62 protein-coding genes, 1 tRNA gene and 1 pseudogene (2 of these 64 running past the window's edge) are annotated in these 55,203 nt (G+C 66.2%); 56 read left to right on the plus strand and 8 right to left on the minus strand.

The genetic code is table 11. From position 1 onward, the window contains the following. The 5 genes from OCL97_RS04140 to OCL97_RS04160 all read right to left on the minus strand — a co-directional run. On the minus strand, positions 1-234 hold the 5' portion of the coding sequence (locus tag OCL97_RS04140) for a hypothetical protein (RefSeq protein ID WP_377367863.1). 9 nt of this gene lie to the left of the window's left edge; only the first 234 of its 243 coding nucleotides appear in the window; its start codon is at positions 232-234; its stop codon lies off the left edge, out of view. A 9-nt stretch (positions 235-243) separates the two neighbouring features. Beyond that, positions 244-1,077 (minus strand): hypothetical protein, encoded by an 834-nt coding sequence (locus OCL97_RS04145; RefSeq protein WP_377367865.1) that lies wholly within the window; start codon positions 1,075-1,077, stop codon positions 244-246. Then, the gene (locus OCL97_RS04150) at positions 1,077-1,310 is read right to left on the minus strand and encodes a hypothetical protein (protein ID WP_377367867.1); all 234 of its coding nucleotides are present in this window, start codon (positions 1,308-1,310) and stop codon (positions 1,077-1,079) included. Before OCL97_RS04150 ends, OCL97_RS04145 begins: the two co-directional genes overlap by 1 nt. Next, positions 1,307-1,657, minus strand: a complete 351-nt coding sequence (locus tag OCL97_RS04155; RefSeq protein ID WP_377367869.1) for a P-loop NTPase family protein — start codon at positions 1,655-1,657, stop codon at positions 1,307-1,309. Before OCL97_RS04155 ends, OCL97_RS04150 begins: the two co-directional genes overlap by 4 nt. A gap of 97 nt (positions 1,658-1,754) precedes the next feature. After that, positions 1,755-1,991 carry a hypothetical protein gene (locus tag OCL97_RS04160; RefSeq protein WP_377367871.1) on the minus strand — a complete coding sequence of 79 codons (237 nt, stop codon included), beginning with the start codon at positions 1,989-1,991 and terminating at the stop codon, positions 1,755-1,757. A 961-nt stretch (positions 1,992-2,952) separates the two neighbouring features. On the opposite strand from OCL97_RS04160, the gene OCL97_RS04165 reads away from it, so the two are divergent. The 27 genes and pseudogenes from OCL97_RS04165 (at position 2,953) to OCL97_RS04295 (ending at position 20,829) form a co-directional block, all read left to right on the plus strand. Then, a complete protein-coding gene (locus tag OCL97_RS04165) occupies positions 2,953-3,600 on the plus strand; it encodes a hypothetical protein (RefSeq protein WP_377367873.1) in 648 nt (215 codons plus the stop codon). Then, complete coding sequence (locus tag OCL97_RS04170; RefSeq protein WP_377367875.1) at positions 3,600-3,746, plus strand: hypothetical protein; 147 nt, start codon at positions 3,600-3,602, stop codon at positions 3,744-3,746. Before OCL97_RS04165 ends, OCL97_RS04170 begins: the two co-directional genes overlap by 1 nt. Beyond that, a complete protein-coding gene (locus OCL97_RS04175; RefSeq protein WP_377367877.1) occupies positions 3,743-4,003 on the plus strand; it encodes a hypothetical protein in 261 nt (86 codons plus the stop codon). The genes OCL97_RS04170 and OCL97_RS04175 overlap by 4 nt, the downstream gene beginning before the upstream one ends. Then, a complete protein-coding gene (locus tag OCL97_RS04180) occupies positions 4,003-4,407 on the plus strand; it encodes a hypothetical protein (protein ID WP_377367879.1) in 405 nt (134 codons plus the stop codon). Before OCL97_RS04175 ends, OCL97_RS04180 begins: the two co-directional genes overlap by 1 nt. After that, positions 4,404-4,922 carry a DNA N-6-adenine-methyltransferase gene (locus tag OCL97_RS04185; RefSeq protein WP_377367881.1) on the plus strand — a complete coding sequence of 173 codons (519 nt, stop codon included), beginning with the start codon at positions 4,404-4,406 and terminating at the stop codon, positions 4,920-4,922. The genes OCL97_RS04180 and OCL97_RS04185 overlap by 4 nt, the downstream gene beginning before the upstream one ends. Further along, positions 4,922-5,566, plus strand: coding sequence for a putative metallopeptidase (locus OCL97_RS04190; protein ID WP_377367883.1), 645 nt, complete (start codon positions 4,922-4,924; stop codon positions 5,564-5,566). The genes OCL97_RS04185 and OCL97_RS04190 overlap by 1 nt, the downstream gene beginning before the upstream one ends. Beyond that, positions 5,563-5,994 carry a hypothetical protein gene (locus tag OCL97_RS04195; protein WP_377367885.1) on the plus strand — a complete coding sequence of 144 codons (432 nt, stop codon included), beginning with the start codon at positions 5,563-5,565 and terminating at the stop codon, positions 5,992-5,994. The genes OCL97_RS04190 and OCL97_RS04195 overlap by 4 nt, the downstream gene beginning before the upstream one ends. Next, positions 5,991-6,191: a GcrA family cell cycle regulator gene (locus tag OCL97_RS04200; RefSeq protein ID WP_377367886.1), complete on the plus strand. Its 201-nt coding sequence runs from the start codon at positions 5,991-5,993 to the stop codon at positions 6,189-6,191. Before OCL97_RS04195 ends, OCL97_RS04200 begins: the two co-directional genes overlap by 4 nt. Beyond that, positions 6,191-6,856: pseudogene (ctrA, locus tag OCL97_RS04205) on the plus strand (response regulator transcription factor CtrA); the annotation flags it as partial. The gene OCL97_RS04200 and the pseudogene ctrA, both read left to right, overlap by 1 nt. A 305-nt stretch (positions 6,857-7,161) precedes the next feature. Further along, positions 7,162-7,584 (plus strand): hypothetical protein, encoded by a 423-nt coding sequence (locus OCL97_RS04210; protein WP_377367888.1) that lies wholly within the window; start codon positions 7,162-7,164, stop codon positions 7,582-7,584. Then, on the plus strand, positions 7,581-7,805 hold the full coding sequence (locus tag OCL97_RS04215) for a hypothetical protein (RefSeq protein WP_377367890.1): 225 nt from the start codon (positions 7,581-7,583) through the stop codon (positions 7,803-7,805). The genes OCL97_RS04210 and OCL97_RS04215 overlap by 4 nt, the downstream gene beginning before the upstream one ends. Beyond that, entirely contained in the window at positions 7,802-8,134 is a 333-nt protein-coding gene (locus tag OCL97_RS04220; RefSeq protein WP_377367892.1) for a hypothetical protein, read from the plus strand. The genes OCL97_RS04215 and OCL97_RS04220 overlap by 4 nt, the downstream gene beginning before the upstream one ends. Further along, positions 8,131-9,255, plus strand: coding sequence for an ATP-dependent DNA helicase (locus tag OCL97_RS04225; RefSeq protein WP_377367894.1), 1,125 nt, complete (start codon positions 8,131-8,133; stop codon positions 9,253-9,255). Before OCL97_RS04220 ends, OCL97_RS04225 begins: the two co-directional genes overlap by 4 nt. A gap of 338 nt (positions 9,256-9,593) precedes the next feature. Continuing rightward, positions 9,594-9,953 (plus strand): hypothetical protein, encoded by a 360-nt coding sequence (locus OCL97_RS04230; protein WP_377367896.1) that lies wholly within the window; start codon positions 9,594-9,596, stop codon positions 9,951-9,953. Next, on the plus strand, positions 9,950-10,489 hold the full coding sequence (locus tag OCL97_RS04235) for a hypothetical protein (protein WP_377367898.1): 540 nt from the start codon (positions 9,950-9,952) through the stop codon (positions 10,487-10,489). The genes OCL97_RS04230 and OCL97_RS04235 overlap by 4 nt, the downstream gene beginning before the upstream one ends. A gap of 181 nt (positions 10,490-10,670) precedes the next feature. Next, complete coding sequence (locus tag OCL97_RS04240) at positions 10,671-10,862, plus strand: hypothetical protein (RefSeq protein ID WP_377367900.1); 192 nt, start codon at positions 10,671-10,673, stop codon at positions 10,860-10,862. Positions 10,863-10,881: 19 nt separating this feature from the next. Next, positions 10,882-11,637 carry a hypothetical protein gene (locus OCL97_RS04245; protein ID WP_377367902.1) on the plus strand — a complete coding sequence of 252 codons (756 nt, stop codon included), beginning with the start codon at positions 10,882-10,884 and terminating at the stop codon, positions 11,635-11,637. A 1-nt stretch (position 11,638) separates the two neighbouring features. Beyond that, positions 11,639-12,103: a single-stranded DNA-binding protein gene (gene ssb / locus OCL97_RS04250; RefSeq protein ID WP_377367904.1), complete on the plus strand. Its 465-nt coding sequence runs from the start codon at positions 11,639-11,641 to the stop codon at positions 12,101-12,103. Positions 12,104-12,106: 3 nt separating this feature from the next. After that, complete coding sequence (locus tag OCL97_RS04255) at positions 12,107-12,796, plus strand: hypothetical protein (RefSeq protein WP_377367906.1); 690 nt, start codon at positions 12,107-12,109, stop codon at positions 12,794-12,796. Then, a complete protein-coding gene (locus OCL97_RS04260; protein WP_377367908.1) occupies positions 12,796-14,892 on the plus strand; it encodes a phage terminase large subunit family protein in 2,097 nt (698 codons plus the stop codon). Before OCL97_RS04255 ends, OCL97_RS04260 begins: the two co-directional genes overlap by 1 nt. A gap of 65 nt (positions 14,893-14,957) precedes the next feature. Then, on the plus strand, positions 14,958-15,281 hold the full coding sequence (locus OCL97_RS04265) for a hypothetical protein (protein WP_377367910.1): 324 nt from the start codon (positions 14,958-14,960) through the stop codon (positions 15,279-15,281). Positions 15,282-15,519: 238 nt separating this feature from the next. Beyond that, on the plus strand, positions 15,520-16,128 hold the full coding sequence (locus OCL97_RS04270) for a hypothetical protein (protein WP_377367912.1): 609 nt from the start codon (positions 15,520-15,522) through the stop codon (positions 16,126-16,128). Between the two features lie 183 nt (positions 16,129-16,311). Next, positions 16,312-16,569 carry a hypothetical protein gene (locus tag OCL97_RS04275; RefSeq protein ID WP_377367914.1) on the plus strand — a complete coding sequence of 86 codons (258 nt, stop codon included), beginning with the start codon at positions 16,312-16,314 and terminating at the stop codon, positions 16,567-16,569. 231 nt (positions 16,570-16,800) lie between these two features. Then, positions 16,801-16,877, plus strand: a tRNA-Met gene (locus OCL97_RS04280). A 1,502-nt stretch (positions 16,878-18,379) separates the two neighbouring features. Next, a complete protein-coding gene (locus OCL97_RS04285) occupies positions 18,380-20,134 on the plus strand; it encodes a phage portal protein (protein ID WP_377367916.1) in 1,755 nt (584 codons plus the stop codon). A 2-nt stretch (positions 20,135-20,136) separates the two neighbouring features. Next, positions 20,137-20,421 (plus strand): hypothetical protein, encoded by a 285-nt coding sequence (locus OCL97_RS04290; protein ID WP_377367918.1) that lies wholly within the window; start codon positions 20,137-20,139, stop codon positions 20,419-20,421. 9 nt (positions 20,422-20,430) lie between these two features. Further along, positions 20,431-20,829 (plus strand): transglutaminase-like cysteine peptidase, encoded by a 399-nt coding sequence (locus OCL97_RS04295; RefSeq protein WP_377367920.1) that lies wholly within the window; start codon positions 20,431-20,433, stop codon positions 20,827-20,829. A gap of 35 nt (positions 20,830-20,864) precedes the next feature. Here the strand turns inward: OCL97_RS04295 and OCL97_RS04300 are convergent, their stop codons facing one another. Next, positions 20,865-21,053 (minus strand): hypothetical protein, encoded by a 189-nt coding sequence (locus OCL97_RS04300; protein WP_377367922.1) that lies wholly within the window; start codon positions 21,051-21,053, stop codon positions 20,865-20,867. Between the two features lie 114 nt (positions 21,054-21,167). On the opposite strand from OCL97_RS04300, the gene OCL97_RS04305 reads away from it, so the two are divergent. After that, the gene (locus tag OCL97_RS04305) at positions 21,168-21,740 is read left to right on the plus strand and encodes a hypothetical protein (RefSeq protein WP_377367924.1); all 573 of its coding nucleotides are present in this window, start codon (positions 21,168-21,170) and stop codon (positions 21,738-21,740) included. Further along, the gene (locus tag OCL97_RS04310; RefSeq protein ID WP_377367926.1) at positions 21,737-21,907 is read left to right on the plus strand and encodes a hypothetical protein; all 171 of its coding nucleotides are present in this window, start codon (positions 21,737-21,739) and stop codon (positions 21,905-21,907) included. Before OCL97_RS04305 ends, OCL97_RS04310 begins: the two co-directional genes overlap by 4 nt. Before the next feature lie 78 nt (positions 21,908-21,985). Here OCL97_RS04310 and OCL97_RS04315 read toward each other — a convergent pair whose 3' ends face one another. Further along, positions 21,986-22,150 (minus strand): ribbon-helix-helix domain-containing protein, encoded by a 165-nt coding sequence (locus OCL97_RS04315; protein ID WP_377367928.1) that lies wholly within the window; start codon positions 22,148-22,150, stop codon positions 21,986-21,988. A 76-nt stretch (positions 22,151-22,226) separates the two neighbouring features. Between OCL97_RS04315 and OCL97_RS04320 the strand changes: the two genes are divergently transcribed. The 19 genes from OCL97_RS04320 (at position 22,227) to OCL97_RS04410 (ending at position 44,919) form a co-directional block, all read left to right on the plus strand. Further along, the gene (locus OCL97_RS04320) at positions 22,227-23,042 is read left to right on the plus strand and encodes a tyrosine-type recombinase/integrase (protein WP_377367930.1); all 816 of its coding nucleotides are present in this window, start codon (positions 22,227-22,229) and stop codon (positions 23,040-23,042) included. 126 nt (positions 23,043-23,168) lie between these two features. Then, positions 23,169-23,678: a hypothetical protein gene (locus OCL97_RS04325; RefSeq protein ID WP_377367932.1), complete on the plus strand. Its 510-nt coding sequence runs from the start codon at positions 23,169-23,171 to the stop codon at positions 23,676-23,678. Positions 23,679-23,860: 182 nt separating this feature from the next. Next, a complete protein-coding gene (locus OCL97_RS04330; RefSeq protein ID WP_377367934.1) occupies positions 23,861-25,381 on the plus strand; it encodes a zeta toxin family protein in 1,521 nt (506 codons plus the stop codon). 44 nt (positions 25,382-25,425) lie between these two features. Then, positions 25,426-25,599 (plus strand): hypothetical protein, encoded by a 174-nt coding sequence (locus tag OCL97_RS04335; RefSeq protein ID WP_377367936.1) that lies wholly within the window; start codon positions 25,426-25,428, stop codon positions 25,597-25,599. A gap of 79 nt (positions 25,600-25,678) precedes the next feature. Then, positions 25,679-26,830 carry a hypothetical protein gene (locus tag OCL97_RS04340; protein ID WP_377367938.1) on the plus strand — a complete coding sequence of 384 codons (1,152 nt, stop codon included), beginning with the start codon at positions 25,679-25,681 and terminating at the stop codon, positions 26,828-26,830. Positions 26,831-27,117: 287 nt separating this feature from the next. Further along, complete coding sequence (locus OCL97_RS04345) at positions 27,118-27,465, plus strand: hypothetical protein (protein WP_377367940.1); 348 nt, start codon at positions 27,118-27,120, stop codon at positions 27,463-27,465. Then, on the plus strand, positions 27,462-27,995 hold the full coding sequence (locus OCL97_RS04350) for a hypothetical protein (RefSeq protein WP_377367942.1): 534 nt from the start codon (positions 27,462-27,464) through the stop codon (positions 27,993-27,995). Before OCL97_RS04345 ends, OCL97_RS04350 begins: the two co-directional genes overlap by 4 nt. 162 nt (positions 27,996-28,157) lie before the next feature. After that, positions 28,158-33,896 (plus strand): SNF2-related protein, encoded by a 5,739-nt coding sequence (locus OCL97_RS04355; RefSeq protein ID WP_377367944.1) that lies wholly within the window; start codon positions 28,158-28,160, stop codon positions 33,894-33,896. Further along, positions 33,886-34,224, plus strand: a complete 339-nt coding sequence (locus OCL97_RS04360; protein WP_377367946.1) for a hypothetical protein — start codon at positions 33,886-33,888, stop codon at positions 34,222-34,224. The genes OCL97_RS04355 and OCL97_RS04360 overlap by 11 nt, the downstream gene beginning before the upstream one ends. A 32-nt stretch (positions 34,225-34,256) precedes the next feature. After that, entirely contained in the window at positions 34,257-38,789 is a 4,533-nt protein-coding gene (locus OCL97_RS04365; RefSeq protein ID WP_377367948.1) for a helicase-related protein, read from the plus strand. A gap of 60 nt (positions 38,790-38,849) precedes the next feature. Then, the gene (locus tag OCL97_RS04370; protein ID WP_377367950.1) at positions 38,850-39,098 is read left to right on the plus strand and encodes a hypothetical protein; all 249 of its coding nucleotides are present in this window, start codon (positions 38,850-38,852) and stop codon (positions 39,096-39,098) included. A gap of 307 nt (positions 39,099-39,405) precedes the next feature. Then, a complete protein-coding gene (locus tag OCL97_RS04375) occupies positions 39,406-40,293 on the plus strand; it encodes a hypothetical protein (RefSeq protein WP_377367952.1) in 888 nt (295 codons plus the stop codon). Continuing rightward, the gene (locus OCL97_RS04380) at positions 40,293-40,913 is read left to right on the plus strand and encodes a hypothetical protein (protein ID WP_377367954.1); all 621 of its coding nucleotides are present in this window, start codon (positions 40,293-40,295) and stop codon (positions 40,911-40,913) included. Before OCL97_RS04375 ends, OCL97_RS04380 begins: the two co-directional genes overlap by 1 nt. Positions 40,914-40,976: 63 nt before the next feature. Beyond that, the gene (locus tag OCL97_RS04385; RefSeq protein WP_377367955.1) at positions 40,977-42,443 is read left to right on the plus strand and encodes a hypothetical protein; all 1,467 of its coding nucleotides are present in this window, start codon (positions 40,977-40,979) and stop codon (positions 42,441-42,443) included. A 112-nt stretch (positions 42,444-42,555) separates the two neighbouring features. Next, the gene (locus OCL97_RS04390; RefSeq protein WP_377367957.1) at positions 42,556-42,978 is read left to right on the plus strand and encodes a hypothetical protein; all 423 of its coding nucleotides are present in this window, start codon (positions 42,556-42,558) and stop codon (positions 42,976-42,978) included. 34 nt (positions 42,979-43,012) lie between these two features. Further along, a complete protein-coding gene (locus tag OCL97_RS04395; protein WP_377367959.1) occupies positions 43,013-43,273 on the plus strand; it encodes a hypothetical protein in 261 nt (86 codons plus the stop codon). Positions 43,274-43,321: 48 nt separating this feature from the next. Next, positions 43,322-44,116 (plus strand): hypothetical protein, encoded by a 795-nt coding sequence (locus tag OCL97_RS04400; RefSeq protein ID WP_377367961.1) that lies wholly within the window; start codon positions 43,322-43,324, stop codon positions 44,114-44,116. Next, positions 44,113-44,289, plus strand: a complete 177-nt coding sequence (locus tag OCL97_RS04405; RefSeq protein WP_377367963.1) for a hypothetical protein — start codon at positions 44,113-44,115, stop codon at positions 44,287-44,289. Before OCL97_RS04400 ends, OCL97_RS04405 begins: the two co-directional genes overlap by 4 nt. Then, positions 44,290-44,919 (plus strand): hypothetical protein, encoded by a 630-nt coding sequence (locus tag OCL97_RS04410; RefSeq protein ID WP_377367965.1) that lies wholly within the window; start codon positions 44,290-44,292, stop codon positions 44,917-44,919. 676 nt (positions 44,920-45,595) lie between these two features. Here OCL97_RS04410 and OCL97_RS04420 read toward each other — a convergent pair. After that, positions 45,596-46,411 carry a hypothetical protein gene (locus tag OCL97_RS04420; RefSeq protein WP_377367967.1) on the minus strand — a complete coding sequence of 272 codons (816 nt, stop codon included), beginning with the start codon at positions 46,409-46,411 and terminating at the stop codon, positions 45,596-45,598. A gap of 50 nt (positions 46,412-46,461) precedes the next feature. Between OCL97_RS04420 and OCL97_RS04425 the strand changes: the two genes are divergently transcribed. The 8 genes from OCL97_RS04425 to OCL97_RS04460 all read left to right on the plus strand — a co-directional run. Continuing rightward, on the plus strand, positions 46,462-47,289 hold the full coding sequence (locus OCL97_RS04425) for a hypothetical protein (protein WP_377367969.1): 828 nt from the start codon (positions 46,462-46,464) through the stop codon (positions 47,287-47,289). Between the two features lie 12 nt (positions 47,290-47,301). Beyond that, positions 47,302-47,526 carry a hypothetical protein gene (locus tag OCL97_RS04430; RefSeq protein WP_377367970.1) on the plus strand — a complete coding sequence of 75 codons (225 nt, stop codon included), beginning with the start codon at positions 47,302-47,304 and terminating at the stop codon, positions 47,524-47,526. Between the two features lie 15 nt (positions 47,527-47,541). Further along, positions 47,542-49,260, plus strand: a complete 1,719-nt coding sequence (locus OCL97_RS04435; protein ID WP_377367971.1) for a hypothetical protein — start codon at positions 47,542-47,544, stop codon at positions 49,258-49,260. Between the two features lie 25 nt (positions 49,261-49,285). Beyond that, entirely contained in the window at positions 49,286-49,714 is a 429-nt protein-coding gene (locus OCL97_RS04440; RefSeq protein WP_377367972.1) for a hypothetical protein, read from the plus strand. 78 nt (positions 49,715-49,792) lie between these two features. After that, positions 49,793-50,161, plus strand: a complete 369-nt coding sequence (locus OCL97_RS04445) for a hypothetical protein (protein ID WP_377367974.1) — start codon at positions 49,793-49,795, stop codon at positions 50,159-50,161. A gap of 243 nt (positions 50,162-50,404) precedes the next feature. After that, a complete protein-coding gene (locus tag OCL97_RS04450) occupies positions 50,405-53,080 on the plus strand; it encodes a phage tail tip lysozyme (protein ID WP_377367976.1) in 2,676 nt (891 codons plus the stop codon). Next, positions 53,080-54,630 carry a hypothetical protein gene (locus OCL97_RS04455; RefSeq protein ID WP_377367978.1) on the plus strand — a complete coding sequence of 517 codons (1,551 nt, stop codon included), beginning with the start codon at positions 53,080-53,082 and terminating at the stop codon, positions 54,628-54,630. Before OCL97_RS04450 ends, OCL97_RS04455 begins: the two co-directional genes overlap by 1 nt. A 4-nt stretch (positions 54,631-54,634) precedes the next feature. Continuing rightward, positions 54,635-55,203 carry the 5' portion of a hypothetical protein gene (locus tag OCL97_RS04460; protein WP_377367980.1) on the plus strand. 214 nt of this gene lie beyond the right edge of the window, so the window shows 569 of its 783 coding nt (coding positions 1-569); it begins with the start codon at positions 54,635-54,637; the stop codon falls past the right edge of the window.

Here is a 55,203-nt window from a genome sequence, read left to right on the forward strand (position 1 = left end):
GGCGGTATTGCCGGCGGTGGCGCGCAATTCGGCCGCCTTCTGGCGCATGGCGGCGACCGATTCGCGCACGCCTGGCGGTGGAGGGTTCTGCGTCGCAGCGTCGGCCTCCATCTGGTCGGCTTTCGCCGCATAGGCCCTGGCCAGCGCCAGCGGATCGGCGGCCGCGGCGGCCTGCAGCTCGTCCTCGGTCATGCGGCCGATGCGGTCGCGGATCTGGTCCAGGTCTTCGCCCATGTGTCCGGTCTACGCCTGGCGGGTGGCGATCTCAAGCGGCTCGAGGCCGGCGCGGCGGGCCTGGCGCACCATGTCGGCGGTGCCGGTGTCTCCGGGGAAGGCCACCACCAGGTCGGGGTGCCCATCCCGCAGCATGGTTGCGTTGCGCCATGGGCCGGCCGCGGCGTCATAGGCGGAGCCGTCCTTGCGGTAGCGGACCACGGGGCCGGCGGGCGCGGGAGCCTGGCCGAAGTGCGGCCGGCTGTGGTTGTCGAAAGCCTCGAAGGCCTCGGCCGTCATTGGAGGCGCGTTCTCCTCCGCGGCCCGGTGATAGGCTTGGACGATGCGCTTGACGAACTCGGTGTCGCGCTCGCCCTTCTTCTTCTTGAGCGGCTCACGCTGGGCGACGATGAGGGCGGCCACGCTGTCGTTGAGCGGGTGCGCCGCAGAGAGGGGAGCGGGGTCGATGATGAAGACTTGGCCGGTTCTCCAACCGCGCTCGCATATCTCCCGAAGCTCGTCTTCGTCGAAGTCGCAGGCATTATACATGACGCGCGCGGGCACATCCGACCTTACTCTGTTGAGCTCGGCGACCGTGCGCGCGTGGTCACCCATCAGGGCTTGAACCGCCTCGATCGCCGGCTGGTGGCCGCGAACGGAGAGCTGCGGATCCGTGCCCTCGCCGACGCAGATCAGGTGCATGCCGATCTCCGCCTCCTTCTCGGCGCGGCCCTGCAGGCGCCCCTCGGCGCGGACTGCGTCCAAGAGGCGATTGAGGGTCTCGGGCGAGCTGTAGGTCCGGAGGGCCGCTGTCGCGACATCCAAGTCGATCATCGCGGCGTTGGCGGGGCTCAACTGGCCCATCAGACCCGCGCCATGCCGGCGACCGGGATCGCGGTGAGGATGACGTCGAAGAGGCTGTGAGCCGCCGCGTAGTTGCGGAGCTGGTCCTCCATCGGCAGGTTGACGTCCAAGTCGACGAGCTCCACCAGCTCGGGCGGCATGGCGGTCGCGTAAGGGTTCGTCCTGACTATGAGGTGGCGCCTCATAAGTTTCTGCGAGATCAGCGAGCCGGTGAAGGTCAGGGGGGAGCTCATGGGCGGTTCCTCGAGGGGAGTTCGATGTTGGGGTTGGTGAAGGCGCCGGGTGTTCCGAAGAAGAGCGTCCTGCGTCCGATCGGCACCGCCGGCGTGGAGCCATCGCACTCGTCGACGATCACGAGGTCTCGGCCGCGAAGGTGTGCCTGCGACCGGGCGACCTGATCGGCCGTGGTCAGCGTCGTGTGGCCGCCGCTCCAGTGCTCGGCGACGTTGCGCGCCAGGCGGGACTTGCCCGTGCCTTGCTCGCCGGTGACGGTGAACACGGGGGCGTCGCCCTTCAGCCAGCGCAGGATCTCGATGAGGGCGTCGAATTCGGCGTTCGGCTGGGCCTGGGCGGTGCTCATAGTCATTGTCTCCGAGTCGGACGCTGCGCGCGGGGCTAGGCGGCGTCAGGGGTTGCGGGGCGCTCGACTGGGCCGTCGGCGGTAGTGTTGGCGGTCATCATGAGATCCGCCAGACGCGGAATGCGCCGGTCTCGCCCTTGGCCACTCGGAACTTCGCCCCGGTGATCAGGTAGGCCTTGGTCCGAACGCTCTCGGGGTTCCGGCCGACTAGGGAAATACTGTCACCGACCTGCATGAGGCGCAGTGTCTCGTTGAAGCCCCTAGGCCCAGGCCGGCGGCGCTCCGGGATGGGGATGCCGGCCTCGATCTTCGGATACTCTGGCTTGCTGGGCATTGGTGAACTCCATCCAATACACAACAGGTACAAGCTGTCGTCCGGCTCGTCTCAAGGATAGGCGAGACATCGCGGGACTACTGGTGATTACTCAGGAGCATGCGGGAAATCGCGGGAACATGCGGGACTTAAGCCCCTATTCGGCCTTGCGTTTCCGCCGGATCTGTGAGCACTTGGGAGCTTCGCGAAGGCCTCCACGTCTTGCCCCTCGAAACGCCACTAGGCGCCGGGCAAGCTGGGGGCCTTCGCTGCGTCTGGACTTCAGACCGTAACAAAATCCGCACTGATTTCATTGACGAAATCGGGATTTGTAACGAACAGCTCCCGGACCGTAACGCATTTTGTAACAAGATTTCCTTTGTTTTCATTGGGGAAATCGCAATTTGTAACGATGTAACGGTCAATCCCAGAAACACATACCCCCCATGCGTGATAGGACCCCCTATCACCCCATAGCCATGCCTACAGATCCCTCGCATAGGGGGTCTATATATCTACAATACATCGTTACATCGTTACAAAAGGATAGAAGAGTAATAAAAACAGCAGCTTAGTTTGATACGGTACGCGATACGTAACAGCGCGGCGCGTTACAAGTCCGGAATTCTCGAATGAAAACAGCGGAAAAGACGTAACGGTCCGCTGGAGCGCGAAAATAATGGCCCTGAGCTCATCCCGCCTGCTCATTGGTGATCTCTAGACTTCCCGGAGCGTCCCTGTAGCGCCCTCGATTACCCGGGTGTCCTTGAGTCAAGCGCCCCCAACCCATGCGACCCATGTTGTCGGGGATAGGGCGATCGCCTGAACCGCCGGGCGTTCCGACCGCCTGGCCTTCCCCGCCTCACACGGGGACCACATGGCACGCGCTCACCCTCCAGCACCGACACCAGCACCGGCCCCGGCCGCTGTGCCGCGTCATGCGGATGGCGTCGCCTATAGCGAGATCGCCGCGGCGCCTGGCATGGAGTTCTTCGCATGCGCCGCCCTGCGCGCCACCATGTCCGTCAAGGGCTGCGGCACGCGCTGGACCCAGGCGCAGGGTGGGGACCGGATCCAGGAGGCGGCGCGCACGGCCGTCCGGTCGACCTACGGGCGGGCCAAGTCGAACATCTCTCACCGCGCCGTCGGCGCCATGCGCCGCGACCTGGTCAACGAGAACGAGAGCTTCGCCCAAAGCGAGCGCGTCGCCGGCGCCATGGAAGCCCGCGCCAGCCTGACGAACACCTGCAGGTCTTGCCCGATCGGCGCGGCCCATGCCGGCGCGGACCACGTCCACCACTCCAAGCTGTTCGGCGCCTCGATCTGCCCGGCCTGCCGCACCGGCGCGACGCGCATGATCGGCAACAAAGTCTGCGTCTCCTGCTACAACCGGCGCCGCGAGCTGCGAGCCGGGAAGAACGCCCGCGGCAACGCGCCGATCGAGCTGATGCAGCGGCCGGTCCATCCCATCGAATTCCGCATGGCCGTCGACGGCCGGCCGCGCCGCGTGCGCGCCCAAGGCGCCGACCTGCTCGAGCCCATGGTCCAGGCGCTGCGCGTCACCAAGGGTGAGCTGGCGTTCGCCTTCGTCGGGCCGGAGCGGACCCTCCAACAGGCGAGGCTCTTCTGATGGCGCTCCTGGCGCTCTGGATCCTCGTGGCCGCCGTGTCCGCCTGGCAGGCCTTCGCGGCCGGCGACTATACCCTGGCGTTCGTCTACGCGGCCGCCGCGCTCGTCGTCCCCGGCGCGATGCTCCTTCTGGTCCGCCGGCCATGAGCAAGGCTGACTACATCTGGAAGGTCGAGGGACATATCTGTGCCGCTTGTTTTGGACGCGTCCTGGCCAAGACGGTCGAGGGCGGCAAGCGCGAGTTCCGCTGCTCCAACTGCGACGCCACCTGGGCCGGCGAGGCCAAGGGCGGGTGCTGCTGCGGCATGAAGGTGGGCAACCGCGACGCCGGGATCCGCTGTGTCGCGAACCCGGACCGCCGGCCTGAGCTGCTCTCCGAAATCATCGCGAAAGAGGTGGCGTGATGCGGTTCGAGCCCAAGCCCCTCTGGACGCGCGACCACGAGCGGCTGATCCGCGCGTGGGAACAACTCCACCAGGCGCAAGCCGAGCGTGGCCAGGCCGACGGCTGGGACCTGGGCGGCTGGCTGCTGCGGAAGTTCGGGGTGGCGACGACGCGCCGCCTGACCGCGGCCCAAGCGAGGCAAGCCCGCCGCTGCCTCCACGCCTGGCGCGCGGGGATCATGGGCCTGGCTGAGTGGCGACGTCACCCGCGCCAAGAGCGCCGAAACATGCGCCGGATCGCCGCTCGCCGGGCCGCCACCGCCTACAATACCGCCGGTGTCCGCGGGGCCGACTACGCCGACGCCATACGCGGCACGGCGTTGGAGGGCTTGGGCCGACTCATGCCGTCCGAGTCGGCTCGATGAGTGTCGCTGCGCATCGCTTCGATAATGAGAAACGCCGGCGGCCGGACAGTCATGCCCGCCAGGCCATGCTTACGCCCGGCTATGTCCTGGAGCCAATTCGGGAACATCTCGGCGGGATCGGCCTCGACCCCTGCACCGAACCGGACAACCCCACCCGCGCCGATACCTTCTACTGCCTTCCCCAAGATGGGTGCGCGCTCCCGTGGGATGCGCAGACGGTGTTCTGCAACCCGCCCTATGGCGAGGCCAAAGACCGTTGGGCGGCTCGGTGCATCACTGAGGGCGAGCACAGGAAGGTGCTCCTCCTGATACCAGCCCACACGGAAAACCGGACCCTTCAACGCTGCCTGTCGGCATGCACCTCGGCCATGTTCATCAAGGCACGCCTCCGGTTCGGCGTGCTGAGGGATAACGGGCGCCAAGAAGCTGCTTCCCACGGGTCAGTGCTGCTCGGCTTCGGCGTGAATCTGACCGGCATCGCCGTGCCTGGTGTCGTCATGGTGCGGGCGATCTGATGTTCACCGTCCCCACCGCCGACGGCGCCGACAGCCCGTGGCCGATCTTCGAGCGCCTGCTGCTCACCCACGAAGAGCTGGGCGAGCTGGCGTCGATGATCGACAGCGAGATCCGCGTCGCCTTCCTCATGCGCCTGGGCGACTGGGGCAAGCACGGCCGCATGACGCTCGGCATGTGCTGCATCCCCTCGGTCCAGGGCGAGCTCAAGCCGCTCTTCGTCCAGCTCCTCGAGGACACGCTCGGCTACTTCCCCGACTTCCTGATCCTGCTCAATGCAGACTGGTGGGAAGAGGCCTCGCCGCTGCAGCGGGAGATCCTCGTCTTCCACGAGGCGATGCACGCCGGGCAGGCCAAGGACAAATACGGCGCGCCTCGCTTCCACCGCGAGACCGGCGCTCCGATCCCCACCATCCGCGGCCACGACGTCGAAGAGTTCACGCCCGTCGTCCGGCGCTACGGCGCCTGGAAGTCCGACCTGGCTGAGTTCCTCGCCGCGGCCGCTGAAGCCCCCAACGCACCTGACAACCTGACACCGACAGGTCCGCCCGTCGTGACAGTCGGATGTCAGGAGGAGGCCGACGATTCGTCTGGCCCTGAGGAACCCCAAATGACGGCCGAATCCACGAACCGAGGCGAGCGATGAGCGGGGCACTCCTCAGGGTGTGGGCCGCGTCCGAGCGGGCGAGCCTGGCCAACATCGAAAACCAGTTTGGGCCGAACCTCGCCCACCGGGCCGCGCGGCGGTTCGTCTACGAGATCACAGCCTGGGTCACCGAGACGCAGGGCAAGCCCGACGCGCTCAAGATGCTCTTCGCTGCGCAGGACGCGATCGCACTGGACGTGCTGATCGACGATCGCCTTCCCGAGATTGCTCCCGACGAAGAGCTCGCGCCAACGGTCACAGAGACCCTCGGCGGAATGACCGACGCGCTCGAGCATATGGCTGACGCGGTTCACGCGGTCGCTGCGCCGCGGACCCTCGGCGAGGCCGCCTACGACCTGTTCGAGCGCGTCACCTGGTGGCCGCTCGCGCTCGTGGCCGGCCTGATCATCGGGATGGCGATCCAATGAGCGTGCTCTTCGCCAAGGATCCCGACGCCCGGACCTACACCTGCGCCGACCTGAAGGCCGGTGAGTGCAAGTGGCCGATCGGCTCACCTGTGCTCGGCGACGCCAGCCGGACCCGCTTCTGCTGCGCCCCGAACGAGGCGCCCGGCGCGCCCTACTGCCTCACCCACGCCAACGCCGCCTACGGGAGACCCGAGTGATGCGTATCCTTCAAATCGAAGACGACAGCGCCACGGCGCAATCGGTCGAGCTGATGCTCAAGTCCGAGGGCTTCTCGGTCTACACGACGGACCTGGGGGAGGAGGGCGTCGATCTCGCGAAGATCTACGACTACGACCTCATCCTGCTCGACCTGAACCTGCCCGACATGAACGGCGCTGACGTCCTGCGCACCCTGCGGGCGGCCAAGATCGCGACACCGATCATGATCGTGTCCGGGACCTCTGACCCGACGGCGAAGGTGCGGCTGCTAAACGCCGGCGCCGACGACTTCCTGGCGAAGCCATTCCACAAGGATGAGCTGGTCGCGCGGATCCACGCGATCATCCGGCGGTCGCGCGGGCATGCGCAGTCGGTCATCAAGACGGGGCTGATCACGGTCAACCTCGACGCCAAGTGGGCGAAGGTCGGGACGTCGAAGGTCCACCTGACCGGCAAGGAATACCAGATGCTGGAGCTGCTCTCGCTCCGCAAGGGCACGACCCTGACCAAGGAGATGTTCCTCAACCACCTCTACGGCGGGATGGACGAGCCTGAGCTGAAGATCATCGACGTGTTCATCTGCAAGCTGCGCAAGAAGCTGCGCACCCAAGGAGCGGGAGCTCACATTCAGACCGTCTGGGGTCGCGGCTACGTCCTAATCGATGAGCCGGCCGACGAGACCGAGGACGTGCCCGAAACCGATGTGGGCGGCCGCCCCGCGGGGAATGATCCTCGCGACACCGTGGTTGGGCGACTGGTCGAGGCTTTGAGCGACGGCCCGGCGGGCGCGGTCGACTTGGCGCGCCATCTAAAGAAGCGCCCGCTCGACATTCGGACCGCGGCGTCGACCGCGATGCGCAAGGGCCTGCTGGAAAACGCGGCCGGCCGGAAGGCGGCGGTCTACAAGATCCGGCCGGCTGGCGAGAAGTTCCTCGCCGAGGCGGCCGCGCGGTTCGACGGGGTCTCCGCGTGAGGCCCGCCGCCGACACTACCGCCGGCGCCGCGGTGGAAGAGGGGCGCAAACCCTTTGGCCGCAAGGTCCCGGACGTCGACGGCCGACTCGTGGATGACGAGTCGGCTGCGAAACAGGGCTACCTCTACCAGATCCCGAACACCTTCTTGCGGCGGTGCGCGGTTCTGGGGTTCACGCTCGTGGCCTGCCTGGTGACCGGCATCATCACTGCGGTGTTCGCGCCCTACGCGGCCGCACTCGCCGCCGGCGCCGCGGCCCGCGAATTCGCCGATGAGTTCGGCTTGCACTTCTACGGCACCCGCCGCGCGGTTCGGATCGCGCGCCTGGCGTTCATGCTCGCCTGGGACCGCGAGGCGGTCTCGAACCCGGACGCCGCCGCCGCTCGCATGCAGGCCCGCGCGGATCGGTGGCACAAGTGAGCCGCGCCAAGCCCACCGAGGCCCAAGTCCTGGCCGTCCTGGCGAAGCGCCGCGGCGGCGTGATGACCTACGTGATCCGCAACGGCCTGCAGATGGACGGGGTCGGCAATTTCGAGACGCGCGACGTGCTCACCGTCTGCCGGCGCCTCGAGCGAGCCGGGAAGGTGAAGCTGGTCCACACCAACTACGCCGTCATGCTGTGCTGGGACATGGTCGAATGAAGGCCTGCCCGCATTGCGGCGGCGAGCTCTCGGCGCCGGCCGCGCACCGCGGCGAGCTCGAGCGCCAGCTTGGCGACGCGTCGGCCGCGGCGAACCTGCGCGAGCGCGCCCGATCGGCGGACGGCAACCACGGCAAGGCGGTCCGGCTGGCCGATACCGAGTTTGTGGCCTGGCGCGGCTACGTCTGGGCCAAGGTCCGCGTCCGCAAGGCGGGCACCTGCTGCATCTCCGCGGCGGCCATCCCGCCCGGCGCCTGGGCATGGCGACAACTCTCCGAGGTGCGTGACCGCGACGATCGTGTGCACGCCGACGCGTGGGCCGACCTATGACACCCTCCGATCTCCAGGCTCAGGCCATCGCCGCCATCAAGGCTTGGTGGCTCGACCCGAACCGCAAGCAGGTCTTCTACCTGGCCGGCTACGCGGGCACGGGCAAGTCCACCGTCTACGAGGTGATCCGGCAAGAGCTCGAGGCGCTCGGCGCCGAGAAGATCGTCACCTGCACCTTCACGGGCAAGGCGGCCAACGTCCTTCGCCGCAAGGGCACGCTGGACGCGATGACGCTGCATGCCGCGACCTACTCGTTTGAGGAGGATCCGAAGACCGGACGCTTCACCTTCACCAAGAACCCCATGGGGCCGGCGGCGAGCGCGGACCTGATCGGCCTCGACGAGTGCTCCATGGTCGACGACGACATGGCGGAGGATCTCCTCAGCTTCGGCAAGCCGATCCTGGTCATGGGCGACCCTGGACAGCTACCGCCCATCCGCGGCCCCGGCGCCTTCACCGCCGGCGAGCCCGACTTCTTCCTGCGCGAGATCCATCGTCAGGCGGCCGATAGCCCCATCTTGCGCATCGCGACCGCCGCGCGCCTCGGCGAGCGTGTCGAGATCGGCGACTACGGCTCCGGCGTGAAGGTGCTGCAGCTCACCGGCGAGACGGCCGAAGAGGTCTATCGCGACGGGACGCAGGCGATCTGCGGTATCCACACCGCCCGCCACAAGATCACGGCCGAATACCGCAAGCGCCGCGGCTTCGAGGGCGTCATCCCCATGGTCGGCGAGACGCTGATCTGCATGCGCAATGACCGGTCTCGCGGCCTGTTCAATGGCGGCCTGGGCGTGGCGCTCAAGTCGCGCAAGGTGCTCTCCGGCCTCTACCGCCTCGACGTCCAGATGGAGGATCACGAGCATCCGGACCCGGATCTCGTGGTCTCGCCTCACCACTTCCTCAAGCACACCGACCCCACGGCGGAGCGGCCGCAAGGCGTGCGCGGCCTGCTCGAGTTTGACTACGGATATGTAATCACCTGCCACAAAGCGCAGGGAAGCGAGTGGCCTCACGTAACCATCGTGGACGACTCCGGGTCGTTCAGACAAGACGCGGCGCGATGGAAGTATACTGCGATCACCAGGGCCTCTGAGGGTCTTACCTTGTTGGTGAGGCGGTGAACCTTTCTCAATCAGAGCTTTCGGCCCGGAAATCCGCTGCAAGAGTTGCTGGCGAAAAGACCTACTTGGGGAACGTGTGTCCTAAACACGCAGAGCTTTCCGGTCAGCGCACAATTTGGAACGGCACGTGCGTGACCTGTTGCCGAGAATCCGGCCGCGCCCGGACGTCAGCGTGGACAGCCAGGAACCCGGACCGCGCAAGGGCGATCGGGATCCAATCTAAGGCCAGAAACGCGGCAAATCGCCGAGAAAGGGACCGGCGTCGGTACGCCGCCGAGCCTGAAAGGTTCGCCGCGACCCATGCTCGCTACCGGGCTAAGGCCGGGGTGGCTGAGAGCATGCGCGCGGCCGCAAGCCGGTCGGCAAAGGCCAATCGCCCTAAGCGAGCGGAACATCAACGGTTGCGTAGCCACCAGGTCCGCCATTGCCGGTTAGCGAAACGCTATGCCGTAGAGACGGGACGGCTTTATGCCCAGGCCGCCGCGGTGTCTGAGAGTGCCGGCGTCGTCCATCACGTCGATCACGTTGTGCCGCTTCGCGGAAAGAACGTCTGTGGCCTGCATGTTCCATGGAACCTGCCGGTGATCACCAAGACCGACAACTTAGCCAAGCACAACAAGCTTCCCCCTGAAGACAAACTGCTCGCGCCCGCTGAAGAAGCCGACGCGCGCCTCACCCTGCTCAAGAGGACGCGATGATGGCAACCCTGGTTTGGTACGGCGGCTGGCTACTGGTCGCATCGGTGATCCTCGGTCACTTCGCCTGGAGCTTCGTCCTGGGCGTGGCGCTCGGTCGCCTGATTTTCGCTGCAGTTTACGTTGCGGCCTGGTTGATCAAGCGCCTCCCGCGCGAGTTCAGCATCGGCGGCGGGTTCCGCGTCGTGACCTACGGCGTCGTCGGCCGGACATCGCTGGTCTACCTGCCGGCCTGGATCCTGCGCCTCGGCCCAAACTACCATCGCAGCCGCATGACGAGCTCCGGCGCGATCCGGGTCTTGTGGGAGCTGAGTTTAGATTTCGGCCGCCGGCCGGAGCCGATCGCGGAAGGCTACACATGCTGGGCACGATCGTGGCGTCTGGCGTTCGCCTGGCCGGTGCAGTTGCATTGGCGGAAGAACTACCACCCTTCGCGGGCCTGGACGGGTCGGGACCTTGAATTGAGCGCCGTGAAGTGGTGGACCCCCAAGGGGTGGAGGGTGCGGCACTTCCCGATTCATCGGGGCCTCGGCGGATGAGGGCTCAACTTCTCCGCAAGTTGCTCCTGGCCGGTGCCTCCGTGGCGGCCCTGGCGCGCCAGACCGCCAACGATGCCGCTATCTGTGAGGGGCCGGTCGAGCTGATCGTAACCAGTGCAAGGCGTTGTGGCTTGCCGTCCGATTCAGGCGAAGCGAGTCGGCCGCCCGCTGGCGGTGCGAAATGACCGCCGGTGAGCAACGCCTGGCGGCCTGGGATCGCCACGAATTCATGGCGACGGAGATGCAGAACGAGGCGGGCAAGGTTGTGGCCGGCTCCTACTGCCAGCGCTGCTCCATGTTCGCGCCGCACGGGATGTACCTGAGGATCAAGCCGTGCCGGCCGGTAGCGGAAGGCGCCGATGGCCGGGTCTGAGGCGGAGGAGAGGATCCGGGTGAAGGCTGTGGCCGCGCTCCGGAGGCTCTACCCCGACGCGCGCATCATTCATGAGCTGGTCCTGGAGCAAGGAGGCATTCGGCTGGATGTCGCCGCCGTCACGCCAGATCAACTGATCGTGGTCGAGATCAAGAGCGAGCGCGATGTGCTGAAGCGCCTGACCGACCAGATCAACCGCTCGCGCGAGGTCGCGCAAGGCGTGTGGGTGGTGGTGGCGCCCAAGCATGTGCCGGCCGTTGAGAAGCGGCTGAGCTCCTATGTCCAGCGCGAGGTCTACGGGCCACCGTCGCGGTGGAGCGTTGAGGGCATAGTCACGCGCGCCCTGGCCGCCGGCAAGGAAGTATCGTCGTCCGCCCGGATCTGGAGCAATGGCCAAACCAGCGCGCCGAACCCGGCCTATGAGCCAGCGTTGCTCAACTGCCGCCTGCTGACTGAGGGTGTGGACGGCGAAAGCCTCACGCCGATTCGGCGCTCGTGCAGCGAGCGGCCGTATCCCCGCCCGAGTGAGATGCTGAAGATGCTCTGGGCGGATGAGCTCCGGACCGTGCTCGGCAATCACCGTCTCGCCGTCCACCGAACCACCACGCGCAACGCCGCGATGCTTACCGCGGTCGAGCACATGACCGGTGGCGAGATCCGGCGCGCGGTGTGCGCGGCGCTGCGCACGCGGCCGTTTGCTCGCGCGGACGAGCCCGAAAACAGGCCGGCCGCCCCAGTCGTGACTCGATCCTCCCAACTGCAACTGGGAGTCTGAAATGGCTGGAAGCCTCAACAAGGTTCAACTGATCGGCAACGTCGGCGCCGACCCGGAGATCAAGTCGCTCAACAGCGGCGACCGGGTCGCGAACCTGCGCATCGCCACCTCGGAGTCCTGGAAGGACAAGAGCACCGGCGAGAAGCGCGAGAAGACCGAGTGGCACAGCGTCGTTGTGTTCGGCGACGGCCTGGTCAAGGTGATCGAGAGCTACGTCACCAAGGGCTCGAAGATCTACATCTCCGGCGCCCTGCAGACGCGCAAGTGGCAGGACCAGTCGGGCGCCGACCGCTACTCCACCGAGATCGTGCTCAAGCCGTTCAACGGCGAGCTGATCCTGCTCAGCGGGCGCGGCGATGGCGGATCCGGGGCCGGCGGCGGCGGACAGGACCAGGGCGGCGGCCAAGCGGCACAGACGCAGCAGCGCGCCCCGGCCGGCGAGATCGACGACAGCATCCCGTTCTAGCCAATGCTGAGCGACGCCGACCTGAAGGTCAAAATCTTCGCGGAGATCGTCGCTCACGTGCGCGTCTACGGCCGCGCGCGCTGGGAGCTGATCCGCGAGAACCCGGCCTATGCCGGGCTGGTCGGCAAGGATCTCGGCCCGGCGGCGGAGCGCAAGTTCTTCCGCTGGGTGGACTCGGCGACGAAGAGGTCGACGGCCGACGTCGTGGGCACGCGCATGGCGGTGGAGCAGTCTGCGCAGTCGGCGTCGCTCGACGATGGGGCCAAGCGCGCGCGCCTGGCGGCTGAGAAGAACATCCCGGCCGCCCCGTCTCCGGCCTACATGGCGCGCGAGGGCGCCGGCGCCGACCGGAGCATCGACTTCCTGGCCGGCCTGCACGGCATCTGGGCCGACGCGCAATTGCTTCGCGAATACGCGATGGCCAAGGACGCGGACGCGCCCAACGGCGAGAAGATCAAGAACCCCATGTTCTTCGAGAAGTCGATCAAGGCTCGGCTCGATGTCATGGATTCGGGCCTGCGCGTCATGCAGGAGATCTGGGACCTGCGCTACCAGCAGCGGTTCTATGACGCGATCGTCGACATCATCGTCACGGAGCTGGCCGCCTATCCGGACGTGCAGCTCAAGGTCATGCGCCGGCTCAAGGAGCTCAATGACCGCCAAGGCATGACGATCCACGCGGACACGACCTGATGGCCGGGCGCGGCCCGCCTCGGCGCGGCGGAAGAGCACGGGCGGCTCCGGATCCGCAGGGTGCCCTTGGCGGCGCGATCGCACGCCTCGAGGTGGAGACCGGCCACAAGCTCACCGAAAATCAGAAGTCCATCCCGGATGACATGACGTTCCTCGAGTGGTGCCAGAAGTTGGGCCGCGAAGGGATGAAGGTCGACGGCAAGCCGTTCGCCCTGGCTGACCGGCCGGCGATGGCGTGGATCTATGACCAGATCCCGAGCACGCGCGAGGACGCCTACAACTTCATCCTGGTCCTGATGAAGTGCGCGCAGGTCGGCTTCACCGTCCTAGAGATGTTGGCCTGCATCTATCTTGGCCTGAAGTTCGGGCCGGGCACGGTCGGCATGTTCCTGCCGGACATGAACCTGGCCGGCATGAAGTCTACCGAACGCTTCATGCCGATCGTGCGCTCGATCCCGTCGGTGCACGCACTGATGACCCAGGACGCCGCGGACGGCACGGGGCGTAAGCAGGGCGAGGGCAACGTCAACCGGCGGCGCATCGACCAGGCCTTGTTCGTCTTCTCCTGGACGTCGGGCAAGTCGACGACTGAGTCGATCCCCATGGACGTCCTGACCTTTGACGAGGTCCAGGAGATGACGAAGGAGCAGCTCGAGAAGACGATCGAGCGCCTCTCGGCGTCCACGCTGCGCTTCACCCTCATGGGCTCGACGGCGAATTGGCCCGACGAAGACATCCACCACTGGTTCAAGAAGGGGTCGCAGTATCGGTTCCACACCCAGTGCCCGGAGTGCGGCGTAGCGAAGCCGCTCGACGACTATTTCCCGGACTGCATCGACTTCGACAAAGAGCGCCGGGTCTATCGCTACGTCTGCCAGGCCGGCCACTGGATCGACGACACCCAGGCCGGCGAGTGGATCGCGGAGAACCCTGACGCAGACCTGCCGATTGACTTCACCATCCCGATCAAAGACCGGCCCAAGCGGATCCGCTCGATCCACTTCCCCCAGTTCCTGTCGCCGACCATCTCCGCCGGCGACATCATGGAGGCCTACAACGACGCCACGGACCTGAAGAACTTCCACAACCGGAAGCTCGGCAAGCCGTTCCTGGATCCGTCGGTCACGCCGGTGACGCTCGAGCACTGCGCGCAGGCGGTGGCGGCGGGGATCAAGGCCGGCGTCGTGTGGAAGACGCGCGCGCGGAACACGTTCATGGGCATCGACCAGATGGGCCAGTTCAACGTGCACATCATCAAGGAGCGCCTGCCCGACGGGCGCCAGGCGGTGATCCACTACGAAGAGACCTATGCGGAGGATCCGTTCGCCCGGTCGAGCGAGCTGATGGAGGCCTACGGCGTCCAATGTTGCGTCGTTGAAATAAATCCCAACTTCAACGACGCGCACGCTTTCGCCAAGCGCCACCCTGGAAAAGTCTTCCTCTGCAACGGGTTTGGCCAGCTCGAGGGCGATATGGTGGTCTGGGGCGACGCGCCGAAGATCGACCCATCGGACCGGCGGACCGACGAAGATTCCCGCATGCGCTACACGGTCAAGTGCGACCAGTATCGCTGCATGCAGACGTCGCTCGCGCGCATCGTCCAGGGCGCCTGCATCTTCCCGAACCCGAAGGAGCTCGTCCAGGAGGTGCTCGAGAAGGGCGTGCGGAAGATGGTGGAGATCCTACCGCGCGCCTTCCTTCACTTCACGAAGACGGCGATCGTCGCGGAAAAAGACAAAGAAACCAACAAATACAAGCGCAAGGTCGCGAAGGTGGGGCTCGATCCGCACGCGAGTTACGCTAACCAGCTATGTGACGTTGCATGGGCGCGCGCCTATGGGACGGCGACCTTCATCCTTCCTGACATGGGCGACGCGGTCACGGAACAGCGCCAGAGGGCGGAAAAGATGGACATGCACGGCCTTCCGACCCACGTGGCGGCGATGCTGGACGACTTGCCGGCCGGCGTCTGCGGGCGGTGCTCGGCCTATCCCCACGGCGACGGAGACCCGCCGGCGAGCGGCCTATGTGGCGAGCGCAACATCACCGTCGACGCGAAGGATCCGGCCTGCCCGTTCTTCGCCGGTGTGTCGTGACCTGATCATGGGAAGGTCAGATTCCTACTGAACGTAGGTCCCAACTCTCGAGAGGTGTCTCCCTCATGGTTTCGTATCGGCACTCCCCCTTCTCCAGTCTCGCCAGCCTGTTCGTGGTCGCGCTCAGCCGCGCCGCCAGCGCCTTCGCCGTGGTCATCTACGCGCTGACCGAACCGATCCGATACGCCTTCGATGTCGCGTTCCCGGCCACCGCGGCCGTGACCGCCGAACGCGTCGGCCTGGCCAACGACCTGATCCGCCGCGAGCCCGATCGACATCGGGCCAAGGCCTTCGTGAGCCGCATGCTCCAGCGTAACTCGAACCCCCATCGCTCCGCCCCCCTGGCCGCCGGCGGCCTGGCCAGCGCCGGTCTCAGTTTCGCCTGCTGACCCCTTTTCAACAGCGACAGATAGTCGATTGGGCCGTCCCTCCAGGGGCGGCCCTTTTGCTGTGTGCCGCCGGCATTGCCGCCACCAGGCCGGGGAGGGCGGCGCAAACCATGGCCTGGTGGCGGGCGCCGCGGGCCGTCAGACTCATGTGCGGAGAGTCGTCGTGACGCCAAGGTGGGATCGCCGGCAATAGCGCCGGTCTCACCAGGCGGCCGCGGCCGTCGACCAGGAGAAGCCGATGTCCAGCATCGAAATTCGCGTGCGCCCCGTCACGCGCTACCAAATCACCATCCACGAAACGACCGGCCCTGACGCCAGCGGCCGCGGCCGCTCGTCCACTATCCAGTTCGGCGAATTCGATTCTCTCGAAGTTGCCAACCGGATCGGCCGCATGCAGGCCGACGTGGAGCGCGAGGCGTATGCCGAAGAGTCGTCGATCAACGTCTCGTTCCACGGCGTCGACCAAAAGCCTGGCGTCGTCATGCGCTGCAAGGTGTCGCTCTACGATCGCATGGTGAACGTCGCTTCTGCGGTCGACGCCGATGGGAAGTGCCTCGGCAAGAAGATCCAGAGAGGCGAGGGCGCCAATAGCTACGAAGCGCCGGACCCTCAGGACCCGGCCAACTGGCGGCCCGATGGCGAGAAGCTGCGGTTCGCCGCCGTGATGGCGGGGTTCAGCGCTGACGGCGTGGCAAACGTCGAAGAGAACCGGATCTTCGGTCACTGGAGCCCCAGCTTCAACCTCGAGGCCGTCGTCCGCAACGAGCACGTTCTCCAGGAGCTGGAGCAAGGCGCCGAATACTACGTCGACTTCACCCCAGCCCCGAAGACGATCGCGCCGTCGTGACGCAAGACTGAGGTCATAGCGTCACCTGCTCAGTGGTGAGCCAAGCCGAAGCAGAGCGGCACGGAAACCCTACCGCGAAAATGGGAGGCCGCCCCTGGGCCAAAGTCAGGGGTGTGAGCATCGGACATAACCGGCCGTGGATGGTGGAACGCCAGCCAACCCCCCAACATAGGACTACGCCTCATGACCAATATGCGCGCCAAGCTTCGCCTCGGCTCCGTGATACCGCTCCCCGATGGCGCGGGCGGTGTTGCGCAGGAGCGGCTCTCGTTCCATGGCGTAGCCGCCAGCTCGTACCCCGCGGACGGGTCCGACGAGAACAACACCTTCGCCAAGTTCTCGCCCTCGGCGGTTTTCGAGATCGTCGTCGCCAACCCGGCGCTGATCGGCGAGTTCACGCCGGGCGACACCTTTTATGTCGACTTCACGCCGGTCGCCTAAGGCAGGCGAACCGCTCGGCTGCGAGGCCTGGGCCGCAATCTGCGCGGTCGAAGGTCTCGCGCTGTCCGAGGAGGGCCGCCGGCGGGTAGAAGCGGACAAGCCGCTGGCTGACCGGCGGGCCGACGTGCTCCGCGCCTACCGCCCCCGTGACGCTCCGGGAACATCCGGGACGTTGCGGGTAAAGGCGGGACAAGGGGTATTTTCGGCCGATTCAGCCGTCTAGCTTGTGGCCGTGGGGTGGAGCAGCCCGGTAGCTCGCGACGCTCATAACGTCGAGGTCAAGGGTTCGAATCCCTTCCCCGCAACCAGTTTCGCGCTTCGGGGCCGTCTTCACCCCGTCACCCGGAATGCCCCGCGCCGGGAAGCGCGAAGCGGGGCGACATTCGCCGCCTCGGCCTAGCTGGGGAGCCTCATGGTCATGCCAATTGGATGACCTGAATGCCGAGATAGCGTCTCGGACGGCAACGAGTGGGAGGGGCTGGCCCGGCCCCGCGGTAGAGGTGTTGCGGCCGCAAGGTCCCCCATCGCATCCCGATCAAAGCTTGACGGCAGGGCAACCATTCGGCCTTCGGGCTGTCCGCCAAGTGGAGAGAGACCACTTCTCGCCGATCCCCAGGCGATAGCACTCTCAAGGGGGGGGAGCCGAGAGGCCGCGACCGCTAGAAACTGGCGGTCAACAGTTCCGGCCTTCGGGCCAACGAGGCAGAGGTGTGAGGTCGCCCTCACCGGCATGAGGGGTCTGCGGCTCAGTCGCAGGCTTCAAGCAACAGTGCGAACACTGGCGACACGGCAGGGCGCCGTAAGAGCCCCAAGGGACGGTGCAAAGCCGGCCCGACAGATCAGGACGCGCAGCTTCGGCGGCCGGGCTGGGGGAAACCCCTACTGCGACGCCGATGATGGGACTTCGGACCGCTGACACTATTGCGCTAGGCGGCTCGGCTGAGTGAGGCAGTAATCAAGCAAGGCGGGAGGCTAGTACCTCACAACCCGCAGAAATTCGCCCCGCAAGGGGAAGGGTCCGGCGAAGTAAGGTAGCCGGGGGAACTGCATCAGACGCCGGAAAGTCGACGCCGGCTCGCGATTACAGCCCTTGAGATGCGGACCACGCTTGAATAGGTGGCTATCCCCTCGGGGCCAGCGGGCCGAAAGACTGGCGAGCATGGCGGTAAAGGCAAGCTTCTGGCCCACGCGGGGTGTGAGACCCGCAACCCGCGCCGCTGCGGGCTGGAAGGTAGGCCGGATCGCACCGGTGCACGCCAGGCGGACTTCCCGGCGAGCATCCCCGTTGAGGCGCCAAGGGTCGGAAGAACGCGGGGCCGGGCTCCCGTAGCTGGTTCCGACTGGCGTAGGGATTAAAGGCGCGCCGCAAGGCCTGCAACGCCACCCGCGACAGAATCCCGCGCGAACGGGGAGGGTTGATGGCGGCGCCGCACGAGGCAATGTCGGACTTCCCCTAGTAGGCCAGTCCCGAGGCGGTTCGGTGACGGGCAGGGCGCCGGCCCTTTCTGGCGTCAGAGGCGAATGCCGCGCCGGGGTGAAATCCCCCGGCAACAGTTTCGCCCCTCGGGGCGCACGAGCAGTGCAAGGTCGCCGGTTCGAGTCCGGCTGGCGGTTCACGCCGCCATAGCTCAGCAGGTAGAGCAGGCACGCAAACGGAGGTCGTCGGTTCAAATCCGGCCGGGGGCTCATGCCCCCGTAGCTCAGCAGGTTAGAGCGCCGTGTTACGGTCGGGGTGGTGGTCCAGTCGTCTAGACGGCTCTCCACCGCCCCGGTTCGCCGCTCCCCGTTGTCGTGACGCCATAGTCGGCGGATGGCCGACAGTCTCGCCGCGATCGCTCAGGACACCGCCGCATCAACGGCGGAGCGCCACGACGCGCAAGTTGAATTCGCGAAGTCCCATGGGACGGCCGGCCTGGCCTCCCACCTCCTGCCGACGGCTGAGATCCAGCCGGTGATCGAGCACATTCAAGGCCTCTTCGCTGAGCAAGAGCTGGCGAAGGCGGCCCGCGGCCAACTGATCAAGGGGCCGTGGAAGGCCAAGTCGACGATCCAGGGCGGCCAATCGGTCTTCCTGGACGATTTCCAGATCCAGACCCAAGGCGCGTACTGGGACCGGCCCGGCGTCCTGGGCTTCGACGCCATGCGCTCCATGGTCGACCAGACCCCGATCCTCAACGGGATCGTGCTCACGCGCATCCGTCAGGTCAATTCGTTCTGCCGGCCGCAGTCGGGATCCAACGGCGCCGGCTTCGTGATCCAGCACGTCGACCCCAACGTCGAGCTGACCGACAAGCAGAACGGCGTGGTCCAGCGCCTGCAGCAGTTCATGATCAACTGCGGCGACGAGCGGGATCCGCGCAAGCGCAAGCGCATGAAGCGCGACAGCTTCAGCCAGTTCATGGCGAAGTCGGTTCGCGACACGCTCACCATGGACGCCGCGCCGATCGAGACCGAGTTCAAGCGCGATCGCGCGCTGGGCCTGGACGGCTTCTACGCCCTGGACGGCGCCTCGATCCGGCTGTGCACGGAACAGGGCTACGAGGGTGATGACGAGGTCTTCGCCCTGCAGGTGATCCAGGGCCAGATCCGCACGGCCTACACCTATGACGACCTGGTCTACGAGGTGCGGAACCCGCGGACCGACGTCAACGCCTCGGGCTACGGCTACTCCGAGACGGAGATGCTGATCCGCGTCGTCACCTACCTCCTGAACACCATGAGCTACAACGCGGGCTTCTTCGACAAAAACTCGATCCCGCGCGGCATCCTGAACGTCTTCGGATCCTTCTCCACGGAGGACATCTCGGCGTTCAAGCGCCAGTGGAACGCCATGCAGCGCGGCGTCTCGAACGCCCACAACCTGCCCGTCATGGTCTCGAAGGACCAGGAGTCGGCCGCCAACTTCACCGAGATCGGTGGCCAGATGACGGAGATGGCGTTCGGGAAATGGATCTCGTTCCTGACGTCGATCTCGTGCGCGATCTACGGCGTCGCGCCCGAAGAGATCTCGATGGAGTCCTTCGCCACCACGGGCAAGGGTCTGAGCGGGAGCGACACCGAGGAGAAGCTGGTCTCGGCCAACGACAAGGGGCTGCGGCCGCTCCTCGGCTACTACGAGGGTGTCTTCTCCGACTTCGTCATCCAGACGTTCTCGCCCGAGTACAATTTCAAGTTCGTCGGCCTGGACGTAGAGGACGCCAAGAACCGCTTCGAGATGCGGAAGCTGGTCTCGACCCTCAATGAGGGCCGCGCCTCGCTGGGCATGGACGCGATCAAGGACAAGCTGGGCGACGCCCCGCTGAACCCCGTGCTCCTGCCGGCCTGGCAACAGGAGAGTGGCGTGGGCCTGCCGCCGGAGCCGGAGGAAGACTTCGGCGATCCGGACGCGGCCGACGCCGATGGTGATCAACCTCCGGGCGCCGGCGGCCCGCCGGAGCAAGCCGCCGGCGACGCGGTCGACGATGGTGCGCCAGACTTCGGCGCGCCTGGCTCAGCGATGACGAAAGCCTTCACGCACGCCGACTTCGGCCTCAGCCCCCAACCAATTTACTCGATCGAGGTTTGACCATGTCGCTGCTTGATTTCCTGAAGGGTGGCGGCTTCCCGCAAAAGGGTCGCGCGGAAACCGGCGCCGCGCTGATCGAGCTGATGAGCGCCGCCGGCATCACTGCGAGCTTTGATGCGGCAGGTAACATCTGCGTTGTCTCGGCCGCGCCGGGCACGAATGTCGGAATCATCCTGAGCGGGGCGAGCCTGAGCGCGGCGATCGACCTGGCCGAGCAGCGCCTGCACCGCATCGCCATGATCCACGTCATGGACAGCGACACGCTGTTCCTGCCGCTTACCGAGTAGGGGTTGTCAATGTCCAGACCCCTGGATAAGCGGATCATCTGGGTTCTGGCCCTAATGTTCTGCGGGGGCGTCTGGACGGGCCTCGCTCTGGCGGTGCGCTCCTGGTCAGCGGACTTGCTGACCTCCGTCAACCGCAGCGCCAACGTCGTGGATCGCCGGACCCAGCCGCTAGAGGTTGGTGGCGATACCGATGGTGTGTTCGACTGCGAGGACTACGCTCTCCTCAAGCGCCGCCTGCTGATCGAGGCCGGTGTCTCACCCGCTGATCTCCACCTCTGGGCCGTCACCACCTCGCGGGGCGCCCGCCACATGGTCCTAGAGGCCAAGGGCGTCATCCTCGACAACCTGACCCCGTGGGCGATCCCGCGAAAAGACGTGACCTACTACAGCGGCTGGACGGCTCGCTGACCCCCCCATCACCCCTGATCAGAAGGATTGGGCCGTTAATCCGTCTTGGACGCCGCCTTGGTGACCATCCGTTGGGCCGCCTCGGCGGTGTCGAGGGCTTGGTCCAGGGCCATCCGGACGAAGGCCGCGCGGCCCTTCTCGCCCACCAGCTTATCCAGGCGGGCCAAGGCGTTGCGCTCAATGCTGAAGTGCGTGCGCTTGTAGTCCATGCGCGTTCTGCCCATGCCGTTCCCTCCTGGTCGAGGGCGGGATTGTAGCGGCCAGGCGTAAATAGACGGCGCCGAGTATCGGCGGTATAGTTGGGGCCTTTCCGGCTGGGCTGAACAGAAAGATTTCCGATGAAGCTTTCACGTCGTCTGTTCCTTCAAGCCATCGGCTTGGCCGCCGCAACCCCGGCGTTTGCGCTCCCTCCCCGAGCGCCGTACGTCGAGGCGGGTGATATCGTTGAGAGCTTGTTCTTCCACCAGTGGGACCGCCCCGGCGCGCCCATCGGGCCGTTGGTCGTGCACGAAGTGAAGCCGTGGGATGGGAGGGGATATCCGGTCGTCATCCGAACGATGAGGTCGTGGGCGGGCGACCAGGAAGATTACTACGACATCTGGCGAGACGACGACTGGTCAAACCTTCGGCGCGATGTGCCTGTGGACTTCTGGCACCATCCGGGCCGGCGCGAGCGCTATCCCAACTTGCATTCCTATGTCCGCGAGCGTCGCTTTGGGGAGCACCCGAGCCTCATGCGCCAGACGATGGATCGCAATCGAATGAGCGACGTCCTCGACCGTGAGGGCCGCGAAGGTGTGCATTGCGACGACGCTGGAGTCGGTTGTCCATCGGATGGGCCAGGGGCCGACTACTGCGAAGCGGTGTGGATCGAAGCGCCAGCGTCGCCCTCGGCTGAGGACTCGAGATGAGAGAGCTTCGGATCGGACCCCCGACCAAGCCGCCGCGCGTCATCAACCTCCGCGCCCTGGGTTTCAGCTATCGCGTGTCTGACGCCGCGCTGGCGGAGATCGCGGCGGCTGAGCGCCGGGCGGCTCGCGTCATCACGACGGCTCAGCGCTTCTGGTTCGGCGCCTAAGTAAACGGCCCAATCTGCCCCCTGATCAGATTGTGGGGGTGGAGACCATATTCCCGGTGTCGGGAATATGGTCAGGGCCTAGGCCGCCGGCGGGGTCTTTTCCGCCTCGGCCAGGGCCTTCTCGATGGCCTCGCGGATGAAGGCTGACCGATGGTGGGTCCCCACCAACGCGGTCAGCCGATCGTATAGCTCCGCGGTCATCTGGACGGATATCTGCTTCACGTTGAGTTTGGGTCGCCCCATAATTGTATCTCCCAGTCTGCGGATCGCTTCAGCCGTATTGATGTAAACCGAACGGTTTATATCTTGGTTAACGGTAATGCACACCTTCAATGATGCGGCTGACAGCTACGTCGCCCATGGCGGCGAGACCCGATATCTTCCGCGCCTGATCGAGCGCTTCGGCCCTGATGACGTGACCACGGTCACGCCAGTGGCGGTCCGGACAGCGGCTGTCGAGCTCTTCCCCAACGCGTCACCGGCGACCCGCAACCGACACGCCATCACGCCGGCGCGGGCAGTCCTCTACCACGCCCACGAGATGGGCTGGAGGATGCCTGCCCGGATTCGTCTGTTCCTGGCGCCCAAGACGCGCGTGACCGTCCCCGCCAGCCGCCGCTGGCTAGAGACCTTCATCGATCGCTGCGACGCCGATAACCTGCCCCACTTGGCCGCCTGCGTCTTGCTGATGAATCTCTGCGGCGCCCGCGTCTCCGAAGCGATCAATCTGTTGGGCGAGCATGTGGATCTTCGGGAACGGACCGCGTTGCTGGTTAAGACCAAGACCAGCCTCAACAGCCTGCGCTATATGCCGGACCACTTGGTAGAGCGTATCCGGGACCTGGGCTTGGCGCCCGGCGAGCGGGTGTTCCGCTACACCTCGCGGTTCTCGGTGAACGAACGGATCTTCGCCGTCTGCGATCGAGCCGGCCTGCCCTACAAATCCAGCCACACGGTTGGCCGCCATGCTTTCGCGACCAACGCCCTGAACGCCGGCGTCGGCGTGCGCGTGGCCATGGACGCCGGGGGCTGGAAGTCCTCGACGATCTTCCTGGAGACCTACGTCTCCACCGTCGATGCCGGCCGTGTGGTCCGGGACCGCTTCAACGCCATCCATCATAGCGACCAGTTCTAGCTTGGCGGCGTGGCGATAGCGGAGCCGCGTTCTGGGATCGTGACGGCAGAGTGGGGGAGGTTCATTCCCCGCCCGTAGGTGGAGGCCGCTTCGCCAATTATCTCCCGCTGGCCAAAGAGCTTTGACATGATACCGACGCTCCTGCTCATCCCCGCCTACGCCCTGGCCGATCGCTTCACCGGCGGCGGCTGGCCCGCGCTCGACGCCAAGCTGCCGGGACGATCCCTGGCATGGGCGGCTGCGGCATGTATCGCCCTGGGTTACCTCGTTGGCGGCTGGCCACTGGCCGCCATGGGTCTCGCCTGGGGAGCCTATCGCTCCCTCCCCTGGAGCATCGGCGGGACGATCACCCCTCGCGGCGCGCAAATCCCCGCCGCCTTCGCTCGCCACGCCCTCCCGGCCCTGGTCCCGGCGGCTCTGTGGGTAAATCAGGTCCGAGGCGGCGACTGGCGGCTTCTGACGTTCGCGTGCCTGGCCTACGCCCTGGCCGCTACCGTCCTAGCCGTGGCCTACGCCCGCGAGGTTGATGACCTGATCGCCACCGGCAGGCCCGACAACGGCGACTATAACGCCAATGTCGAATTGATCCGCGGCGCAGCCTATGGGGCGGCGCTGGCTGGCTGGTCGTTGATCTGACGCAAGTCTAGAGGCGGAGTTGTTTGCTGCCCGCGCGCGCTGATCGTGACGCCAAGATGGGGAGGTTCACCAGTCAAGCCCACGAGGTCTCCATGTCCGCCCCGCTTCTCGACGGCGCCACTACGGCGATCACGCTCAACGCCGCGCCGGTTTAGGTCGTGGTCAAGGACCCCAAGGCCCCATTGAGCGGCAAGGGGCGCGCTGAGCCGCCCGACGTCGAGCGCCATGACGAGGTGTACTTCCGCCACACGTCCGGACCCAAGGTCGGCCGCGTCCTGGCGCGTGGCTCCCACGGCTGCACGATCGAAGCCGACGGCGCGCGCCACAAGGTGAAGTGGGAGAACTTCCTCGGCCACAAGGTGCGGGTCCGGCCGGATGTGAAGGTTGTCGACCAAGGCGAGGACGGCCTGCTGGTGGAGGATTCCACGGGCCGACGCCGCTTCGTCCAGGATCCCATGGGCGCGATCGACGCCACCGGGGAAATGCACAAGTCGCTGCGCCCCACCATCCTGCTCTTCGGCCGGCGCGAGGACATGTTCAAGGCGCTGAAGGGCTCACCCGGCCTGACCCTGCGCGACACGACTGACAAGACCGGGAAGCGGACCAAGCGCTGGGTCCGGGCGAACAAGGACGCCCCCAAGGTTCGGCCCAAGGCCGCGGTCCATGCGCCCGCAGGCGCGGCGGCCGGCTACGGCACTCACAACCTCGGCGAGGGCGACAAGGTCAACTTCAAAGCTGGCGATTTCGAGGGGGAGGGGACGATCACCGGGGCGCCCGGCAAGGATGGCGCCCACGTTGTCGACAGCTCCGGCCGGGCGCATCAGGTCCACTGGAACGAGATCCGCGGCCACACGTCGAAAGACGGGACGGAGAAGCCGGCGGTCGAGCCCGACGTGCGCGGCGATCGAGAGACTGTGCCCCCGGACAAGTTCAAGGCCGCGGCGTTCGCCTCTGAGCACGATGACCCCGACGTGTCGGCGGAAAGCATCCTCAAAGGCTTCCCGGCGGACACGAAGGAGCGGATGGCGGCGGTCCAGGAGCGGCTCGCCACGATCGAAGAAACGATCGCGGAGCACAAGACCGGCGACGCCTACCTGCCGGCGCGCCAGGCGAAACACCGCGAGATCTACGCCAAGCTGCTCTCGCCGGAGCGAATCGCTGCGGCGACGCCGGCGGACGGTCCTCCCACCTTCACGATTCTGGGCGGCCGCGGCGGATCCGGGAAGTCGTGGTTCAAGAACAAGGTCTACGACCCAGCCAAGTCCGTCGTGATCGACTCCGACGAGATCAAGGGCATGCTCCCTGAGTACGAGGGCTGGAACGCCCACCAGGTGCACGAGGAGTCGAGCGACATCGCAAACACTTTGATCTCGACTGCGCGGCTCCTTGGCCTGAACGTCGTGCTGGACGGGACGCTGAAGTCGTCGAAGGGCGCCGTGGAGAAGGTGAAAGCCTTCAAGGGCGAGGGGTATCGGGTCGAGGCCCACTACATGCACCTGCCGCGTCAAGAGGCGGCCAAGCGCGCGGTGTCGCGGTTCCTGGGCAAGACGCAGCGCTATGTCCCGGTGGAGGTGGTCCTGGCAAATACGACCAACGAGGCGAGCTTCGATGAGGTGCGCGCCCACGCCGACGCGTGGTCCTTCCGCGACAACAACGTGGCTGAGGGTGAGGAGCCGATCCTCATTTCCGAACATAAGACTTGACAGAGATGGTGCACCGCATCATCTCAGGAATACGGAGGTCAGACATGACCGAATTCGAGAAGAAACTGCAGGCCAATCCCGACTCCTTCGACTTTGCCGACGTTCCGACCGATCGGCACTTGAGCGAGAGCTACCTGGACGCGACCCAACCGGATCACGTCAAAGAAGCGATCGCGAAGCGCAAGGCGGCCAAAGACGGCGCCCGACCCGCCGCCTAGCAGAACCACTCGAACCGTCGACAGAAGCCCCGCCCTCACCGGCGGGGTTTTTCATGTGTCGTGACCCTACCGTCTGGAAATGGGCACGCCTCTCCTGATCGATGTCGGTTGTCTGTGCGACGCGCACACCGACGCGACCCTGGAATTCATGGCCAAGGCGATCGGCGAGGATCCGCCGGACGGCGACATCTGGGCGCCGCACCCGAACCCCTTCGTTCGCCGCATCGTGGAGCTCTTCACCGAGCGCGGCCTCCAGCGCCACGCCGGCCTCGAGGCCGAGTTGCGGTCCTGGCTTGCCGGCGACGGACATCAGCCTAGCCTTGAGCGGCCCGCGCGACCGGCCGGGGCCATGGTGAGGTGGTCCGAGGCAGAGATCGTGCTCACCCGCGCCTATCTCCGCGCGATCCCGGCCTCGGCCTGGCAGATCTCGGATTGGGAGCTGCTGGTCGACTACCTGGTCCAGCGCTACCTCCCGCCGGGCGATCTTCGGGCCGAAGCGGAATGGCTGGCCACGCGCTCGAACATGATGGGCCGCGTCCAGGCCGCGATGGGCGATGCGTCGGATGAGATGGCCGACACCATCCTGGCGACCCTGCCGGCGCTGGGCGATGGCGTCACCCTGTCACCGGTACAGCTCGCCGCGATCAACTTCGGCCGGGCGCGCTGCTGTGAGAGCGTGGCGGCACTGACCGACTCCCTGCGCCACCGCATGCGCCGGCTCGTGGTCGACCATCAAGAGGCGATCGCGCTCGGGGACCGGGCCGCAGCGGCCGAGTCGCTGCAATCGAAGCTCCTGGACACGTTCGGCACGCTGAACCTGGATTGGAGGCGCATCGCCGTCACCGAAGCCACAGAGAACGTGAACCAGGGCATGGTCGCGGCCACGCCGGCCGGCGCCAAGCTGAGGCGGGTGGAGAAGTATCGCGGAGCCTGCGCGTTCTGCCGGAGCATCGACGGCCGGGTGTTCACGGTCGTTGATCCGGCCAAGCCAGACAAGGACGGCGAAGCTTCCGTCTGGGTTGGGAAGAATAATATTGGGCGGTCAGCGTCGCCCCGGAAGCGAGTCGCCGGCACGCTCGTCGAACGGGAAATGAAAGAGCTGTGGTGGCCTGCGGCTGGAGCGCAGCATCCGAATTGCCGTGGCCGGTGGGTCAGTGTCGGCGGATCCTCGCCTGACCCGGAATTCGCGGCATGGCTTGAGGGCTTGAAATCGCGAGGCGTCCACCAATGACCGCTGGCGTGAGGATTACTCAGATTGAGGCTGAGCGTCGCTTTGCTCTTGCTGGGTTGGAGCTTCGCAGCTCCTACGTGAATCAGTACGCTAAGGTTGTCGCGTATTGCGAGAGGCATGGTCGATCGGGCGAGGTTCAGCCTGGCAATATCTTTCGCGGACAAAGGCTTGCGTGCTGTGGAAACGAGGGCCGAAGCATAAAGCATTCAGGAAAGCTCGTTTCCAGCTCCACACGCCAAAAGCTCGCCAGTTACCGAGGATCTGCCCACCCTCGCTTCGGAAAGCCTATGTCCGACGAGACGCGCTCCTTGGTCGCCGCTGGAATGCGCGGGCGCGCTGAAAGTCTCGACTATATCTTGATGAAGGCAACTACCGGCCAGACATCCGGTCGTCCTGGTTATTTCTACATCATTCGCTGCGGCAGTGGACTTCTGAAGTTCGGCAGTTTGGTCAAGATGTCGCTTCGAGATCGTCTGAACCGAATGAGACATTACACCGGATTTGCCGAAGTTGTGGTGTTAGCTAAGGTTCCCGATGCGGGAGCATACGAGGCGGAGATGATGGGCCGCTTCCGAAAGCATTGGGCTCGAGGCGAGTTCTTCCATGATTTCCTGAATAGTGGGGGTCAGCCATGAAGAAGATCCCATTTCTGCTGTTCCCCGGACCCGGCGAGCCCACCCAGGCGCAAAAGGAAGCCGGCAACTATCGCAAGCGACAGGTCACCTGGCGCGGCCTCACGCTGTCGATCGAGAACGAGGCGGGAACCTACCGGCGCGGCACGGCACGTGACGGAACCCAGTGGGCCACCCTGCTGCCGTTCGCTTACGGCTATGTCCGGAATTCCATGGGTGTCGACGGTGATCAGGTCGACACCTACCTCGGTCCCTATCTTGAGCATGCGACGAAGGTGTTCGTGGTCCACCAGCGTACCTACGGCGACTGGAAGGAATACGACGAGGACAAGTGCATGGTCGGGTTCGACTGCCTGGACTCGGCGCGCGACGCGTTCCTGGCCTGCTACGACGATCCTCGCTTCCTTGGCCCGATCACGGAAATGCCGGTCGAGGAGTTCGTTTCCAAGGTGTTGGCGACGAAGCGGGCGCCCGCGATGATCAAGGCGGCGCGCGCGGTTGTTCTGTTGCTCGTGGGCAAGCCGGCGGCCTAGCGTGGCCGCGTTCTGGATCCTGATCGGCGCGGTTCTCGCCACTGGGTTCTGGCTGGGCGTCGGGGCCGCCATCGGCGCGATCTGGTGGCTCTACAAGCGGTTCGCCCGTTCGATCTGATCGTGACGGTAGCGTGGGCTGGTGAAGTCACGCCCGGAACGCTCATGATCATCCTGCTCCTGAAGGCCTCCCAGCCGGGCCTTTTCGACAAGCTTGTCCCGATCAAGGCGAGCGTTGCGGCCGACGGCACGGTCCACGGCGCGCACACCGCAATCCGCCATGTCCGCATGCCGGTGGCCAAGCCGAAACCGGCGTCGGCCCCGCTGCCGGATGACCTGTTCGCCTATGCCGACGCCAAGCCAGAGGCGCCCAAGGCCGAACCTGAGCCGGCGAAGGTGGCTGAGCCCAAGAAGGCCTCGCCGGAGCGGCCAAATCCCGACATCGAAGCGCGCCTCGCTCGTCTCCAGGAACGGCGAGATCCGGACCGGACAGAGACGCCCCAGGCCTCCCCGGCGGCTGCAGCGCCCACTGTGCCCGGCCTGGACTATTCCGCCGGCATCCCCGACGTCCCCACCTTCGGCGTCCCCGCCGGCACCTCCAAGTCGGAGCGCCGGCGCCTGAACGCGCGCGCCGCGGCCATGGTCAACGGCCGCGCCTCGCTGCTCGAGCCGGAAGCCGAACCGGTCGATCTGGACGTCCTGCGCCAGTACAGCGGGAACGGCGGCTGCGGCGACAGTCTCAACGAGTTCTACACCGAGCCCAAGGTGGCCGCGGCCATGTGGGCGGCCCTGATGCAGCTCGGCTCCGTCGGGCCTGGCGCAACCGTGCTGGAGCCGTCCTGCGCGACGGGGGTCTTCATGGCCACGGCGCCGGCCGGCGTGCGCGTCACGGGCGTCGAGATCGATCCGACGTCCGCGAAGATGGCGGAGTTGCTCCACCCCGGACATGAGGTGCGCAACGCGCCGCTGGAGACATTCGCCACGACCGACGCACGCCAGTTCGACGCCGTGATCGGAAACGCCCCGTTCGGCCAGCGGAACGGCCTGATCAAGGTCGACAAGAAGGATCTGAGCCTCCACGAGGCCTACTTCATGGACACCGCCCTCGACAAGACGAGGCCGGGCGGCGTCGTGGCCATGATCGTGAACACCACCCTCATGAACGCGCGGAGCATGCGCAAGGTGCGCGAGCGGCTGCTCCGCAAGGGTGAGTTCCTCGGCGCGATCCGCATGCCGAACACAGCCTTCGAGGCGGCCAATATCGACGTGACGTCGGACATCCTGTTCTTCCGCAAGCGGCCCGACGACGTCGCCAACGCGCTCGGTGTGGTGGACCAGGACACGCTCAAGCTGCTGGGCGCCTGGGACGAGGAATACCTGGGCGGCACCTATTTCGAGGGCCGCGGCGCCGACAACGTCTGCGGCGAAGTCGGAACGGCCATGCGCCAGTTCGGTGAGATCTACGCCGTGACCGGCTCCATGGTCGGCGTTCCGGAGGCGATCGCGGAATTCGAGCCGCACTCCGAGTCGACCGGGCCATCCAGCGTGACGCAGATCCTCGCGTCGACGAAGGACGAGGCCCTGAAGGCGCGCATCCGCGGCGCGGCGGCCAAGAACCCCTACGACACCGCCAAGCGCGGCGACACGAAGGTGATCGACGGCGTCACCTATGTGCTCGAGGGCGAGCCTCTCCGCTGGCATAGCGTCGAGGAGTTCATGGCGGAGAAGGCCGTGATTGACGCCGGCGAGCTCGGCGCCGAGATCGAGCGCGCCCTGCAGGACGACGGCTATGCGGCCGCCTCCGGCCTGGCCGACAAGGTCAGGGCCTATGTCGAGGCCCACGGCGTCCCGTCGAAGAACCCGAACCTGGCGATCGCGGCCAAGCGCGACAAGGCCATCTACCGGCTGATCGGCGCCGTGAAGAAGGACGGCTCACTGTCCGAGCTCGTGACCGGCGCCAGCCACGCGCCCGTGGCGTCCAGCTTCGATGCGGCCGCGCAAACCCTGGCCCTGGAGGTCGGCGACTTCACTCCGTCGATGGTGGCGGGCCGCTGGCATGAAGGGACCGAGGAGGCGATCCTCGATCACCTCTACGCCAGCCCCGACTATGCGCTGGATCCGGTCTCTGGGACCTGGACCAGCCTGGACAACTACCTGACCGGCGATCTCTGGCCGAAGTTCGATGCGGCCAAGGCGGCCCTGGCCGGCGGCGACCTGAAGCCGGAAGATCGCGCCAAGCTCGAGCGCCAGTCTGCGGCCCTGGAGGCGGAGATCGATCCCAAGTCCCTCGAGGACGTCGAGGTCATGCTCAACTCCGGCTTCATCCCCCTGGACGTGGTCGCGGCGTTCTTCAACTCCAAGCATGAGGGCTCGGGGAGCGGCTACCGGCCCGACCCCATGTCGATCTCATACGATGAGGGGTACTTCTCCGTCGTCGGCGGGAGCTACGACTCCCACCTGCTGCGCAAGTACCTGAACCGCGACGGCGTCCGGAAGGACGATGACAAGCCGACGATCGACAAGTGGAACCAGGAGTTCAAGCCCTGGCTCTGCGCGTCGGCCTATCGCGACCAGGTCGAGGAGCACTACAACCGCACCTTCCGCGGCTTCCGGGCCAAGGCCTATTCCGAAGCGCCGCTGGACGTCCCTGGCCTGAACGCCGACGGCCTGAAGACCTATCAGTGGAGTGGCTTGCGCTGGGCCATGGAGGCCGGCAAGGGCATCATCGCCGCGGACGTCGGTCTCGGCAAGACGGTCCGCGCCCTGATCCTGGCCAAGCTGATGCGCGCCACGGGCCAGGCCAAGAAGCCCATGATCATCGTCCCGAAGTCGGTGGCGGCCAACTGGATGCGCGAGACGCAGAGATGGTTCCCCGGCTCCAACGTCATGGTGATCGGCGAGACCTACAGCGTCGACAAGAAGACGGGCAAGCTGCGGGGCGTCTCCGATAGCGCCGCGGAGCGGAACCGCAAATTCCACGACATCACCCAGAACGACTACGACTTCATCCTGATCACCCAGCCGGCCTGGAATGACCTAGACCTGGATCCGGAGACCAAGGAAAAGTACGTCGACGCCGACTTCTGGGAGCAGCGGAAGAAGTCCCTCGAGGGCGCCAAGGCGAAGAAGACGCAGAAGGTCCGCGACTCCTGGGACCAGAAGGTCGCGCGTCAGGATTTCGAGCGCCGCACGGACGCGATCTACTTCAACGACCTGGGCGTGGACGCCATTATCGGTGACGAGATGCACGCCTACAAGAACCTGTTCGCGGCCCGCGATCGGTTCGGCCAATCACCCAAGTTCCTGGGCGGCTCGTCTTCGTCCAAGCGCGCCGCCGACATGCGCTACAAGACGCAGTGGCTCCGCAGCCAGACCGGCGGCAAGAACGTCTATGGCTTGACCGCCACGCCGACGAAGAACAGCCCGCTCGAGGTCTACTCGATGCTGTCGCACATCGCGCCTGAGGCCTTCGAGAAGATCGGCATCCGCAACAGCGAGGAGTTCCTCGATCGCTTCTGCGAATTCGAGGACCGCAACATCCTGACCACCACGGGTCAGATGGATCACGCGCTGTGCGTTACCGGCTTCAAGAACCTCAATGAGCTGCGCGAGATCATGCGCCGCTACATCGACCGCAAGACGGCCGAAGACGTGGGCCTGGAGCTGCCCGGCCGCGACGATCGCCAACACCTGGTGGACATGTCGGCCGCTCAGAAGGAGGTCTATACCGAGCTGCGCGTGGCGGCCGAAGAAGCGAAGACCAAGGGCGACGCCACCGGCGACGCGCACCCATTCTCGATCATGTCGAAGATGGACAAGGCGACGCTGGACCTGGAGCTCTACGACCCGGTGCGCTTCGCCGGCGCCCGCAGCCCCAAGATCGACGAAGCGGCCGGCCTGGTCGCCGACGGCCTGAAGGACGGCGGACAGATCATCTTCTGCGACTTCATCGAGTCCCACGACAAGATCGTGGCGGCCCTGGTGGCCAAGGGCGTCCCGCGCGACCAGATCGGCGTTATGAACGCAAAGGTCGCCGACACCTCGGCCAAGCGCCAGAACATCGCGGAGGCCTACCGCGCCGGCAAGCTGCGCGTCGTCATCGGCAACGCGACGATGGAGGAGGGGGTCGACGGCCTGCAGGAGGGCACGACTGGGATCCACCACCTCAACATCCCCTGGACCCCGGCGACCATCCAACAGCGCAACGGCCGCGGCCTGCGACAAGGCAACACCGCGGAGGCGATCCAGCTCCACAACTACCTCGGCAAGGGCACGTTCGACGGCTACCGCTACCAGACGGTGTCGGCGAAGAAAAACTGGATGGACCTGCTCTGGAACGGCGGTGACCGGGTCGAAAACCTGGCCTTCGGCGGCAACCTCTCCCATGAGGAGATGCTCGTGGCTCTGTCCGAAAATCCGGACGAGGCCCGCGCCAAGCTGGCGGCCAACAAGGATGTCGCCCAAGCGAAGATGGATGCGGAGCGCCACCAGTCGGCCGCCATCGACTTCGCCAGCTACCGCGCCATGAAGTCGACGTTCGAGAAGCTGAAGGGCGACGGGCGCCAGAAGCCGTCGGGCCAACGCCTCGAGCACCGCCTGGGCCGCCTGCGCACCGCGCTCGAGGCTGATCCCTACTTCAAGGCCAAGCACGCCCTGGACGCGACCCACGATCTCCTGATCCAACCCCAGACCGGCGAGGCCTTCGAGCCTGGCAAGGCGTTTGAGGTGGGCGAGGCTGGCCAGATCGCGGCCGGCAAGTATGTGGTGGAGAAGGTCCACCCGACCCACGGCCTGGTCCAGGTCCGGCGCTGGGGTGAGACTGGCAAGGACTCCAAGATCTCCCTCGAGCTGGAAAAGCTGGCGCACGCGGTCACTCCGATCGAACATGACCAGGCGACGGAAGACGCGCACGTGGCCAAGGCCACTTCGGCCGCGCTCGCCGCCGGCGTGTCGAACTTGAAGGACATGAAGACGCTCGCCGCGATGCCGGCCGCCGCGATCCAGGCCAACTATGCCGAGATCCAGGCGGCGGTGAAGGCCGGCATGAAGTCCTACAAGTTCTCGCACGACTACGGCGACATCGGGCTTATCGACGCCGCCGGCAAGGCGAAGGTGGTCGCCTCATACGAGTCGGCCAAGATCCCGGACGACCACGACGTCATGCTCCCCACCCTGGCCCACAAGCGCCTGGCGATGGACGCCTACATCGCCGACCAGGGCGCGGCGAAGATGACGAAAGAGACGATCACTGGGCGCCGCGGCGCCTACACCGGCAACAGCCGCGACGTTCTGAGCTATCCGGGCGGCTACGGCACCAAGCAGAACCGCTGGAAGACCGTGCTCAATTCACTCTGGGGCGCCGGCGCGGCCGATGAGGCGCACCGCGAGTTCGAGACCGCACAAGTCGAGGCGGCCCGCCATGCGCCGACCTTCTCCGAGGCGATCGGCCACGCGGCCAAAGCGGCGGTGAAGGACTTCCACGGCTCGCCGATCAAGAGCGCCTGGAGCCGCAAGGCCCTGGCCACGCTCTGGGCTAAAGCCAAGCGCGAGGGGAAACTCGGCGAGGTGCTGCGAAGCCAGATTCCGACAGTCGAAGAATACGGCCGCGCCAAGCCCGCGGTCGGGGAGGACATGTTCTCCTACCGCAAGTTCGGCTCCACGCAGTACAGCGCGGCCGATATGCCGGTCCGATCCGCGCTCGCAACGCTCGCGGCGGAGGCCGGCTACCACGACATGGCCGCGGCCATGGCCGTCTCCGGCGCCGACACCCCGGAACAGGCGCTCGCGGCCGTGAAGCAGCTCCAGGACACGCCACACCGGACGGACGCCCTGCGCCACCTCGCCGCCAAGCATCCACACTTGGCGGCCGAAATCGATCTGAAGGAGACGCCCGTTGCTGCGTAACGAAGGGGTCGACCCCAAGGTCTTCGCGGAAACCGCCCGGACCCTGCTGCTGCAGAACCCCGCCAACTACCGGGCGTTCGGCGCCTACTGGTTCCTGGTCAAGGCGCTCCTGAAGCGGATCTACCCGCCGGAGGAGATCCCGATGCTGGGCGACTATGAGGACCAGACCGTGATCGCGCGCATGCCGACCGGACTCAGCCTGGCGGAGCTGCTCGCTGCGGCCGGGGCGGAGTACCAGGCCAACGCGACGCTCGGGACGCGCCGCGAGCGGCTCGAGGACGAAGACGGGGAGTTCTTCACGCTGTCGGATCCGGACATGGGCGGCTAAGGCGCGCGCCGTCGTGACCGCACACTGCGATCATGGCCTCCCCCAAGCTCGTCGTCCTGTTCGCCAGCTCGGCGATGTCCAAGGCTCTCGCCGCGGGCGAACGCTGGATTACAGTCCACGGCAACGGCCCCGATTCCAAAGGGACGCCCGTTCTGATCCAACCGCAGCCTGATGGCTCCGCGAAAGTGATCGGCGGAGCTGGCGGCTCCCTCAACCACCTGCGCCTTACCGGTGTGAAGCCTCAGACCGAGTACACCGACACGCTGAAGCAGCGCGCCAAGGAACGGCGCGACGTGGCCAAGGGCCGGCGCCAGCGCGACAAAGCGCTCGGCCTGCAGACCGCGAAGGCGGAGGCGCACAAGAAACTCACCGACAAGACCAAGGCGGTCCAGGCCGAATACGTGGCCGGCGTCGCCGCGGCGATGGGCTGGAGTCCGGAAGATCTCAAGTTCGACGCCGCGGCCCATGCCGGCGATGCGGAGCACGTGGTGGCCAAGCTGGCCGACGCGCACCTGAAGGAGATGGTGAAGCGTGCCGACGCGGCCGTGAACCTGAACCGCGAGCGCATCCTGGCCGACGCCGGCGCGCGCGCGGAGATCGAGCTTGGCGAAGTGCCGCTGGAGGCTGTCGCCGCCGACACGCTCAGCGTTCAGGATCTCGACCCGGTCAAAGCGCAGTCCACCGGCCTGGGCTTCTCCACCGACTACAAGGGCCGGGCCGAAGCCGCGGGCGCCGACGTGGAGGCGGAGGCCAAGGAATTCTCGGCCGGGATCTCGCCGGAGCAACGCAAGGCCGCAATCCGCAATGGCGAGACGGCGCGCCTGGTCCGCGAGGGTCTCGACCTGATGCGCGAGAAGGAGCCGACCGACGCCCTGGCGCCCAAGCTGGTCGACGCCAAGGCCGCCCTAGACCTGCTCAAGCTGGAGAAGCGCCGCAAGATGGCGGAGCGCAAGGCGCGCGACGCCCGCAAGGAGATCAACGAGACGGTCGAGGAGCCGAAGGCCTACGTGCTGGAGGTCGACGACGCCAAGGTCGATGAGAAGGTCGCCGAAGAGGTGGCCAACGATCTACGCACCATCTCGACGCGCGCCTTCCTGGCGGAGGTCGACGCCACCGCGCCCGCGTCCACCAAGGGCCTCAGGAGGCACGTAGGCGCCGGCGCGTACAATTCCGTCAACGCGCTCGCCCTGGCCGCTGGCGGGGCCGCCCTGGTCGACCGCAGCGTGGTGGATGTGCTCGGCATCGCCGGAGCCGCGGAGGTGCTCGCCCGGCGCCTCCGGTCGGATCTCGCGCCGCAGGAATTCCAGGACGTCGCCGACGGCATGTTGGAATTTCACCTTCACCAACATATGGAGGCCTCGGCGGAGGCGATCGGCCGCGCGCACGAGCTGAAGGCGCAGGCGGCGGAGATCGAGCTCGGCGCCGCGGAGAACGGCCACGACCTGGCCGCCATGCAGGAGATCAACCGCCGGCGCTCCGCCGCGATCGCGGAGGCGCAGAAGACGCTCGGCACGGCGCTCGGTGAGATGGAGGCGAACGCCGCCCTGGTGTTCGCCCTGAAGCGCGGCAAGTCCGACAAGCCGTTCGAGGTGTCGCTCGGCGCCGTGGCCATGGAGTCGGCCGTCAAGCAGGTCCGGGCGATCGGCCTGGAGCGGGGCGACTACACGATCGAGACGATCTCGGGGAACCGGATCCTGAAGGTGGCGCCTGAGGGCCTGTCGCGCCTGGCGCAGCCGGTGAACCGGGCCGACCTGGAACAGGTGCGGCGGAACCTGGACATCATCGGCGGATCCGAGGACGAGGACGGCTGGCTACCGCTCGGGATCACCGATCGGCCCGACCTGGATCTGAAGCCGAAGCCGGGCGCCGCGCCGCGCATGGCGGAGCCGTTTTCCCCCGGCGCCGACCTCGAGGCGGACGTCGCGGCCTACATCGGCGGCCGGGCCGCGGACGGCGACACGCCGGCGGAGATCGTCTCCGACCTGCAGTCGGCCGACTTCTATCAGAAGGTCGGGCCGGACCGGGCGGCTGATTACCGCGCGGCGATCGACAAGCTTGCGCCCCTCCAGGATGAGGCCGGCAAGCTGCGGCCCGCGGAAGCCCTGCAGGCGTCCTTCGAGGAGATGGCCGACAAGTTCGTGGCCGCCCGATACGGCGGCAACCGGACGCCGCTGCATCGCCAGACGTTCCGGGTCGACAAGGTTTCGGTCGAGGCGCTCCACCGCGCCCTGGCCGCGGAGCCGGCCGGCCTGGCCGCATACAAGCCGATCGGCGAGATGACGCCGCAGGACCAGGCCGCGCTCCGAGAGCACTTCGCCAAGCACGTCGCGCGCGAAACCCCGGAGGCGAGCAGCCTGCGGCGCACGCTGGAGACCCATGAGGCGAGTGAGCCTGAGGGCGAAACGACGGACATGTTCGGCGACACGGTCACCAATCCGGAGTGGTCGGACTGGCGCACCAAGCGCGACGAGATGCGCGGCAAGGTCGCGGCCGGGTCCACCACCTGGCCGAAGTACGTCGAAGCCATGGGTAGCCCGGAGGCGGCCTATTCAGCCATGCAGGACGTGGTCCGCTCCACGGTCTCCAAGGGCTTCGCCGACACCTACAACACCCTGCGGCCCGACAAGCCGCTGAAGGTCGGCCGGACCGTGATCCGGGACAACCTGAACCACCTCGACGCCGTCGACCCGGCCGCGCGCGAGGCCCGCATGGCGAAAGAGCGCGCCCTGACCGACGGGCTGCGCGATCGCATCGCCGGCCGCTACGCCTCCGGCTCGGTCCGAGACAAGCTGGACTCCGCGCGCGAAGAGCAAGCCGGCCTGGACGCGGCGCAAATGAGCTTCTTCGCCGCCGACCCTGAGCCGGAGGTGGAGGCTCCGCTGGGCGCCGATGAGCGCCACACGATCGGCCACGAGGCGGAACGCCAGATCGCGGCGATGATGCCCCAGGTTGGCCAGAACTTTAAGGCGGGCCAGCCGGTGAAACTGTTCCGTCCGTCGATGAGCGGCGGCAAGAACGTCGCGCGCCAGCGGGCGGTGAAGCTTCTAGATGCGAACAAGCGCGTCGTCCTGTCGTTCGGGACCGGATCCGGCAAGACGCTTATCGGCCTGGCCGCCTATTCCCACCTCCAGCAACAGGGCAAGGCCAAGCGCGGCCTCTTCCTGGTCCCGTCGATCGCCCAAGGCGGGTTCGGCGCCGAGGCGCTGCGCTTCCTCGAGCCAGGCAAGTTCAAGTGGCACGCCAAGCCGGGTGCCTCGAGGGAGGAGCGGCTCGCGGCCTACAAGGATCCGTCGCACAATTTCTGCGTCATGACCCACCAGTCGTTCCGGGATGACATGCTGCACCTGGGCGCTAAGCACGCCGGCGTGGATGAGGCGGAGATGTCTGGCCAGGTCGGCGCGATGGACCGCGCCGGGCGCCAGGAGTGGATGAAGGGCGTCATGCGCCGCGAGGGCATCTCGTTCGACTACCTCAACGTCGACGAAGGCCATGACCTGCTGAACCGTCGCGGGAAGGAAAACTCCGCGATGGCCAACGTCGTCGACGCGATCGGCGACCACGTGCCCTACTACGTCAACGCCAGCGCCGACCCGATCAAGAACGATGTGAGTGAGGCGTTCTCGCTCCTCCAGAAGATGGATCCTGGCCGCTACACCGATCAGGCGGCGTTCATGCGCAAGTATGGCGTCGACACCCTGTCGGCGAAGGATGGCCTGCGCCGTGAGCTCGCCCGGTTCCAGTATCCGTCGAAGATCGATCCGGACATCACCGCGACGCGCTCCGAGCGCAAGGTGGAGGTTTCCGACGCTCAGCGCCAAGCCCTGACGGATCTGGACAGCCAGGTCGCGAAGGCTCGCATCGCCCGCATGACCGGCAAGGTCGATGTCGAGGCGATGCGATCGATCAGCCCGTCGTCGTTCGAGGGTGTACCAGCCGAAGAGCACGAAGCCCTTGCCGGCGCGCTACAGAAGAACCTCGGGATCCTGAAGAACACCGCGGTCCGCCACGTCCTGGACGCGCACCCGGAAGGCGGCAAGGTCGCCGATGTCGCGGCGGCCGCGGCGGAGCGCAAGGGCAAGCAGGGCGTGGTGTTCGCGCACTCCCTGGCGGCGGTGAAGTCCATCAAGGCTAGGTTGGAGAAGGACGGGTTCCGCGTCTCGACGATCACCGGCGCCGACTCCGCCAAGGGCAAGGCGGCCCGGATCGATGAATACCGGCCCGCATCCGGGGAGTCGAACATCGACATCCTGGTCGCGTCGGACGCAGGGGCCACGGGAGCGAACCTGCAGAGTGGCCGCTGGCTCTACAATTTCGACACGCCGGACACCGCCAAGACGCATGCGCAGCGCAACGGCCGGATCAACCGCATCGGCCAAGAGCACGATGTCGAGCTGATGGATGGCGTCTCCGATCACCCGGAGGAGGCCAAGCGCCGCGACCGGCTGTCCAGGAAGTATGCCCTGCGCGAGATGATGACGACGCCGATGGAAAGCCTCGACGACACGGGCGTCGCCCACTTCCTTCGACAGCGCCAGATCACGCGAGATCACGGCGGGCTCCTGTAGGTCCCGCGAAGTCCCGGCTATCCTTGGGTCGGCGCGCTTGTGGGCCGCTACGGTTGGGTCATGACCAGATCAAGCCCCACCCCAGAATCCCTGAAGCGCGACCTCTCCGACCTGGCGGCCCACGCCGGCGCGGCGGACCGCTCAGCCGAAGAAATCCGCACCGCGGCGGCCGATCGGCGCGAAGCTGTGACGTCCCGACTGGCCGAATTGCGCACCAAGGCGATCACCGAAGACGGCGCGGCGAAAGAGTACCAGGATCTGGTCTCCGAGCGCGGCCGCCTCGACCTGGCGCTCGCCCATGGCGGATGATGTCGTTCCCCGCCAGCGCAGGATGGTTCGGCCTTCCGAGGTTGAACGCGTCATAGCCGCGGTGGCGGCTAGGCACGGTGTGGATCCGGAGGCAATCCGCGGTCCGCGTGGGCGGCGTACAATCTACCACGCCCGTTGGGAGGCATGGCGGGAATTGGCCCAGCCTGGCGTGTCAATCGCCTCGATCGCCCGTGCCTGGCCGTGCGACCATACCTCGATCCTCTATGGCCTCTGGCGTCTCGCCGGAGGTGTAGCGAAGGCACGATACTCTCGGTCGCTCGCGTCGTGACGCTACCGTCGGTTCATGGTGAGCGACGCCGACCTCCTGGAATCCTGCCCCGACTTCTTGTCGATCGGCTCGATGATGAAGGCCCACCCCTCGGTGGATGGCGGGCGACGCTTTGTCTTCTTCGAGGCCTCCAAGCAGGACGTTGACCAACAGGACGAGACCGTCCTGTCGAAGGCCCTGGCGGAGTCGACGGACTTCTATCGCCGCTACGGCAACGTCGACCTCGAGCACTACACCCAGATCGGCGCGAAGCTCGGCATCCCGAACCATGCGATGTACGAGATCGGCCGGCCAATCGAAGTTGGCCAGCGCGACAAGAGCACCTTCGTCAAGGCGGAGATATTCTCGGGCGACGGCCCGGCCGCCGTGCACGCCAATGACGTCTGGTCCAGCCTGACCGACATCAACCCGCCCCAGCGCTGGTATCCCAGCGTCGGCGGCGCGGTCCTGGCCAAGGCGGTCGCCACCGACCCTGAGACCAATCTCCGCCGCACCTATATCACCAAGGTGCGCTGGACGAACGTCGGCCTCTCCAAGACGCCAGTGAATCAGCACGTCGGCACCTGCGCGACCATGCCCATCGGCACCTTCGCCAAGTGCATGCTGCCGGGCGGCCTCGACATCGCGAAGGCCTTGGAGGCCGGCTACGGCACCGACGCCGCAAGCCTGTCCGGCGCCGGCGCGCTGCGCGTCCAATCGCTCGATACGGGCGTCAAGACCTACTGGGACTTCCGCGAAAAGCTGGCGGGCGCGATGCGCTCCGGCGCCGCGTCGAAGAACCCCAACGCCGCGGCCCTGGCGGCCTACGCGACCAAGGAATTAGGCCTCTCGGCAGACGAGAGCGCCGCCTACGTGGAGCGCTTCATGCGCGACCTCAAAACCGGCTTGAAGCGAAGGAACGCGTGATGACCGACACGAACAAGACGGGGTCGTTCGACGCCCTGCTCGGCGAACTGAACAACGACCTGATGAAGGCCCTTCCGGGAGCCGACGCCGGCGCTGATGAAGGTGCCGCGGCCGGCGACGGCGACGCCGACAAGGGTGGCGACGACGAGCTCGACGAAGACGGCAAGCCCGTCATGGCGAAGTCCTTCAAGCTAACCCTCGAGGGCGGCGAAGAGGTCGACGCCATCGACGGCTCCGAGCTGATCAAGGCCCTGACCGACCGCATCGAGACCAATGAGGCCTCGGTGCTGGGCGTGCTCCGGACCGTGATCGACGCCTTCTCGACCCAAGGCGAGCTGGTGAAGTCGTTGCAGGCCGAAGTCGGCAAGCTGGCCAACACCGGCGTCCGCCGCAAGGCCGTCATCGCCATCACGGAACGTCCAGTGACGGAGGAGCTCGCCAAGAGCGATGCCTCAGACACCATGTCCGGTGAGCAGTTCATGGCCAAGGCCATCGTCGCCCAGGCCGCCGGCGCCATCAACGGCACCCAGGTCGCCACCGCCGAAGCCTTCATCAACTCCAACAAGGCCCCGCCCGCCGAGATCGTCGCGGCCGTCCTGGCCGCCACCGCCTCCAAGTAACCGCCTCCCCGAGCCGCGACCCACGTCGGCCTCGATTAACTTCCACCAGGGTTAGGATCCCAAATGTCTGAATTCAATTTCGACGTGGCTCTCGGCGCTACGACCACGGGCGCCGTCGGCGAAAACGCGGTCGCGGAGCTTCAGAAGGCCCTCACCGCCGGCTACGGTACCGACGTCGCCGCCCTGACCGGCGGTTCGGCGCTGCGCGTGCAGTCGCTCGACAAGACCATGAAGTCGACCATCCAGGAGAACAAGCACTTCGTGCTGTTCAACGAGCTGGCCAAGTCCGGCGCCGGCGCGACCGTGGATGAGTGGACCGAGCGCACCGACGTCGGCGGCTTCCCCGGCGGCACCACCAACTCGGAAACCGGCGTCATCGCCGCGGCCAACGGCAACTACAAGCGCCGCGTGGGCTTGGTTAAGTATTTGATGACGCGCGCGGAGGTTTCGCTCGTTTCGACCCTCGGTCAGAACATCGAATCCTCGAAGGCGGTGGAAGCCCAAGCGGCCGCCCTGCGCCTGCTGACCGACGCCGAGTACCTCTCCTTCGAGGGCGACGCGAGCGTGGTCGCCACCGAGTTCGACGGCATCTCGGCCCAGATGGCCGCGGGCGTCGCCGACGGCTCCGTGGACGTCGGCAACATCGTCAACGCCGACGGCGGCTCCCTGGCCTCGATCAACTCGATCAACGCCGGCGCCGCCCAGATCTCCGCCTACGGCAACTGGGGCCAGGCTTCGCACCTGTTCATCTCCCAGAACGTCCAAGCGGACCTGGACAACGGCCTGGACCCCTCGTTCCGCGTGGCCCTGGACAACGTCGGCGACGGCGGCATGAAGCTGGGCACCCCCGTGATCGGTATCCGTACCAGCCACGGCAACATCATGACGAAGAATGACACCTTCATCTTCGATGAGTCGCGCCAAGCCCCGTTCCAGACCCTGTTCGCCGCCGTGGCCACCGCCAACACCGCCCTGAAGCCGACCCTGGCCCTGGCGGCCGCCACCGGCACCGCCGCGAACAAGTTCACGGCGCTTCGCGCGGGCAACTACTACTACCTGGTGGCCGGCGTCAGCGCCGCGGGCCAGTCCGACGGCGTCATCTCGGCGCAGACCGCGATCGCCGCGGGGCAGAAGTGCACCCTGACGATCACCCGGTCGGCCGGCGCCGGCGAGACCGGTTACGCGATCTACCGCTCGCGCCAGAACGGCACGGACACCCCCTCGGACTTCCGTCTGATTAAGCGCGTCGCCTGCGCCGGGGCGACCACCACCTTCGTCGACGAAAACCTGGACATCCCCGGTTCGACCAAGGCCTTCATGCTCCCGATGGGTCCGGGCGCCGACGCCATCTCCTGGCGCCAACTCCTGCCCATGATGGAGTTCCAACTCTACCCGACCAACGCCCCGGTCCTGCCTTGGGCGCAACTCCTCTTCGGCTACCTGCGGATGACCAAGCGTCGCCGCGTGGTCGTGATCAAGAACATCGTTCCGAGCGGTAGCCTCTGGCGTCCGTTCGTCGCCGGCGCCTAACAGCGCCGTCGGGGGAAGGGCGGCCTGCTTGTGTCAGGCCGCCCCTCTTTCCCGGAATTGGCCGGCTGCGGCGGACCAATTCCCGGAATGAGGAAACACAAGGACCCTCTCAATGTTTCGCGTCATCTGCACTCTCGAAAACGCTTCACACGAAATCAGCGGCATCGCCTTTGAGGATCACCCGTCCGGTGGCGTGATCTCGGCTCACGATCTGGACGCCGACCAGGCCGGCGTGTTCCGCGGCATCAACGGCTACAGCATCGTCGACGCCGACGAGAATCCGCCGACGGAGACCGCTGCCGAGAAGCGCGCGCGCAAGGCCGCCGAAAAGGCCGCCGCTGAAGCTGCCGCCGCTGCCGCTTCTGAAGCCGCCGCTGCCGCCGAAGCCACGGCCGCCGACACCGCCTCCAGCTCGGACACCGAGGCCGCCTCTGGCGAAGACAGTGAAGTGGCCTCTGCCGGCGCCGACACCTTCATGGGGTCGGACGGCGAGGACTCCGTCACCGGCGGCGCCGACACCCAAAGCGGCTTCTAAGCCGCTCCACCCCCCGATCTAAGGATCCACCCCCATGTCCCGCAGCCCGTCGCCGTTCTCGGTGCAGCAGAAGCTCAACAAGATCAGCCCCGGCGCCGCGGAGGCGGGCCTGGGCGACATCCTCAACGACCTGATCACCTCCGTCTCGGCGCTTCAAACCGCCGTCGCTGCGCTGAAGGCCGACCACAACACCCTTGTGGCGAAGCTCAACCTGGATGCCGGCGTTACCGACGCCAACTACGCTGTCTCGACCGCCGCGGCTCAGGCTGCGGTGATCCCGCTCACCTCCCGCTAAACCCCGGCGCGGCGGCTTCGGCCGCCGCCGCCCACCCCATGGACTCCCATGAGCCTCTTCAGCTCCGCCGACCTCCCGGCCTTCAAAGCTGATAGGCTATTGGCCGCGGCCCAGACCTTCTTTCCTGGCGTTGTGCTCAGCGACGCCTACCTGCTTCAGCAGATCCAGGCGGCGGAGGCGGACATCGCCCGCCGGCTGAAGGTGCGCCTCGAGCCCACCACGATCTTCCCTTACACGCCCACGGAAGGCGAAATCACCGCGCTCGGCGCCATGCCGTGGGCCGAAGAGCCTGGCTATGACTATGACCCCGAATTCTTCCGGGGGGACCGCTGGGGCTTCATAGTCCTGCGCCAGAAGCCCGTGGTCTCCGTCGAGTTCGTGCGGATGTCCTATCCGAACCCGACCGTCACCTTCTTCACCATCCCGCACGACTGGATCCGCCTCGACAAGAAGGCTGGCCACATCCGCATGGTTCCGGCCTCGTCGGGCTTCACGGCTCCCCTGAGCGCCTTCATCATGCAGGCCATGGGCGGTGGATCCACCATCCCGTTCATGATCCAGGTGAAGTACGTCGCCGGGCTGACCGGCGTGAAGACGGACCCGGCCTGGGCCGACCTGTTGGACGTCATCCTGAAGCAGGCCGTCCTCAATATTATCGACGGCTCGTTCCCGACCATGTCCGGATCGATCAGCGCCGACGGCCTATCTGAGAGCCGCAGCGTCGACCCGGAAAAATATCGCGAGATGGTCGACTTCAGGCTGCACGGCGCCAAGGGGTCGAACGGCGGGCTGTTCGCCGCGATACACGGCATCTCCATGGGCGTCCTGGGGTCATTCGGATGACCCAGCGCCCGGAATATGCGGACCGGGAGGTCGGCGAGACCGTCCTGATTGACGGCCAAGCCATGATCCACATGGGCGGCGGCCGGTTCCAACCGGCGACGATCGGTGAGCCGCTGGTCAAGCGCTTCAACGTCAATGAGGGCGAAACGCTGCACCGGCGCGTGGCGGCCTAGATGCGCTTTTCGCCGACCAACCTCAACGCGCACATCGTGAACATGGGGCAGGATCTCGGGTGGCGCCGCGCCTCGGCCTGCCCGTGCTTCTCCCCGGCGTCAGGAAATGCCCGCTTCGATTGCCTGCTCTGCGGCGGCCGCGGCCACACCTGGGCGGCTGAGGTGGTCGTCCGGGCTGGCCTGTCCAGCCAGACCAGCAAGAAGGCGCTGGCGCAATTCGGCGTCTATGAGATCGGCGACGCGCTGCTCACCATCGGATCGGACTCGCCTCTCTACGACATGGGCCAGTACGATCGCGTTCGGGGCCTTACCTCCACCAACCGCTTCTCCACGATGATGACCCGAGGTCAGGGCGACACCCTCCTGGGGACCATCAAATCCGTCGATCGGGTGTTCTGGCTGAACGAGGCGGCCAACGCGACGGTCGAGGGCGGGATCCCTACGGTGAGTGACGCTGGGGTGCTGACCTGGGCAACTGGAGAGCCTCCGGCCGGGACGCAGTACGTGGTCAATGGGGTGAGGTTCGACGAGTTCTTCGCCTTCCTCGACCTGCCGAGTGACCGCAATATCGGCGGCGCCAACTTGCCTCGCAAGGTTCCGGTCCGGAAATTCGACCTGCTGGGCAGGTGAGCGTGAAGCCAAGAGGATCGGGGATATACCTGATTGAGTGCGTGCGTCCCGGAGGGGAGGGGCCGTGGTTCTACGTTGGGCGAGCCACGAAAATGCAGGCTCGATGGCTCCAACACCTGTCGCATCTCCGCCGAGGAATGCACTGCAACCCCCTTATGCAGAAGGTGTTCAATCGGTATGGCGAGGCGGCCTTTACGGTGTCATGCCTGCGCCGCGCCCATCCAGGCGCCCTTCAGGATTTGGAGCAGTGGTGGCTCAATCTCATGTGCGACTTTCCTGGCTGCATGAACGCGGCGCGCGACTCGACTGCCCCGCGGCGCGGAATCCCCCTGTCCGAAGCCGCGAAAGCGAAGCTGCGCGAGGCTCGTAGCGGGAGGGCCTTAAGCGCCGAACATCGGGCGGCAATTTCAATCGGAGGCCGCGGCCTGAAGCGGTCAAATGAAACGCGTCGGAGAATAGGTGCCGCCAACTTCGGAGAGCGCAACAGCATGTACGGAAAGGTTGGCGCTCAGAATGCAAAATCCAGAGCCGTGAGGGGCCGGTGCGTTAGTTCGGGCGCGGTTCTGGATTTCGACAGCATGACTTTGGCCGAGGGGGCCGGGTTCCGACAGGAGTGCATCAGTCGCGTGTGCGCCGGGAGGAGCCGGTCGCATCTCGGATACACCTGGGAGATGCGCTAGGCGGCGGACGCAAGATCCAATGAAATGGCGGCTGAGAAGTCTAGCTCCGCGGTTCTCCTGAGTGAATCGGCGACAGCTCGAGCAAGGAAGAGCCCTGGTTTCGCGGGCACGATCCATCCCGAAGAGTTTGCGGTCATGACTCTGAAAGTGAGAAAATTTGAGTAGCTCTTGCCCCCTGGCGTCTTGGTGCTGAACTTCACCATGCCAGCATAGGGATCTGAGCGATGGCTGGCCTTCAGTTTGTATTCCGGCTGCGCCTCCAGGCGGCCGCCCCAAAGGTATTTCCGCGTGCGGACCGTGATCGGCTTGCGCGTGGCCATGTCGAACGCCCCGGTTCCGGACTGGCGTGTCCCTTGCCCGGTGATGCGGCTCGGCGATAGCTCCTGGGCGCTCTGGTGGATCTCGCGCGGCATGGCGGGCGCGTGGGCGGTGTTGCCCGGCGTGTTGTGGCGGAACGGGATGATGAGGTAGCGGACACCCTTGGCGGACAGGCGGACCTTGAGGCTCGTGTCGAGCATCTTCTTAAGGTCGCGCGGCGGCCGGCCGGTCTCGATGTCCTCGACGTATTTGTAGTTGGAGACGATCTCCCACGATAGCGGCCCGAGCTGCTTGGAGGTGATCGACGCCATGTAGGCGTCGCGCTCGCCTTGCCATAGTGGGGCGGCGTGAGCTGCTTGTTGCCAGCGCTCAACGCCCGTCGCGGCTACCCGCGCCACGGCGGCCTCGAGGTTGGAAAACATGCCTTGCCGGACGATCGCGCCCACCTGGGCTAGGTCCGACAGGTCGACGCCGATGCTGAGGTTGTCCGCCATCGCCCAAGGCTAGGCTCACGACCAGATAGTCGTGACGCCAGTATCAGCTCATGATCGCGTTCCTCCAGCCGCTACCCGTCGGCAACGCCGTCCGGTGCTTGCTGGCGCCGGATGCGGCGGCCCTGAAGACGCGGGTGCTGCGCAAGACGCAAGACGACTTCTCCGGCCCGGCCGATGCCGACGCGGCGATCGTCTATGAGGGTGATGAGCGACACTTCATCGACACCGCGACCCTTCAGAATGGCGCGGCCTACTTCTACAAGGCCTACGATCTGATCGGCGCGACCTGGACGGGATCCGCGAGCCACGCCGTCACGCCGCAGGCCGTCTCGAACCTCCTCGGCCCCAACGTTCTCACCTTCGTTCTGGAGCGCCTCGCGGCCGGCCTGAAGGTTGAGGTCGCCGCCGGCCGCCTGAAGCACGCCACCGGCGCCATCCCCTGCTTCACGGCGCCGCCGGCGTTCGAGGGCACCAAGTGGCCCGTGGCCAGCGTCCACCTCTCCAATGACGCGGCCGCCATGCGCGGCCTGGGTGAGGCGATCGACTTCGACGCATTCGATATTGAGGGCGACGAGTGGCGAGAGCTCGAGGGGTGGTTCGCCCGCGTGCAGCTCTCGATCGTCGTCTGGAGCCTAAACTCCGACGAGCGGAACCTGCTGCGCCTGGCGGTGAAGAAGGTGCTGTTGGGCAATCTGGCCGTCTTCGAGGCGGCGGGGATCTCTCAGGTCGAGTTTTCCCAAAGCGATACCGAGGACATGGAGAGCCACGCGGCGCCCGTCTACTCGTCCATCTGCTCCTTCACCTGCCTCGCCCCCGTGGCTGTCGATGCGCTGTTCGCGCCGATCGCCGATGCCGCAGCCACGCTGTCGGCGACCTAGCAAGGAATTCGCATGCCCAAGCCCGTTGAGACCGCCGCCGACGCGATCGTCGTCCCCACGCCTCCGCAGACGTTTGATCTGACCCTCGAGGAGTTCTGCGCCCGCCTGTCCGGGAGCGACCGGAGCGTCGAGATGATCGCCGGCTTCTACTCCGACGAGCGGGCCAAGGGCGTCGACAAGGACACCTCCGAAAACTTCACCGAGCGCTACGCGGCGTTCGCCACCCGTCCCGCCTAAGGAAGAGCTGAAACCATGGCCTATTTCTTCAACGGCAACATGATCGAAAGCCCGGCTGTTGTGTCCCGCGTCGACGACTCGGCGATGCTCAACCGTTCGATCAATGTCGGCAACATCGTCGCCCTGCTCGGCAAGTGCACGGGCGGCCAACCCGGCACGGTGCTGCGTTTCAGTGACCCGACCGCGGCCGCGGCCGCCCTTGGTTCCGGCGAGCTGGTGTCGGCGGTCAAGCGGGCGTTCGCCCCCTCGGCTGACACGGCCAGTCCCGCTGAGGTGCTGGTGGTCCGGGTCAACCCTGCGACGCAATCGACCCTGGTCCTGAAGGACTCCCTGGCCGCCACCGTGGCCACCCTCACCTCGACCGGCTACGGCCTGCGCGAAAACCAGATCAAGGTGAAGATCGAAGCGGCCACCAATACGGGCCTGAAGATCACCACCCAGCGCGGCGACGCCTACTACACCCAGGACGACATCTTCCGGAACGCGTTCAAGGTGCGCTACTCGGGCGCCCAAGTCTCCGCGGTGATGACTGTCAGCTCCACGCAGGTCATCCTCCAGGCGCCGTCCGGCACGGCCGTCGCCACGATCGATCTGGCCACCTATCCGACCGTCCAAGAGCTGGTCGATCGCATCAATGCGGTTTCCGGCTTCGCGGCGAGCGTCCAGGATGGCAACGGCGAGAAGCTCACCCTGCAAGGCCTTGACGCCTGCACCACCCAGGACGTGAAGACCGCAGACTACATCGCCAAGGCGCACCTGCAGGCCGTCATCGACTGGTTCAACGGCGCCGGCGAAGGGTACGTCACCGCGGTCCGCGCGGCTGATGTCGGCACGTTGCCGGCGGCGATCCCGTTCACCTACATGGCCGACGCGATCGAGGGGGTGACCACCAACACCGAATGGACCGCGGGCTTCACCGCGCTGCAGTCGGTGGATGCGCAGTGGGTTGTGCCCATCTCTTCGGATCCGGCCATCCACGCCATGGCTGATGCGCACTGCGTCTTCATGTCGGGTATCGGTCGTCGCGAACGCCGCTCGATCTGCGGCGCTCCCTTGGCCACGACTGACGCGGCCGCGATCGTCTTGGCCAAGGCCATCAACAGCGATCGGACCTCGCTCGTGCACATCGGCGGGTGGGACTACAACGATGCTGGGGTCCTGACCCTCTATCCGCCCTACATCGTCGCCGCCATGGTCGCGGGCGCCTTCGCCGGCCTTACGCCGGGCACGCCGCTCACCAACAAGTCGCTTCGCCTGCGCGGTCTGGAGCGCAAGCTGCGCAACCCCACCGACACCGACGCGCTGATCCGCGGCGGGGTCATGGCGCTCGAGGACACGGGGACCGCCTACAAGGTGGTCAAGTCCATCTCGACCTGGCTGACGAACACCAAGTTCAACCGGGTCGAGCAGTCCGTCGGGGTCGCCCTCGACTACACCGCGCGCGCGGTCCGGAACGCCCTAGAGCAGGTCAAGGGCATCAAGGCGAACCCGCAATCCCTGGCCCTGGCCGCGAGCCTGGTTGAGACCACCCTGCGCGAGCTCGCGAAGCCTGAGCCGAATGGCTTGGGCGTCCTGGCCGGTGACGAGGAGAGCCCGGCCTACAAGGACATCCGCGCCACCCTGGCCGGGGACGTCATCGCTGTGACGGCGCAGGTTTCGCCCGTCATTCCCGCCAACTACATCGCCATCACCCTCCACGCCGTGCCGTACTCCGGCGCCGTGGCGGTCGGCTAAGACCTCAGGGTAAGGAGCCCTCACTATGACCTTCGCCACGAATGTTAAGGTTCGCTCCGGCAACCGTACCGTCGTCATGCTTGGCGGCCTTATGGTTGGCCTGATCCAATCCGTCCGCGCGAGCGACGACTACTCCCCCGAGCCCGCGAGCGGCATCGGCGACATCCACGTTCAAGAGTATGTGCCTACCCTCGCCAGGCACATGCTCTCGGTCTCGAAGATGGTGCTGATCCGCGAGACCGTGCGCAGCGCCGGCATCACGCCAGAGAATGGCGACGCCGTGCTCAAGGGCCTGGTGTTCGACTTCCTGGTCCTGGACAAGGACTCCGGGGAGCTTCTGAAGAAGTACGTTGGCTGCTCCTATGCCTCGGGCGACATCGACGTGTCCAAGCACGCGATCGTCATGGCCAGCGCGCAGTTCAACGCCCTGGACACCCAAGGCACGGGCATCTAGCTCCGCCTCGATCGCGATCTGAATGGGCCGCTCCGGTTAGCCGGGGCGGCCTTTTTCGTCGTGACGCAAGACTGAGGCATGGCCAGAGAATCACAGCCCACCGATTTCGTCATCACTGTCGAAGGCATCGGCGCCTTCACCTTTTCCAAGCGCACGCTCAGATCCGGGTTCGCTATCTCGGCGGAATACGCCCGGCTGACCGAGGGCGAGCCGCTGGACGCCTTGACCGGCCGCTTCGCAGAGGCGGTCGCCACGCTGAAGATCCTGACGGTCGCCGCTCCTGATGGCTGGGCGCCGTCGGACCTGGATGACCTGTCGCCGTTCGACGATGAGGCCTACGCCAACCTCGTGAAGGTGTGGAGCGCGCTCAGCGAGAAGGAGGAGACGTTTCGACGCCCTGGAGCGAAGGGCAAGAGCAGCGGGGAAGGCGAGGGCGGGGACGTATGAGTTCTGGTTTCGCCGCTTCTACGGGCTGACCAGCACCGACCCCAGGTTCCTCGACACCACCCGCGAGGAGATCATCGCCGACTACTGGGCCGTCCATTTCGACGATCGCAAGCGGGCCGGGAAGGCGGATGAGGAAGAGTTCGAGGATCTCGATTTCGATCTCGATGACGTGCTCCGTCAGGCGGAGGAAGACCCCTCGAAACTGTTCGAGGGCTGGGAAGACGTAGGCGGGAGCCCGAGCGAGTGACCCAAGAAATCAAGATTCCCGTCTCAGCGCAGGTCGACGCGCGCGGCCTGGACAAGCTGGATGATGCCGTCTCCGGGGTCGGCGAGGCCACCCGCGCCGTGGCCCGAGACGCGAAGGATGCGGCGGCCGCCTTTGGTCAAATGGAGATCGCGGCCCGGCGCCTGGCGTCGACCAAGTCCATGCTTGAGAAAGAGCTGGGCCGGACCGTGAGCTCCGACGACGCGGGCCGGTTCCAAGACAACTTCGATCGCATGCGCAAGGGCCGCGGTATCGGCGCGAGCCGGCTGAAGGCCTTCGACGACGTCAACGGCTGGTATCACGGCCACAGCTCCACATTCACCAATCAGGCGCACGCTGCGGCGCACCGACGCTTTGTTGTTGCGCGCGGCATGCAGGGCACCGACGACAGCTTCCAGAATGGAGGCCCCGCGGGTCCAGGCGGCCCACACGGTGGCGGCGGTGGCGGCGGTGGCGGCGGTGGCGGTGGCGGCGCTGTCCGCTCGGCGGCCTGGGGCATGGTCAAAGGCGCAGGGATGATCGGCCTAGGCCTGGCCGGCATAAGCAGCATCGCCGGCATGGCGGGAAAAGCCGTCACGGGGGCGGTCAGCGAGGCCGAGTCCGTCGACGGCCTGAAGCGACGCATGGGCGACCTGGGCGTCGACTTCCTCAACCTGCGGGAACAGGCCAGGCAGGCCGGCGCCGGCCTTGGCGTCACCTACGTCGAATCTGCGCGCCTCGCTCTGGAGTTCGGCAAGGAAGCAGGCCGGCTACGCTCCGGGGACATGAAGGGCATGGGCCTGCGCGACGACTTGCGCGTGGGCATGGGGTTGAGCCGCTCCTACGGCATGGATCCAGCCGTTGGGGTGCAGTTCAACGGGACGATGCGCCGGCTCGGCGTGACGCAGGACGATCAAGGCAGTCGGCGCCTGGCGTTGCTGATCGCCGACGCGATCGAGAAGGGCGGGTTCATCGGTAAGGCTGAGGAGGTGCTCCAGGCGGTCTCCAGCTACGCCGTGCAGGCTGCGAACTTCAGCCTCACCACGCCGAACGTCGGCGCTTACATGGCCGGCCTTGCTTCCCTTATGGGGCTTGGCGCGCCTGGGCTAGACCCGGCCGGCGCCGCGGGCCTGTTGGCGACAGCCGACGGGAACGTGCGGCGTGGCGGCGGTCGCGGCGAAGCTTCGATGAACTTCAGCTATGCGGCGCTCTCCGGCGGCCGCGGCGGCATGAACCCTGTCACGGCCAAGGCCCTGATGGAGGGAGGCCTGTTTGGCACCACGGCCGGCGCGTTCTACGACCCCAAGAGCCCCCTGGCGCGCTACTACGCCAAGAACAACCTCCAGCGGCCCGACTCCTCCGCCGCGACCAACTTCGACAAGATGGTCCCGATGCTGCGGTCCAGCTACGGCAACGGCGAGTACCTCCTGGATGCCGTGAAGAACCACTTCGGGACCAGCTCCTATGGCCAGGCCGCGGCTCTGTTGGAAATGCAGGACAAGGGTGTCCTCGGTAAGTCGGCCGGCCTCCTGCAGGCCAACGGCATCGGCCTGAACAACATGTCCGTCACCGGGCTTCAATCCATAGCCCAGATCGCCAACGCCTCGAGCGGAGACGATCTGAAGGGGATCTATGACGGCATCATGGGCCGTCGGGACATCAAGGAATCCGAGAAGAAGAAGCTGGCCGGCGCCGCGCAATCCGCGGCCGCGACGGGCGACTTCGCCGCCATGCAGTCGGCGCTCGTGGCGGCCGTGGGTTCGGCTGACCAGGAGAAGGATCTCGCGACTGAGACGCGTGACTCGGTCAAGGCGATCAATGATGCTCTGACGAAGGCCGGGTCGCCGATCCTTGCCGCGCTGAACCCTATGCGGCTGGCGCTGGAAGTGCTCGCAAAGGCGATCGCGCCGGGGTCCTACCACATAGCGAAGTGGCAGGCGGAGCGAGCCGAGAAGGGCGTCCGCATCGGTCGCGAGCCTGAACATTATGGCGCCGTGGGTTGGGGGAACCTCGGAAGCTCGGGTGCTGCTGGTCCTGCCGGAAGCTCTGGTGGATCGGCTAGCTCGCGAGAGGCGCACGCCATGCAGCGCTTCATGGGACTGCACGGCCTGACCAGGGCGCAGGCCGCTGGCGTCGTAGGCAACCTGACGCACGAAAGCGTCGGCCTTAACACGAGCATTTCGGGTGATGGCGGGCTCGCCTTTGGGATCGCCCAGTGGCATCCGGATCGCCAGGCTGGACTGGCGAAATTCGCGCGATCGAGGGGAACGAGTTCTCGGGATTTCGACACGCAAATCGATTATGTCATGGAGGAGCTGAGAAATAACCCGAAGTACGGGTTGGCCGCGCTCAAATCGTCCACCACGCCGGGCGAGGCGGCGGCGACGTTCGGGCTCAAATTCGAGCGCCCCGCTGGCGCCGAGACGGGCGTGGCTGCGAATATTCACGGCTATGGAAATCGAGTTTCGAACGCCAACCGCCTCTACAGCGCACCGTTGCCGGACGACACAATCAGAGGCCCATTCAATGGGACCTCCGGCCCGCGGGTGGAGTTCGGCGACGCAAAGGTCATCATCCAGGACCAGAACGGCAAGACACGCGGCACGGCGAAGCTCAAGCCGGTCGCTAAGCCAACGCCATCTGGCGGATTCCCCGTGCGCGCCGGAGGTTACTGATGGCCGACGAACCGACAACCGTCTCCGAGCTGGTCGTCACGGCGCCGCGCAAGCGGTCGCGGACGGGCGGAACAAAGCTCTATCGGCCGCAGATCTCCGTCGTCCTGAAGAAGAACATCGCCCGGACCGAGGCGGGGGAGGGCGCGGGCGCCTCCGAGAGATTCAGCGGCGCGAAGGGTGAGATCGATCTTACGCCATATCTGGGGGAGGGAAGTTCGGTCACCGTCTCCAAGTCCTGTCGATCGCCAACAGGCGCTTTCGCGATCAACTTCCCTGACATCATGGAGCCGTCGGCGCTGGACTCGATCTATGGCCTGGTGGAGCCCATGGACGTGATCGAGATCCGCATGGCTCGGGACGTTTCCGAGGTGGACGCCGGCGTTCCTAAGCGCATGCCGATCATGATGCGGGGCTTCGTCAACCGGGTGCAGCGCCAGACTGGAATCAGCCGGGATGGGCCGCAGCGCACAGTCTCGATCTCCGGCCACGACTACGGCAAGATCCTTCAGATCATGCAGATCGTGTACCTGCCCAACATGGTGCTTGGACAAGAGCTGCTCTCCAGCTTCAAGCTATTTCTCAACTACGGCGTCGACGCGGAGGCGAACCAGCCGGCCGGCGAGTTCGTGCAGACCGTCTTGGACAAGGTGGTCAACCCGTTCCTGGCGAAGATGCGCACCGCGGCCGGCCGGGCGGTGGAAAGCCCCATCCTGGACCTCACGCTCGAGTCGCTCGTCGAGGAGGGCGTGGTGAGCCCATTCGGCGCCCAAGACTGGCCTGGCGGAACGATCTACGACCTCCTGTCGCACTTCGGCGACGTCGGGCCGTGGAATGAGCTCTACGTCGAAGACCGAGAGAGCGGCCCATATCTCGTGTACCGGCCGACTCCGTTCCGGACCTTGGGTGGCGACATGATCCAGACGGCCGCCTTCACCTACACGGTCGACGTCCTAGATTCAGATCTGGTGTTCAAGTCGGACGCTCGCTCGGACGACTCGGTGGCCAACTATTTCTGGGTCGACGCGCCGCGCCTGGCGCTGGTGGATAGCGCCTTGATGAAGGTTGCGGCTCAAGAGGGGCAAATGAAGCCTGAGCCCTTCCTGGTGGACTACAAGAATTCGTCGCCGGAGCTGTACGGGATCCGGCTGATGCAAACGGCGACGCAGCAAGGCGCCCGCACGGACGGCCAATCTGAAGCGAAGCTCGAGGCCGCGAATGGCGTCTTCATCGGCATGGTCAATGAAAAGCGGCGCGTCCTGACGGAGAACAACAAGGACAACGTCGTGCTCGAGGACGGCGGCCTCCGCCTGATGGGCAACGAGCGCATTCGGGCGGGTTGCTACGTGCGCCTGACCAGGGGCGGCGAGGGCGACAATTTCGAGTCTGAGCACTACGCCCACGAGGTGGTGCATGAATTTACCCCCTTCACCGGCGCCTACTTCACCACGGTCTCCTATGATCGCGGGACGGGCTTTGTGAGGCGGATTGATCGCGGCGGATCCGGCCCATACCTAGCCGAATTGAACCTCAAGGGGTCCTACGGTGAATAGCGGCATGCGTATGGCGAAGGTGGTCCGCGTGCACCCGCGCGCGCACGCCGTGGATCTGGTCTACCTCGACGACCTCAGTCAGGTTCCCATGGTCCAGGTCATGGGGCCGATGGCCACCACGAATACGGGAATGGTGGATATGCCGGAGCCCACGGCGCCGGCGAAGAGCGGAGATGTCGCCCCGACGAAGGATCGCGACATGTATGCGATCGTGGGGCGTGTTGGTCAGACGCCGGTTGTCATGGGGTTCCTGCAGCCGCAGGTGAGCCAGATGGCCTTCGAGGCGCCGAACCTGCGCCTGAACCGCCACGCCAGTGACGTCTACTCCTCGCTGGATGACGGCGGGAACTTCGAGATGCACTGGCCGAACGGGACCTATCTCAGGGTCGCGGAAGATCCGAACCATGCGGACCTCGAGGGCAAGGACTTCGACGCCAAGTTCAAGCTCAAGCGAAACACGGCGAAGGCGCTCCACGTCCGCCTCGTCGTCAAGAACGCCGGTGCCCAAACCGTCGCCCTGAGCATCGCCCCCACGGGCGAAGTGACGCTCGTGGCAAAGGATTTGACGGCGAC

This window comes from Phenylobacterium ferrooxidans (genome assembly GCF_042714595.1).
Classification (GTDB): Bacteria; Pseudomonadota; Alphaproteobacteria; order Caulobacterales; family Caulobacteraceae; genus Phenylobacterium; species Phenylobacterium ferrooxidans.

Coding starts and splice junctions, on each gene's coding strand:
- OCL97_RS04145 (WP_377367865.1), bottom strand. CDS start 1,077: ATGGGCCAGTTGAGCCCCGCCAACGCCGCGATGATCGACTTGGATGTC.
- OCL97_RS04150 (WP_377367867.1), bottom strand. CDS start 1,310: ATGAGCTCCCCCCTGACCTTCACCGGCTCGCTGATCTCGCAGAAACTT.
- OCL97_RS04155 (WP_377367869.1), bottom strand. CDS start 1,657: ATGAGCACCGCCCAGGCCCAGCCGAACGCCGAATTCGACGCCCTCATC.
- OCL97_RS04160 (WP_377367871.1), bottom strand. CDS start 1,991: ATGCCCAGCAAGCCAGAGTATCCGAAGATCGAGGCCGGCATCCCCATC.
- OCL97_RS04165 (WP_377367873.1), top strand. CDS start 2,953: ATGGAGTTCTTCGCATGCGCCGCCCTGCGCGCCACCATGTCCGTCAAG.
- OCL97_RS04170 (WP_377367875.1), top strand. CDS start 3,600: ATGGCGCTCCTGGCGCTCTGGATCCTCGTGGCCGCCGTGTCCGCCTGG.
- OCL97_RS04175 (WP_377367877.1), top strand. CDS start 3,743: ATGAGCAAGGCTGACTACATCTGGAAGGTCGAGGGACATATCTGTGCC.
- OCL97_RS04180 (WP_377367879.1), top strand. CDS start 4,003: ATGCGGTTCGAGCCCAAGCCCCTCTGGACGCGCGACCACGAGCGGCTG.
- OCL97_RS04185 (WP_377367881.1), top strand. CDS start 4,404: ATGAGTGTCGCTGCGCATCGCTTCGATAATGAGAAACGCCGGCGGCCG.
- OCL97_RS04190 (WP_377367883.1), top strand. CDS start 4,922: ATGTTCACCGTCCCCACCGCCGACGGCGCCGACAGCCCGTGGCCGATC.
- OCL97_RS04195 (WP_377367885.1), top strand. CDS start 5,563: ATGAGCGGGGCACTCCTCAGGGTGTGGGCCGCGTCCGAGCGGGCGAGC.
- OCL97_RS04200 (WP_377367886.1), top strand. CDS start 5,991: ATGAGCGTGCTCTTCGCCAAGGATCCCGACGCCCGGACCTACACCTGC.
- OCL97_RS04220 (WP_377367892.1), top strand. CDS start 7,802: ATGAAGGCCTGCCCGCATTGCGGCGGCGAGCTCTCGGCGCCGGCCGCG.
- OCL97_RS04225 (WP_377367894.1), top strand. CDS start 8,131: ATGACACCCTCCGATCTCCAGGCTCAGGCCATCGCCGCCATCAAGGCT.
- OCL97_RS04230 (WP_377367896.1), top strand. CDS start 9,594: ATGCGCGCGGCCGCAAGCCGGTCGGCAAAGGCCAATCGCCCTAAGCGA.
- OCL97_RS04235 (WP_377367898.1), top strand. CDS start 9,950: ATGATGGCAACCCTGGTTTGGTACGGCGGCTGGCTACTGGTCGCATCG.
- OCL97_RS04240 (WP_377367900.1), top strand. CDS start 10,671: ATGACCGCCGGTGAGCAACGCCTGGCGGCCTGGGATCGCCACGAATTC.
- ssb (WP_377367904.1), top strand. CDS start 11,639: ATGGCTGGAAGCCTCAACAAGGTTCAACTGATCGGCAACGTCGGCGCC.
- OCL97_RS04255 (WP_377367906.1), top strand. CDS start 12,107: ATGCTGAGCGACGCCGACCTGAAGGTCAAAATCTTCGCGGAGATCGTC.
- OCL97_RS04260 (WP_377367908.1), top strand. CDS start 12,796: ATGGCCGGGCGCGGCCCGCCTCGGCGCGGCGGAAGAGCACGGGCGGCT.
- OCL97_RS04265 (WP_377367910.1), top strand. CDS start 14,958: ATGGTTTCGTATCGGCACTCCCCCTTCTCCAGTCTCGCCAGCCTGTTC.
- OCL97_RS04270 (WP_377367912.1), top strand. CDS start 15,520: ATGTCCAGCATCGAAATTCGCGTGCGCCCCGTCACGCGCTACCAAATC.
- OCL97_RS04275 (WP_377367914.1), top strand. CDS start 16,312: ATGACCAATATGCGCGCCAAGCTTCGCCTCGGCTCCGTGATACCGCTC.
- OCL97_RS04285 (WP_377367916.1), top strand. CDS start 18,380: ATGGCCGACAGTCTCGCCGCGATCGCTCAGGACACCGCCGCATCAACG.
- OCL97_RS04290 (WP_377367918.1), top strand. CDS start 20,137: ATGTCGCTGCTTGATTTCCTGAAGGGTGGCGGCTTCCCGCAAAAGGGT.
- OCL97_RS04295 (WP_377367920.1), top strand. CDS start 20,431: ATGTCCAGACCCCTGGATAAGCGGATCATCTGGGTTCTGGCCCTAATG.
- OCL97_RS04300 (WP_377367922.1), bottom strand. CDS start 21,053: ATGGGCAGAACGCGCATGGACTACAAGCGCACGCACTTCAGCATTGAG.
- OCL97_RS04305 (WP_377367924.1), top strand. CDS start 21,168: ATGAAGCTTTCACGTCGTCTGTTCCTTCAAGCCATCGGCTTGGCCGCC.
- OCL97_RS04310 (WP_377367926.1), top strand. CDS start 21,737: ATGAGAGAGCTTCGGATCGGACCCCCGACCAAGCCGCCGCGCGTCATC.
- OCL97_RS04315 (WP_377367928.1), bottom strand. CDS start 22,150: ATGGGGCGACCCAAACTCAACGTGAAGCAGATATCCGTCCAGATGACC.
- OCL97_RS04320 (WP_377367930.1), top strand. CDS start 22,227: ATGCACACCTTCAATGATGCGGCTGACAGCTACGTCGCCCATGGCGGC.
- OCL97_RS04325 (WP_377367932.1), top strand. CDS start 23,169: ATGATACCGACGCTCCTGCTCATCCCCGCCTACGCCCTGGCCGATCGC.
- OCL97_RS04335 (WP_377367936.1), top strand. CDS start 25,426: ATGACCGAATTCGAGAAGAAACTGCAGGCCAATCCCGACTCCTTCGAC.
- OCL97_RS04340 (WP_377367938.1), top strand. CDS start 25,679: ATGGGCACGCCTCTCCTGATCGATGTCGGTTGTCTGTGCGACGCGCAC.
- OCL97_RS04345 (WP_377367940.1), top strand. CDS start 27,118: ATGTCCGACGAGACGCGCTCCTTGGTCGCCGCTGGAATGCGCGGGCGC.
- OCL97_RS04350 (WP_377367942.1), top strand. CDS start 27,462: ATGAAGAAGATCCCATTTCTGCTGTTCCCCGGACCCGGCGAGCCCACC.
- OCL97_RS04355 (WP_377367944.1), top strand. CDS start 28,158: ATGATCATCCTGCTCCTGAAGGCCTCCCAGCCGGGCCTTTTCGACAAG.
- OCL97_RS04365 (WP_377367948.1), top strand. CDS start 34,257: ATGGCCTCCCCCAAGCTCGTCGTCCTGTTCGCCAGCTCGGCGATGTCC.
- OCL97_RS04370 (WP_377367950.1), top strand. CDS start 38,850: ATGACCAGATCAAGCCCCACCCCAGAATCCCTGAAGCGCGACCTCTCC.
- OCL97_RS04380 (WP_377367954.1), top strand. CDS start 40,293: ATGACCGACACGAACAAGACGGGGTCGTTCGACGCCCTGCTCGGCGAA.
- OCL97_RS04385 (WP_377367955.1), top strand. CDS start 40,977: ATGTCTGAATTCAATTTCGACGTGGCTCTCGGCGCTACGACCACGGGC.
- OCL97_RS04390 (WP_377367957.1), top strand. CDS start 42,556: ATGTTTCGCGTCATCTGCACTCTCGAAAACGCTTCACACGAAATCAGC.
- OCL97_RS04395 (WP_377367959.1), top strand. CDS start 43,013: ATGTCCCGCAGCCCGTCGCCGTTCTCGGTGCAGCAGAAGCTCAACAAG.
- OCL97_RS04400 (WP_377367961.1), top strand. CDS start 43,322: ATGAGCCTCTTCAGCTCCGCCGACCTCCCGGCCTTCAAAGCTGATAGG.
- OCL97_RS04405 (WP_377367963.1), top strand. CDS start 44,113: ATGACCCAGCGCCCGGAATATGCGGACCGGGAGGTCGGCGAGACCGTC.
- OCL97_RS04410 (WP_377367965.1), top strand. CDS start 44,290: ATGCGCTTTTCGCCGACCAACCTCAACGCGCACATCGTGAACATGGGG.
- OCL97_RS04420 (WP_377367967.1), bottom strand. CDS start 46,411: ATGGCGGACAACCTCAGCATCGGCGTCGACCTGTCGGACCTAGCCCAG.
- OCL97_RS04425 (WP_377367969.1), top strand. CDS start 46,462: ATGATCGCGTTCCTCCAGCCGCTACCCGTCGGCAACGCCGTCCGGTGC.
- OCL97_RS04430 (WP_377367970.1), top strand. CDS start 47,302: ATGCCCAAGCCCGTTGAGACCGCCGCCGACGCGATCGTCGTCCCCACG.
- OCL97_RS04435 (WP_377367971.1), top strand. CDS start 47,542: ATGGCCTATTTCTTCAACGGCAACATGATCGAAAGCCCGGCTGTTGTG.
- OCL97_RS04440 (WP_377367972.1), top strand. CDS start 49,286: ATGACCTTCGCCACGAATGTTAAGGTTCGCTCCGGCAACCGTACCGTC.
- OCL97_RS04445 (WP_377367974.1), top strand. CDS start 49,793: ATGGCCAGAGAATCACAGCCCACCGATTTCGTCATCACTGTCGAAGGC.
- OCL97_RS04455 (WP_377367978.1), top strand. CDS start 53,080: ATGGCCGACGAACCGACAACCGTCTCCGAGCTGGTCGTCACGGCGCCG.